Raw genomic sequence first — 57671 nt, 5'->3', positions numbered from 1 at the left:
GCTCAAACTTTGGCGGTGCGGTTGCGATTGCGCGAGGTACTTGACGGGGTGGCGGATGCCGTTGGGGATGTGGCGCGGGGGCGTCCGCTAGTAGATTTGGTGCTGACGGGCCACGCCCACTGTTTGGAATACCTGCGGACAGGGAATACCGGCCACGGCGACTCTGGGATTAATTGGCTTGTATGCGGGGGAAGCGGCCACAGTCTCCGCCGCCAGCGCCCGGAAGGGCCGGTGTTGGAGGAAGTATGGAGTCCAGAAGCCGATCGATTGGCGCGTGAGGGCGGGCGATCGCAAAAAGGCGATCGGCGGATAGCGGAATCTTTGCTATTTGTCGGCCGCAGCGGCCAAGGTTCCCACAAACGCCGTCCTTATTCGTGTTTGCGGATTGATGTTCTCGATGGGTGTCCCCCGAAGTTCCGCATCCGACCTTTGATTGTCGAACGATTTGAGGGGAAATGGCAGGATATCTCGATCGAACCTTTTGTGATTTAACTTGAGTTTTTCTGCAAGTATCGAGTCACCTTGAAAAGGTAGACTTTGACCGATTCCCCCGTTTTTAAGGTTAGGGGGAGGGAGAGCCGAATGCTCTCACAAAATACTCGTATTAACTTAATTGAGGAGAAAAATTCAATGATTGCTAACTTAACCGCCACCGGCTGGGAAATTATTTACCACCGCGCCCACGCTTTGCTCGCGGCCCAACTTGGCGGCCAGTGGAAGCGCTCGAAATCTCCGCTTCGCTTATATGAAACCATCGCAGCCATTTCTCATCACGACGATTTAGAGAAAGAGTGGGAAGAACATATATTGACTGAAGCGGGCGCGCCCTTAGATTTTACGTTGCAGACGGAAACGTCTCTGCCGAAAATTAAAGCCATGGCGCAAAATGCGCTATATCGCGGTAGGTGGGTAGCCATGCTGATTTCTATGCACATGAGCTTTCTCAATGAAGGAAAGCGGGGAGAGTCGAAGGAACTCGACGAGTTTTTGGACGAACAACTGGAAAATCAAAAAAAATGGCAAAAAGAGTTGCAAATTTCTGAGGAAGATGCTACAGCAGCTTATGCTTTTTTCCAGTGGTGCGATCGGCTATCATTAATTCTTTGCAGTCGCGAGTTACCCGCCGGAGAACGAGCTTTAGAAATTAGTGTCGGCCCGGACGGTAAGCGCTACGATATTGTACAGAACAGCAACGAACTCGTGACTGTAACTCCTTGGCCTTTTGAAGACGATAAATTTACTGTGAACGTCGAAGCGTGTCATTTGGATCGAGTGCAGTTCGACAGCAACGAGGAAATCAAGGAAGCGCTGCACAAAGCTCCGCGCGAAGTCTTAGAGTGGACTTTTGTCAAGTCTTAATTAAACCTTTGAAAAATAGGTGAGGGTGGTTGTCCGAGTTTGGCGGGCCTTGCATTTGTGTAAACTTAAGGTTACAACCATGTCTAAATCAGGGTTATAGTTGAGTGTTGATTCCCCCTAACCCCCCTTAATAAGGGGGGAGGACAAGAACACTCAAAGTGGGCCTTATTTAGGGGGATTTAGGGCGATCGAAACTTCGATACAAGCGAAAAAAATCGAGGGTTTCAGTTCACCCATTACCCATTACCAATTACCTATTACCAAATATGAACCGTTCAGCTTGCCTAATTTTTAATCCCGTCGCCGGCAACAGTGACCCCGACCAAGACTTAGCTAGAATTCAGGAACTTTTAGAGCCTTTTATTGACTTAGACATTCGGCTGACAACCCCAGAATTAGACGCGGATCAAATCGCCCGCGAAGCAGTTGCTAGGGGAGTTGAGGCAATTATTGCTTCCGGGGGCGACGGCACATTATCCGCAGTTGCTGGGGCGATTGTCAGCACAAATATTCCTTTAGGAATTATTTCGCGGGGAACTGCTAATGCTTTTGCTAATGCTTTAGACATTCCTAATACTATTGACACCGCCTGCGAAAATATTTTGGGAGGGTTGACGCGGGTGGTGGATGCGGCGATTTGCAACGGTGAAATGCCGATGGTTTTGTTAGCTGGAGTGGGCTTTGAGGCAGAAACCGTCGAACTAGCCGATCGCGAAATGAAGAATCGCTGGGGAATGTTGGCTTACATTCTATCGGGAATTAAACAGTTAAACAATTTAGAAAGGTTTGAAGCGGAAATCGAAACCGAGGATAAAATTATCAGCGTTACTGCTGTGGCGGTGACGGTGGCGAATGCAGCGCCGGCTACTTCCATTTTAGCTCAAGGCCCGGCGGGGATTATTTTTGATGACGGCTTGCTGGATGTGACGCTGGTTGCGCCTCAGAATAAAGCAGGGGCGATCGCCGCTTCTTATCATCTATTGCAAACAGCTTTGAGTGGCAATCCTACGGATCGCGACGACATCGGTTATTTGCGGGCAAAAAAAGTAACGATTAGTGCCGATCCGCCTCAAAAAGTGGTTGTAGACGGGGAAATCTTCGGCATGACTCCGGTTTCTATTGAGTGCATCCCGGGAGCTTTAACTATTTTTGTACCGCGAGTTGAAGAAGAGCCAGTCGTGGAAAAACTCACTGGTTTAGCGGATCTCGAAATTACATTGAAACCCATAACTTAAAATTTTTAGCGACACAAACAATAAGAAAGACCGCCCGGGCGGTCTTTAATTTTTAGGCGTCTAAGATTTGGCGAATCCGACGCTCTAAAAGTTCTAGATCGAGTCCACCTTCATCGCGGCTGATGCGGCGGACGGTGACATTGACATTGCTCAAATCTGCCAGTAAATCTTGCAGGATTTCTTGTTGTTGGCGAGCTTGAGTAATTTCGCGCGGTTCTTGCACCAAATCGCGCACGATCGTATCTTCACCGCGCGAAGCAACAATCGGGTCTGCTTCGCCGTCTACGTGGACGAAAGTGCGTCGTCCGGGGCCGCGTTCTGCTTCGATTGGGATTACTGCTGTCACTTTGTCCGATCGTACATATTTGCCAAATCCCAGGTGGACTAAGACCGAAGATTGTATTTTCATAGATAGCAAGTTTTATTTGTTAGTTATCTATATTTTAACTTTTGCATTCAGGATATAACAACTAATATGCTCGTTAATTTTACTACAAAATATGTCGGTTTTTGCTCTCTTTTATTCTTGTCATTCTTTGTAAAATTTGCTAAGCTAATTAACTGAATATAACCTACACACGGGTAGTCAGAAACCGGGTTTTTTCGGAAAATATTTCCTTCCAGCCAGCAGAGTCTGTAAAAACCCGGTTTCTTTTGCCGGAGTGCGTAACTCCTGTTAACATAGAATTAGAGCAATTTACGACCCGCAGCGCATTTCAGGGACACAGCCTACCGATTCTAGATTTGAGCATTACTTCCACGGAAAAACAGGAAAGCCTAAATCATGTTAATTAGTCTCGACTTAGTTATCAGCCTCGTGACGGCAATTCCCTTCGGCACTATCAAAGACAAGTTTCAGCGCAACGAAACAGTCATCAAAATCTTAAAAAGATTTAATCTCGACCCCGATGCTCCGCCCGCAGATTTTAGCGGAGTTTATGTTTATACTTTAGTAGAATACGGCGCTGGCAAACCCAAGCAGATTTTAGAACTGTTTCGCCAAAAAGAGATTGAATCAGCATTTCGCCAAGCCTTCGAGTCCGATAGCCCCGCTATTTTAATTAAAGCAGGCGATGACTATCTGAATGAGAGCGCTTTAGGCAAAGAAATTCGAGATTTAGGCATTGACCCCAGACGGGAATTCATGGCATTTGCCGCTGTGTTTATGGAAGTAGCAAAGCGGACGCGGACGCTGGGAGATGTAATGGTGGGAAATGCGATCGCCTCTTTGCAAAAACGCCTATCTATGGTAATGGATCGCATCGAACGCCTCCCCACACTCGAAGGAATTCGCACCGAATTTGCACGACTGGAATGTGAAGATTATCCCGCACTTCCAGCAGCCGAATCAAGCAATATTCAAAAGTCTAAAGTTTTTATTTTATCGCAACAAGTTCGAGGTTGGTTTGAAACATTAAGTTATAAGTTTGAGCCATATCAAATCTCGGAAGATAACTATTTTGAATGGATTATCAATGTCCCCGTCAGACGCAATCGGTACGATCGCATTTTAGTGCGCGGAATTGCCGGAGAAGCAGGACTCAGAGACATCTCAGCCTTGCGCGAGTCGGTGGAAAAACAGCGCACCGATGAAGGCTGGTTAGTCACTGCCCGCCGCATTAGTAGCGCCGCACGGATTGAAGTAGAAAAAGCCGAAAATAGTAATTTAGCTTGCTATACTTTTGATGAATTACTCGACCAAGATGCCGATTTTACTGCTTATCTGGATTGGCTAGAAACTGAAATCACCAGCCGAGGAATTGATACTAAATATGTGCCGTTAGCTTGTACAAAAGAAGAACTTGACCCCGATACTCAGCGCAAGATAGGCGTGAGTCATTATGGCGATCGAGAGGGCTGGATCGAAGGTTATATTGACCTGTGGTTAGATGACCCAGTTAAAGAACATATTTCTGTTTTAGGAGAATTTGGGACGGGTAAAACTTGGTTTGCGATGCACTATGCTTGGATGGCGCTGCAACGCTACAAAAAAGCTCAAAAGCGCGGCTTAGAACGTCCGCGTTTACCCTTAGTAATTCCTTTGCGAGATTACGCCAAAGCAGTTAGTGTCGAGTCGCTATTTTCCGAGTTTTTCTTTCGGAAGCACGAGATACCTTTGGCGGGTTATTCGGCTTTTGAACAACTCAATCGCATGGGCAAATTTCTGCTGATTTTCGATGGTTTTGATGAAATGGCCGCTAAGTGCGATCGGCAAGAAACCATCAACAACTTCTGGGAACTAGCAAAAGCCGTCGTTCCCGGCGCAAAAGTCATCCTCACTTGCCGTACCGAACACTTTCCTGAAGGCAAGGAAGGACGGGCATTGTTCAATGCAGAACTGCAAGCATCAACAACCATTTTAACTGGCGAAACTCCCCAATTTGAAGTCTTAGAATTAGAGAAATTTAACGACGAGCAAATTGGGCAAGCGCTGTCATTTCAAACAGAAGCCGCGACTGTCGAAAAAGTGATGGGAAACCCGCAACTATTGGATTTAGCGCGTCGCCCGGTGATGACTGAGTTAATTTTGGAAGCATTGCCCGATATTGAAGCTGGAAAACCAGTCGATATGTCGCGGATCTATCTGTATGCGGTGCGGCGGAAGATAGAGAGAGATATTAAAGCAGAACGCACCTTTACTTCGTTAGCAGATAAGCTTTACTTTTTGTGCGAATTGTCTTGGGAAATGCTGTCTACCGACCAAATGAGCCTGAATTATCGCGGTTTTCCCGATCGCATTCGCAACCTGTTTGGTTCCGTCGTCCAAGAGGAAAAAGACTTAGACCACTGGCACTACGACATGATGGGTCAAACGATGCTGATTCGCAATGCAGATGGCGATTATACTCCGGCGCACCGTTCGTTATTAGAGTTTTTTGTCGCTTATAAATTTGCAGCGGAATTGGGAGTTTTGGCCGCAGATTTTACCGAATTAGTTGCGCCTGAACAGTCTTGTTTAGATCGTAATGCAGCGCCTCAAAAATATGCTTGGTCTAATTATTGTCGATTGCAAGCCCAAAAGAGAAATAATGGTGAACTTATTGCGCCTTTGCAGGGATTTGTTGCTGAAGATTTAGGGCAACTTCGCCAGAGTTTCGGACACGCGCCGCTGACAAAAGCAGTAATGGATTTGTTGTTACCAATGGTAGGGGCGGTGTCCTCGTGCCGGCCCTGCCTCGATGTAGGGGCAGCTACGGAGGAATTATTGGAAATTGTGGAAGCAACGCGGGGAAAAACAGAAAGTGAGGTAGGTTATGTGGGAGGGAATGCGGCGACGCTGTTGGTGAAAATCGATCGCACTGCGTTAGAAGCAAAAGACCTTTCTCGTGCGGTTATTTTAGGTGCTGATTTGACAAATGCGGCGCTGCGTCGCGTCAACTTTGCGGAAGCTAATTTGGCTAATTCTGCTTTTACTAAAATCTTCAGCAGCGTGCGATCGGTCATATTTAGTCCCGATGGCAAACTGTTAGCTACAGGTGATACTGATGGCATAGTTCGCTTGTGGGAAGCTAGCAGTTGCAGAGAAATATTGACCTGTAAAGGACATACCAACGTGGTGGAGTCAGTCGCCTTTAGTCCTGACGGTAAGATACTTGCTAGCGGGAGTTATGAAAATACAATCAAGTTATGGGATGTCAAGACTGGTGAATGTTTAAAAGTTTTGCAGGGACATACCGGATCGGTAATGTCAGTCACCTTCAATCCTGATGGAAATATACTCGCTAGCGGGAGTTTTGATGGCGCGATCAGGTTATGGGATATTCACACGGGTGAATGCTGCAAAATTTTGCAAGACCATACTAAAGTTGTATTTTCAGTGGCTTTTCATCCTGCTGGTGAGATGTTAGCCAGTGGAAGTGGCGACACAACAGTAAGGCTGTGGAATGTCGGTACTGGTGAATGCCTCAAAATTTTGTACGGTCATACTAAAAACGTGTTTTCAGTAGCTTTCCATCCTGCGGGTGAAATACTTGCTAGTGGCAGCAGCGAAAAAACAGTGAAACTGTGGGATATCAGTAGCGGTGAATGTCTCAAAACTTTGGAGGGACATGGCGATCGAGTACGGTCAATAGCCTTCAGTCCTTCGGGCGAAATACTCGCAAGTGGAAGTCACGATCGAACTGCAAAGCTGTGGGATATCCGCACTGGAGAATGCTTGAATACTTTGCAAGGACATAGCAATCAAGTAAGGTCAGTCGCCTTCAGTCCAAACGGTGAAATACTTGTTAGCGGTAGTTACGATAAAACGCTGAGGCTGTGGGATATCGACAGCGGTGAATGCTTGAATACACTGCAAGGGCATCGCAATCAAGTAATATCGATCGCCTTCAGTCCAAACGGTAAAATACTTGCTAGCGGCGATGACGAACAAACTGTCAAGCTGTGGGATGTCAGCAGTGGTAAGTGCCTCCAAATTTTGTACGGGCACCTCGATCGGGTAAACTTAGTTGCCTTCAATCCTTCGGGTCAAATACTTGCCAGCGCTAGTTATGACCAAACACTGAAACTGTGGGATATTCGCAGTGGTGAATGCCTTCATACTTTGCCAGAATTTGGCAATGAAACACGATCGATCGCCTTCAGTCCAAATGGTGAAATACTTGCGAGTGCAGGTTATGACCAAACGGTGAGGCTGTGGGATATCGGTACTGGCGAATGCCTCAAAACGTTGCACGGACATAACAATTATGTATACTCGGCTGCTTTCAGTCCTTTGGGCGAGATATTTGCCAGTGAAGGTTTTGACGGAACGGTGAGGCTGTGGGATATCCATACTGGTGAATGCCTCCAAATATTGCAGGGGCATACGGATTGGGTACGCGCGATCGCCTTTAGCCACAACGGTGAAATACTTGCCAGTGGAAGTATCGATCAAACAGTAAGACTATGGGATATCAACAGCGGTGAATGCCTCAATATTTTTCACGGGCATACTGATTGGATACGTTCAGTTGCCTTTAGTTATTCGGGTGAAATAGTTGCTAGTGGAAGTGTAGATGGAACGGTAAGAATATGGGATATCCGTACAGGTAAATGTCTAAAAATTTTGCAAGATCATACCAGTAGAATTAACTCAGTTGCCTTCTGTTCAAATGAAAAAATTATTGCTGCTTGTAGTCGGGATGGCACAATTATACTTTGGGATGTTGAGACGGGTGAGTGCCTCAAAATACTTAAAAGTGACAGACCTTATGAGGAGATGAATATCGCGGGCGTTACGGGTTTAACGGAAGTTGAAAAAGCCACGCTCAAAGCTTTAGGTGCTGTTGAAAATTAATCATCGAAAAGGAGGAAGTATGCAGTCAGCAATACGGATTACAACCAAAGTTCTTGCAGGAAATAAACTTGAAATTCAAGTGCCGCCTGGATCTGTGGGCGAAGAGGTTGAAGTTTTTGTGATTATACCAGAAAAGCCTCAAGGCGGGCGGCGTAAAGTGTTGGAATTGCTTACAGAAATCCGCAGCCGTCATGTTTCCAGAACTGTTGAAGAAATTGACCGGGAACTTCAATAATAAAGAAACTACTGGAACAGTTAAACCTAATTTATTCTATTGCAAATTCACTCAATTTTCGCATATTAGGAGGGTCAAACCCAAGTACAATATCTTGTTTAGGAACTCCCAATTCTACCAGTTCGTTAGCAATACCCACCTCGGTTCCATCTTGCTGAATCCAGATTTTATTGTCCATAATATCCAGGTGCAAAACCGGGCCATAAATGCGCCGCTGATTGCGCCAGCCGACATATACTAATTGATAATGATCGCGCTCGACATCAAAGATAGTTTGAGCCTGAATGCGTTCATCCCAAACAAGACTAGCGTGTTGGGAGAGCAGATTTTGGATGTGCTGCCTATAAAGGTCTACATTTGCCATTGTGCGATCGCCTCTTGGTCTATATCGTAAATCATCAAATGAACTTGATTTTGTTGAACTAAAGACTGAATAAACCCCATTGTGAAAAAACTATCGTAGACATTACTGGGTACTGCCAGGTATAAAATGCGGTCAGTTTCTTGTTGTTGTAAAGCTGCTCGATAACTAATGAACTGTCCTAAAGCTGTGTAAAATTGGGATATTTTGGATGGGCCAATAAAGCTTTTGATTTCAACGGCGATTTTCTGTCCGTCTTTTTCTGCCGCAACCACCTTTTCGGCACCCAAGTCGATGTAAAGTTCGAGAGTTCCTGCCTGTAAAGTGTAGGGATCGTGAGTAATCTGCTATCCATCTTTCTGGAGAGCGATTTTAACGACTTCGTGAAAGGCATCTTTAGCAGGCATGGCTATACTGACTCGTTGTGTTTAATATCTTGGGTAGTTGTTGTATTTTAAGTATATGCGCTATTCATCTAGAACATCACTGACCCACGGGTAGCCAGAAACCGGGTTTTTTTCGAGAATACTTCGTTGAGGCCAGCAGAAACGGCCAAAAACCCGGTTTCTAAAATAGCCTACTGACTAAACTGTTGAGCGTAGTACCCAGCATAGCGGTCGCCCTTTTCCAGCAATTCCTCGTGCGTCCCCGATTCCACAATTCTGCCTTTTTCCAAAACTAAAATGCGATCGGCTCTCCGCACAGTAGCCAAGCGGTGCGCGATAATAAACACAGTGCGATCGCGCATCAATCTTTCCAGCGCTTCTTGCACTAAACCTTCGGATTCCGAATCCAGCGCCGATGTCGCTTCATCCAAAATCAATATTCTCGGATTAAGCAAAACTGCACGGGCGATCGCAATTCTTTGTTTCTGTCCCCCAGATAAATTTACACCCCTTTCTCCTACCCAAGTTTGATAACCGTCGGGAAACTCACTAATAAATTGATGAGCGTTAGCAATTTGCGCCGCTTTTTCAACATCTTTTAGTTCATAATACGATCGCCCAAAAGCAATATTTTGAGCAATCGTACCCGAAAATAAAATAGTTTCTTGCGGTACAATTCCGATTTGCCTCCGCAGAGTATTTAAGGTGACATCTTGAATATCAATACCGTCAATTAAAATCTGTCCCGCTTGGGGATCGTAGAATCTCGGTAACAAGTTTACTAAAGTAGTTTTACCCGCACCGGATGCACCAACAAGGGCAATCATTTCTCCGGGAAGCACCAACAAACTCATGTTTTGCAGAATGGGTGTCTCTGAGTTATAGGCAAAATTAATGTTGCGGTATTCGACTTTGCCTGTAACATGGGGAAGTTCGATCGCCCCAGGCTTTTCGACTACTGTGGGTTCAATTGCTAATAATTCAAAAATGCGATCGCTAGAAGCTTCTCCCTGCTTAAAATCCCCGTAATTAGCAGTTGTAATAGCGATGGGGTCAATTAAAAGTGCCACCCCTGCGATATAACTGATAAATTGAGTACCTGTGAGGTTTCCTTGAGAAATTTGCCAACCTCCTAGGAAAAAGAGCAAAATTACGCTCATCGCTTCCAGAAAGCCAACTACAACGAACTGAAGTGCTTTTACTCGTTCGGACAAATACTTAGCGCGGCGGTTTTGTTCTGCTTCTTCTGCAAAGCGGGCAATTTCGTAGTCTTCAGCCACAAATGCTTTGATTAAACGAATGCCGCTGAATACTTCTGTCAGCAACGCGGATAAATCAGAGATACGATTTTGACTTTGCCGCGAGTAACTTAGCAGTTTCTCGCCAAACCAACCAATTAAAATAGCCATCAGCGGTGCAATAATTAATGCACCCAAGGTTAATTGCCAGTTGAGATAAATCATATATCCCAGGACGGCAATTAGCTGCAAAACACAAGGGATAAATTGATGAAAAAATTTATTTACTACTTCGCCAATGCGGTCAATATCTTCGGTGAGGCGGTAGGATAAGTCTCCGGTTTTGGCAGTTTCAAAGTAGCCGAGATTGAGAGTTTGAAGATGGGAGTAGACTTTTTTGCGAATTTCTAAAGCAATAGTCAAAGCAGCTTTGGCCATCAGCGTATCTTGACCATACTGGGCTGTACCGCGAATTAGAAATATAATGGCACTGAGTGCAGCAATTTGAGCAAACCCTTGTAAATCTCCTTTGCCTATAAATTTTGCTGTTTCGCCAACTAGCCACGCTATAATTGGCCAAAATATGGTAAATACTACGGTACAAGCTAATGCTTTACCGATGGTTTGTTTTTGGGGACGGAGGTAGGGTAAGATTTGCCAGTATGTCGATCGAGCTTTCAAGATATTTTGCCCTCGCAAGTTCTGTTTTTAGAGATATCTGAGCCAAAATATGATAACAGCGATCGGGCCAATCTCAACCATCATTCTTGACCGTCGGCATGAGTAGCCTCTACCTTAGCCCCCGCTACAACTGCACCCCGAAACGCGGCTGACTGTCCGGGTGCAAGAGTAACTGGTTCAGCGTAGATAAATCCGTTGTCAATTAAATTGCCTGACTCGTCCAAAACTTCATAATTGACTTTGACATTCTTGATTATTTTGCAGCCTTGATTAAGCACTTGACCGCTGAAAAACTTGCCGTCATAATTTGCCGCCGCAATTGACACTTTTGCAGAAACGTTGGAACCGGAAATACAAGTTTGGGAAGTTCCAGAAGCTGGCTTTTTATCGCACAATTTGCCCAAGTCTACTGTTTTGCCGTCGGGGGTTTTCATGTAGCAAAAAGGTTCATCAACTGGTGAATTTTGAGCAAGTGTATTTGTAAAGTCTGTAAGCAAAGGGCGAGCCGATATCGGCGACATTAGCAAACTAGATAAAGCTAGTGTTAAAGGTAAAACAATCATGTTTTTTGGCAAGAATTTGTACATAATAATTCACATAAATTTTACGTTTGCATATCTCTCTGTATGGTGTACCTTACGACTAATTTAAATTTTTGGGCGGGCTATAAGCCCACCCCACAAGAATTAGATGCACGGGCTAGGAGCAACGGCCCACAAGAATTTAGATGCGGGCCTTACGAGATTATCTAATACTCGGCTTTCTATTCCCAAGATTCCGCGCTCCGGGAATTTTCCGGCTGGGACGGCGACTGTTCAAACTGCTAGCAGTTCGAGCATTCACAGAATCAGCAGCAGGTATCAAACCCAAATCTTGCAAAATTTCAACAGCCGCCCTTTGTCCCGTTTCGCAACCGCCTTCCATGTAACCTTGGTTTTCTAGCGAAGTGTGTTCGCCGGCAAAATATAAATTGCCAACTCGTTCGCCTTCAACCCCGTACATTTGCGTCCACTGTCCGACTAAATAGCAGGCATAAGAACCTTTAGAAAAGCGTTCTCCCGGCCAATAAGCTCGCACAGCTTTGCCCGATCGCAAATTTCTCACTCCGGGAAAAACTCTTTCAAATTGGTTCAAAAATCTTTGTGCTTGGTCTTCTGGAGTTCCGGCACCGATCGACAAACCCTGCTTTCCTCCTGTAAAATTAGTAACTAAACCGTTAGGAGTAGGGGCAAAAGGCGTAGCTTCCCAGGTATTCTGGAATCCTAAATCGCTATAAACAGAAGCAGTCGATCGGTAAAGTTCTCGCCAAATTCGGCTGCGGTAGCCGGTAACTAACTTAGAATTAGTACCGTAACCCAATTGCTCGATCGCCCTACGCTTTGGTTGGGGCAAAGGTACGTTAATTCTAACGTCTCGCAGAGTGCTAAACGGCAAAGTTAACAAAACTCGCTCGTAAGTGCGATCGAACGCGCTTTGCCCCGATCGCAAATTTACCCGATAGCGGCCATCCGGTAAAAGAGTAATCGCTTCCAAAACCGTCCCCGCTTCGATCGAACCCGACAATTGACTTGCTAAACTGTTGATAATTTGACTGTTGCCACCGTCAATTTGATAACGCTCATCGCTGTTGCCGTACAATTCAAAACTGCCAGCTTTAGAACCGATTAAAAACAACAGATTTAACGCCGACTGTTCTTCGGGATCTCGACCGTATTCAGTCGTGTAAGCAATGCGGAGTAACTGCCGGACAATCGTGCTAGTATCAGCTTGGCTTACATATTCAGAGAGCGAAAGATTGTCCAATCTTTCCGCTGCTTCTGTAAAATCTTGATAGCTAATTTCATCGCCAACCGCCTGCAAATCAGCAGTAATTTTACTCGCTAGTGGCGAAAATTCCGCGATTATTTGCTCAAGAGAAAAGCGGCGCCCTTCAAAGAAAAAAGAATCCTTCACCAGTCCATTCTGCACTTGGGCTAAGTCGATCGCGCGCAGGCCCAATTCCGACGCCAGGGAAATCAAAGTAGTGTGGCCGGTGTCAATAAATTCTCCCCCCACATCAGCCGGAATCAGCGTTCCAGCCACCTTGGGTATAGTGCGTATCCGCCCCCCCACGCGGTTAGTTGCCTCGATTATATCGGCGCGCACGCCCCCTTGGCGCAAGCGATAGGCGGCCGTCAAACCCGCAATTCCCGCACCCACAACCAAAATCGGCGATCGTCCGCCCTGTTGAGCAAAAGCTCCCCCACCCTCCCTGGTAAAAGTCGCAGCAGCGACAGCCCCCGCAGCAGCTAAGCCCCCGTGCAGCAAGCGGCGCCGAGATATGGGAGAATTGGGAATGCCAGCGCTCAGCATCCCCAGCAGTTCATCAGCCGGAATGCCCGTTTCCCTTGATTTCTGGGCAATAGTCGCAGCGCGGCGCAGCATTGCCATCAGTGCAGATTTAGCCATAATTAAGACCTCCTCACAAAACAAAACTTTGATGTAAACTGGATTCTCGATCGTGCGATTTCCAGACTAAAGTCCAGAGAGATTTTTTTAATAATGCTAACCCTCAGAACACTGTTCGACAGCAAATTTTATCTCGAAAACAACCCAGATGTCGCCGTAGCAGTTGCCAGAGGCACGGTATCGAGTCCCTTCGATCACTACCGAAAAATTGGCAAATTTGAAAATCGCGACCCGAATGCCCTGTTCGACGCCAGCTATTATTTAGACACCAATACAGATGTAGCGGTATCAGCCAAACTCAATGGCTTTTCAGCAGCAGATCACTTTATTAAATTCGGTCAATTTGAACGACGCAACCCCAACCCTTTCTTCGATGTTGGTTTCTATCTAGCAAGCAACCCAGACGTGCAGACAGCAGTCCAAACAAATCAATTTACCCCATTTGAACACTACTTCAAAGCCGGTCAATTAGAAAACCGCAAAGCCAGCGTTTTCTTCGATCCCAGCTTTTATCTAGAAAAATATCCGCTGGTAGCAGCAGCAGTCAATAGCGGCGCAGTTAAAAGTGCGATCGACCACTACATTCAATTCGGTCAACAAGAAGGACTGTTGAGCGCTATCCCCGATCCCGCCGACAATTTGAACGCAGCAAAAAGCCTGGGTATTCTCACAGACAGTCTAATTGCGAGCGATTTTGTGGGCGCTGCCCAACCAGCCGACATTTACAGTTTCATTCTCAATACTCCCAGCCTTTTCAGTGTCACTGTTGACGGTTTGAGTGCAGATGTTGATGTTGAATTAATTCAAGATCTCAACGGCAACGGCGCAGTTGGATTAGACGATATTATTGCTTCGTCTAACAAGTTAGGCACGTCTTCAGAAACAATTGTCAGCAATGGGCCTTTACCGGCGGGGACTTATTTCGTCCGCGTTTCTCCATTTCAAGGCGATACCAATTATGACTTGAGATTGCTTTCCGCTCCTTCTCCCACGCCGCTTCTATGACATGAGGGTTTACACTCGAAGGCGGTCCAAATCTGAAGGTGGAAGACAGAATGCAGAATTAAATAAAAATTTATAATTAAATTATTCTGCGGGTTTGTCAGTTAGATATTGTCCGGTTAATGACTTATAATATAATTGTTTGTTGTCACCCTCTTAAGAGAAGAGAAGACTTAAGTCCTCACTACAAACCTAATTATAAATTTTTTACCGTACTTGATATTAAAACAAACAATTCTCTCTTCCATCTTCCATCTTCCATGGGGCCGATCTTTCAGTTATTAGTTTCTTACCGCCTGGGAGAGGGCAAAGATTGAACAGGTGTCGGAGGCCAATTAGAGCGACTTCTGGTTAGAGTAGTAGACACCAAAGCATAGCCCAAAACAGCAGGAAGCACGATCGCACTCAGAAACACGATCGCCGCAGCCCAACTCATCGCATTCGAGATCGGGCCGTAATGAGTGCGGTAAGGGTCAAAGGTGGGTAAATTAGGCCTTGGGGCGTCCCGCAGCGCGATCGGACGTTTGAACCGCACTCGCCTGTCGTCCAGCTTTTCTAGCAAAATCCAGCCAACTTCCGCCTCTTCTTGGCACAGCTTGTGAAAAATCGCAGGATTGCGAAACAAATCGTTGCTAGCCCGCACAATCTTGTACTCCCAAACCGTCAAATCAACAGCATTAGGAGCGGGTTTGGGATTGCCATTCGAGGGCGCATTTTCAGGCGCATTAAAATTATCTTCTTGAGATTCGTACCGAGTCAAAACTTCCTCCTCCTCGTTGTATTTTTGCCACGCAGCCAATTGCTCGCGGCTCACCAATACACCCGCGAGCGCCGCCTCCAAGCCGAGACTGCCAACCATCAAACTCCAAATCAGAATTTCAACCATAAAAAGAGTTAAAAATCAAAAACTAGAAAGACTCGCTTTTAACTTTCAATCTTTAATTTTCAAATAGCCTTCCACCACACAATCTGCACCCACTGCGCGCCAAGAAACCCGCTCTAAAGTCAAAGCATCAGTCATTACCGAAAACCCCAAATCTCCTACAGGAGTTGGAGCTCCTTGGCCGCCGACAATTTTAGGAGCAATAAAAGCCATAATTTTTTGAACTGCACCCTCAGCAATTGCCTCGGCCGCCAAAGTGCCGCCACACTCCCAGAGTACAGAAAGAAAAGATCGATCGTACAAATAAGCCATAACATTAGTCGGCGTCAGCGGCGACAATTCCACAACTTCCACCCCTTTTGCGATCAAAAATTCCTGAAATTCCGGGTTAACCCCAGGCTCAGTCAGCACCAAAGTAGCCGCCACAGAGGTTTCCCACAACCAAGCCGACTTCGGCAAATCCAGAGTGCGGCTCATCACCACCCGCAGGGGATTATTCCTATCAGGCTTGTGACTCGTCAGTAGGGGATTGTCCAGACGCACCGTATTTCCCCCAACAATCACAGCATCGCAGCCGACGCGCACCCGGTGTACCTCGCTCCGAGCCTCCTTGCCTGTCACCCAAGCGCTGTGGCCGGTAGTGGTAGCAATTTTACCGTCCAAAGTCATCGCATATTTCAAAATTCCAAAAGGCCGACGGTACAAAATCCGGTGTACAAAAGCCTCGTTGAGTTTCTGGCAAGCTTCCCCTTCCACTCCCGCCACCACTTCAATGCCAGCCTCTCGCAACCGGGCTAGCCCAGTGCCAGCTACCAAAGGATTCGGATCGACCATGCCAGCCACTACTTTTGCCACCTTGGCCTTAACTAAAGCTTCGGAACAGGGGGGAGTCCGGCCGTAGTGGTTGCAGGGTTCCAGGTTCACGTAGACGGTCGCTCCTTCGGCGAGTTCCCCCGCTTCCCGGAGCGCAAAAACTTCGGCGTGAGGTTGACCGGCACCGGGATGAAACCCTTCGCCGACAATCTTGCCGTCTCGAACAATTACAGAACCGACAAGGGGGTTGGGTGCGGTTTTGCCGAGAGCACGGCGAGCCAATTCTATGCAGCGGCGCATCATGGCTCGATCGAACTCTTGAACTTCGCTGTTGTCGAGTTGTTTTGTACCTTGCTGCTGTCGGTTAGCTAAGCTGGCGATCGCTTGAACGTCCGCCGGAAAAGTTTCCATAAGATTTTGGTATGATATCTATCCCTGAGTGTACTGACTTTAATGCTAATTTTGGCTGCGATCCGACGATCGATTGTGGCTGGGGCAAACTGTACGTTACCACTGAGATATTGCACCATTCTCAATTAGCCTTTTATGAACAGGCTTTCGGGCCTGTTCCACAAGAAATCTTTATCTTTTGTGGAACAGGCCCGAAAGCCTGTTGCTGACAATGGTGCAAGATCTGAGTTACCAGGAGTGAAGGGCAATTTAGGCCGATCGACTCAGACGCCCGATGATCGAATAGCTTTAACATGAGGAAAGAATAGCAGGCGCTTGAAAAAACCATGAGTCAGGACATGAAGCGGGAATTTGCCAACCGCGACGAATTAATTGCCTATGTGCGTGAACAGTTCCCCGAAGCCGCCGCCCGGGACAGCAGCGTACCCCCAACCCCAGGCGGGCGGAAAGCAGCCGAGACAGCCCTGCAACAAATTGACCCCAGCAAGTACGCCTCAACCCGCAATTTCCTCAACGGTGCGGTAACGCGCTTGTCGCCCTATTTGCGCTACGGAGTTTTGAGTCTTGCGGAAGTCCGGGATGCCGTACTGGAGAAGGTGCGACATCCAGAAGAGGCTGTAAAACTCGTCAACGAGTTGGGTTGGCGGGATTATTGGCAGCGACTGTACGCCGAATTGGGCAACGGGATTTGGCAAGACCAGGAACCCTACAAAACTGGTTACACTGCTAAAGATTACAGCGAAACTCTGCCACAGGATGTCGTCGAGGGCTCGACTGGTTTGGTTTGCATCGACAGTTTCAGCCGCGAGTTGCGAGAAACTGGTTATTTGCACAACCACCAGCGGATGTGGATGGCCGCTTATCTCGTACACTGGCGGCGCGTTCGTTGGCAAGCCGGAGCTCGCTGGTTTTTGCAACATTTGCTAGATGGAGATCCGGCGAGCAATAATCTTTCTTGGCAGTGGGTAGCCAGCACTTTTAGCCACAAGTCTTATTTTTTTAATCGGGAAAATTTGGAGCGTTACACTAAGGGGGTTTATTGTCGCGATTGTCCTCTTTATGGGCAATGCGATTTTGAGGGAACTTACGAATATTTGGAAGGGAAATTGTTTCCTTCGGGAGAAAAGGTCGATCGTAGCGGTGGTTCTAAAAGTTGGGATCGCCCTAAAAAAGGTCGCAGAAATTAAAAAGTCAGTAGTCAGTAGTCATTAGTCATTAGTCATTAGTTAACAATAAACAGTCAACAGTCAACAGTCAACAGTCAACAATTTATGAACAATCCGATTATTTGGCTGCACGGCGACTGCTTGAGTCCTGAAGGCCCCGCTTTTCAAGCGCACCCAGAGGCAACCGCCATCTGGGTTTGGGATGATGCGCTCATTGATGAATGGCAGTTGAGTCTCAAACGAATGGTGTTTATTTACGAATGTTTGCTGGAGTTGCCGGTAGTTATTCGGCGGGGCGATGTGGCTGCGGAAGTTATCGCTTTTGCGATCGAATCCGGCGCGAATCAAGTGGTGACTGCGGAAAGTCCCAGCCCTCGGTTTCAGGATATTTGCGGGGAAATTAAGCGATCGATCTGTGTCGAAGTTTTGCCACCGGAACCCTTTGTCCGCTACGATGGTTACATTGATTTGAAGCGTTTTTCCCGCTACTGGCGCGTCGCTGAAAAATATGTTTTTTAATTGGGAATTGGGAATTGGGAATTGGAAATAGGAAATTGAAAATAGGTGTTCTTTTCTCTTCTTCCTTCTTCCTTCTTCCCTCTTCCTTCTTCCCTCTTCCTTCTTCCTTCTTCCTTCTTCCTTCAACTCCCCTTCAAACGCTCCAACAGCCATTGAAATCTCGATTCAGCCAAATCGGGATTTTCGACATTTTCCGGGATAGCCCCCTCGTCGTCGGGTTCTTGATATATTAAACCCTCACTATCATCGCCGAAGCGCTGGACTGTACCCCGCAGTCTCGACGAAAGAAATTTGGTAATCGCCCGATAAAACCGCAGGGAAAAAAGCACGTCTTGCTCTAGTTTTTCAGTTAGCAGCCGCCTCGGAATTGACAGGATGAGGCACTCTTCAATTGCCGTGACGCTAGCAGAAGGAAGCCTCCCGTCTACAAAAGACATTTCGCCCAAAACTTCCCCGGAAATAATTTTTCCAATTTCTTTGTCGCCTAAAGAGGATACAGCAACGCTCAAAGTTCCCTCCAGAACTATGTACAGGGCGTCTAAGGGCTTACCTTCGGTGATGAGGGTGGTGCCGGGGAGGATTTGGGTGCGGGTGCCGTTGGCGAGCATCCAATCGATGTCGCGATCGCTCAATTCGCCTAATATGACTAGAACTTTGCTCATAAAGTCAGGTTGAGATGAGATAATTTGTATTTTTTTACTTGTTTAGTTGCGTGCAGTTGTTAGATGGTCAGACCCTGAGCGAAAGCGAAGGCTAAACTTTACAAATAGAACACTAAATTTTACACAATTTTCATAATATTCAGTAATATTGACACGATCGAGCCACAAATATTTCTCGAATCGGTGGTATTATTCTACATTAATTGTCAGGGACTGTGCAGCAGCCGATCGCGTTGTTTTAACTGCACTTGCTTTGGACGGCGGGGGTGGCAAAACTGTTTTGAAAGCTTGTTGTCTCTTGGTTTCGAGCTGGTGCGCCCTCAAAAACCGGATTTTTCCGGCGTGGCTGGGAGTGCAGCGCCCCCAAGTACAGTATTGTAGAATGCAAGCCAGACGCGCGATCGACCCCTCAATTAAACAGGAGCAAGGGTGCAATCATCCCTAGGATTGATTTTTTGCCGATCGATCTGTAAATTACAATTAGCTTCTAAACCCACCGTCCGTTCTTGAATCTAATCAGCTTGAGAGTTGACTATTCAACGGTAAAATGGCAATCTAGGAACAACACAACTCATATTTGTGTCTTTTTTTAGCAAAGCTCTCGACGGTCGCCCTCAAACACTTACACTTTTAACACACCCTTCATTGAGGAGTTTCTATGAATAGTCTATTTTCCAAGTCTACTTTTGCGTTAATAAATCTTGCAGCTTTAGCTGTTTGTTGCAGTACCATGTCAGCGAAAGCTGAAACTGGCAACTTGCCCGATGTCGCTACAACTGCAACAATAGCCGCTCAAAATATTGACCAAACTTCTGAGCCTGTGGCAACTTCAGCAGTTAAACCCGACGCAGAAACAACGGCTAGTAATAAAAAAATTGATTCTATCAGTTGGAGTGAACTAACAGAAGCGGCAGAGCCAGCAGCCTCTGAACCGGCCGCCAACTTGCCAGTATCTATTACTGCACCCGAAAAATCGGCAGCAGCAACATCTGAAATTGCTGGAACAGAAACAGCGCCCAATACCTCCATTGCTGCTGAGACTGAAAAGTCGGAAGAAACCGCTAAAATTGCTGATAATGGTGTCAAAGTGGAGTCAAAAGTCGAGACTGCCAAAAAGAGCGATCGACCTACCTCAATTGTTGCCGAGAGCAATAATCTTGAAGTAACAGCAACGAAGGAAGATAAAGAAGTCAAAACAGCACAAGAATTGTTGAGCAATCCTGTCAGCACTTCCGCCTCAGCTTTGACAAACCAACCGAAAGTTGCTGAAAAACCAGCAACTGCTTCAGAACCAACTAAAAAAGTGGCTCAAGGAACTCAAATCCGACCAGGCCGAGCAACCCGTTCTGGGCCCAGCTACATCGGCATTGGCGGCAATGTAGGTTTTGGCGGAGATTCAGCCTTAGGCGACGGTTCATTTGCGATTATTAGCAAAATCGGTTTGACGAACAATTTGTCGGTGAGACCGACTGTTTTGTTCCGCGACAACTTAACTCTTTTAGTTCCCGTTACCTTCGATTTTGTATCTCAAGAGACCGTCGAAGTCAGCGAAGATTTTGTGATTAGTGCTGCTCCCTATGCAGGTGCTGGCGTGATAGTTACTACCGGGGATGACGGTAATTTTGGCTTCCTGATTTCGGGGGGTGTAGATGTGCCGCTGACGAGAAATTTTACAGCAACAGCGGGACTGAATATTGGTTTTGTTGACGGAGCTGACGTGGGATTGTTAGTCGGTGTCGGCTATACGTTCCCCAATATGACACGGTAGTGTTGCTGTTTGAGCAAACCCAGGACAAATAAATAAATAGGCGCGGGGTTGGCTGTAGGAATACAGTCAACCCTTTTTGATGATGGAAAATCTGCCTATGCGATCAATGTAGGGTGCGCCATAAGCACAGAGCGGTAATGTAGGGTTTGAAATCTTCGTAGAAACCGGGTTTCTTTACTCGTCCTGGACGCACAATCCCGATAGATGAAGGATAATAGGTCGTTTCAGCCATCAATCTAAGTCCAGAAAGCCGGAATATTCATGACAGCGTGCAAGTCTGATAGTTATATAATAGACAGACTAGCCAAGCGTAAAAAGTAGAATCCTATGCCGCAGGGAATCTTCAACAAAATCCTCAATCAGCTTGACACTCTGGAACTGCTAGAACTACAGCAACTAGAGCGCGCTATAGGGATATATCTGGTCCAGAAAGAACAAACTGCTCAACGGACAAAATTGCACCAAGCGCTGTTAACTTCTGGTTTAGTAAAAAAAATCAAGCATTCTTCTGGGAGTCAGCAAACAGAACGGCGACTAATTCAGGTACAGGGCAAGCCTGTTTCTGAGACAATTATTGAGGAACGCCGCTAGATGACAATTTATTTTGTAGATAGCAGTGCGCTGGTCAAACGCTACATTAATGAAATAGGTTCGGCATGGGTTTTGAGTTTGTGCGATCCTGCACTTAACAACGATATATTGATTGCTGCTATTACAAGTGTTGAAATTGTTGCTGCAATTACCAGAAGGTCGCGCGGCCGAAGTATCAATGCGACAGATGCTACAGCAGCGTGCAATCAGTTCAGGAGTGACCTACAATCTGAGTATCAGGTTGTAGAATTCACCGAAAACATTATTAACTCTGCAATGGCATTAGCTGAAACCTACGGATTGCGAGGCTATGATGCTGTGCAGCTAGCAACAGGCTGTGGCATAAATAACCTTTGCACAGCTAACAGTTTGCCTGCGATGACTTTTGTATCTGCTGACGGGGAGCTGAATGCAGCAGCAACAAGTGAGGGTTTGATAGTTGAAAATCCCAACAACTACCCGTAAGGTCGCAAGCCCGTACAGTAAAAACCGCACAAATCTGGTTTGTTGCCAAGTATCGGGATGCTCCCGGATCGATCGCACTTTCTCACCAATCACCCGAAAAAATCGTGACCAAAACAGAAATCTTAGCAGCACTCAAAAATCTGACAGCAGAAGAACGCCTAGAAATCATCGAAACAGCTTCGCGGATGATGCGCGAAGAAATAGAAGAAAAATCCCAGCGCAAAGCTGATAGAAAACGGAGACTCAGAGCCGCAGCCGAAGCAGCAGTCCCCTTGTATGAACCAGGAGGGCCGCTTCACGATTTGTGGTCGCCCGACAGCGAACCGTATTTCGATTCAGAGGAAGAATACCTGAACGCAGGGGTGAAAACTAATGCGTAAGGGCGCAATTTGGCTTGTCAGACTCGATCCAACGGTGGGAGATGAAATCGGCAAAACTAGACCAGTTGTGGTTGTCAGCGATGATGAAGTGGGAAATTTGCGGCTCAAAGTAATTGTTCCAATTACAGCATGGAACGATCTTTTTTCCCCGCTTGATTGGATGGTGCAGCTCGAACCGACATCAGAAAATGGCTTGGCGAAACTTTCCGCCGCCGATGCTTTTCAAGTCCGTTCCGTTTCCCAACAAAGATTTGTCCGACAACTCGGAACCTTGTCCGAGACAATTATGGAAGAAAGTGCAGAAGCACTGACAATTGTTCTGGATCTGGATTGAATAACTAGGCAACAGCGTACAAATAGTGTTATTTATAGATAGATTGTATGGCGCGATGGCCTAAATGATTCCTCTACAACTTACACTCAAAAATTTTCTCAGCTATCGCGAAGCTGCTTTAGACTTTCGCGGCTTGCACACCGCTTGCATTTGCGGGCCTAACGGTGCTGGCAAATCTTCCCTGTTAGAAGCGATGGCCTGGTCACTTTGGGGCTGTTGTCGCAGCGATACGGAAGACGATATCATCCACATCGGCGAAACTGATGTGCGCGTTGATTTCACTTTCTCCACCGGCGGCCAAATCTATCGCGTGATTCGCAACCGCAGGCGTGGACAATCGGGAAGTTTGGAATTTCAAGTTAGCTTGAATTCTGCCGAGAGCGAGGAAAAACTTAATTTTCGCACGCTCACAGACAAAGGTCTGAGAACAACTCAGCAAAAAATCCTCGAACACATCAAACTCGATTACGATACTTTCATCAACTCGGCGTATTTGCGGCAGGGGCGAGCTGATGAATTTATGCTCAAAAAGCCGATCGAACGCAAACAAGTTTTAGCCAACCTGCTCAAGCTCGATCGCTACGATACTTTATCGGAACAAGCCAAGGAAAAGTCGAGAGAATTTAAAGCCCAAGTAGAAGTTCTCAAACACGGCTTGCAGACAACACAAGAGCAACTGCAACAAAAAGAAGCGATCGTTTCAGAACAAACTCAATTGCAGCAAGCAACCGACTTGCTTCAGCAGCAGCAGCAAGCCGACACAACCGAGTTGCAGCAACTTCAACTCCAGCACCACAACCGCCAAACTTGGCAAAAACTCCTTGCTGGACACCAGCAACAGCACTACAATATCACTCAAGAATGCCGCCGCTTGCAGCAAGAACTCAGCGCAGCCAAACAGCAGCAAAATGAGCTGCAAGCCCTCCTAGGGCAAGAAAAGGAAATAACAGCAGGCATCGCGTACTTCCAAAGCTTGCAAGCCACAGAAGAAACTCTGGCTGGCAAATTCAAAGCTAACCAACAAGCCCAAAATCAGCGTCAGCAATTGCAAGAACAGCAACGGCAAGAACTGAGCTTTTTGCAAAGCAAAATTCAGCAGTTACAAGCTCAATTAGAGGTTTTAGAACAAGATGAAAAAGATGTTCTGGAAATTCTCAAACAGCAGCCGGAGGTTGACAAAGGACTCGCGCAGTTGCAAGCAGTTCGATCGCGCCTCAATGAACTAGAGCAACTGCAACTGCAAGTTTCGCCGCTGCTACAACAGCAGCAGCAAAAGCAACAAAAGCTCGATCGCGCCCGCGCCGGTTTAACCGCCCGCTTAGACGAAATCAACCGACAGGTGCAAGTTCAGCAGCAGCAGCGACAGCCGCAATTACAGCAGGAAATCTCGGCCATCGCCAATCAAATTTTGCAGTTGGAAAACAAGCGAGTTTATCAGCAGCGCGTTCGCGAAAAAGGTCAAGAAAGGCACGACTTTCTCGGAAACCTGCAAGCCAAAAGCCGCGACTATCAAACCAGACTCGCCGAGATCGACCAAAAACTGCAACTGCTGCGGAAACATGAAGGAGAAACCAGCGCAGGTGAAGGTAAAGCCTCGAATTTTGCGGAAAACGAGCCATCGAATTCGCCTTTAATGGTGCGGGATGCAAATTTTGGCAATTGTCCTTTGTGCGATCGACCTTTAGACGAACACTACTGGAATTTGGTAGTCACAAAACACCACACCCAACAGCAGGAAATCTGGAACCAACTGTGGGTTGTCCGCGAACAGTTGGCCGTCTCCGAGCGCGAAATTCAAGTTCTCAGACATGAATACCGCGAACTAGAAGAGGAATTAGCGCCCTACCAAGAATTGCGAGAACGTCGCAGCCATTTACAAGCACAATTAGATCGACTCAGCCAAGATGAAAATCGGCTGCAAAGTATGCGTCAAGACGCGGCAGAAATAGAGCGGTTGCTACGCACCGGCGAGTATGCAGCCGATGATTTGGGGGAACTCCAGCAAATCGAACAGCAACTGCAACAGCTCAATTACAGCGATCGCAGCCACTCCCTCGCCCGCAGCGATGAAAAGCGCTTGCGGTGGGCGGAAATTAAGCAAGCTCAAATCAAAGACGCTCACCAGAAACTGAATAAAATTAATGCCCGCCGCCCGGATTTGCAAACTCAATTAGTCACAGTACAGCAACAGTTAGAACAGCAAAAAAATAGCTCGGAAATACAGCAGCAAATTCTGTCTTTAGATAGATACATTGCGGAAGTTGGCTATAATTTGGAACAGCACGAACACGTCCGCAGCGAAATGCGCCGATCGCAGTTTTGGATCGCCCGCGCTGAAAAATTGCGATCGGCAACTGTGCAGTACCCGCAAGTGCAGCAGCGGGTTAATGAAATAGCAAATTCCATCGCAGTGCGCGATCAAGATTTGCAAGCTGTCACCGCTCAAACTTCCGCGATGAACCAGCAATTGCAAGAACATCCCGATCCCACAGCCCGCATAAGTGCCATCGAACAGCAAATGGGTCGCCGCCGCCAGCAGTTAGACCAACATTTGGGAAATCTCGGACGCCTCCAGCAGCAGCAGCAAAATCTGGAAAATCTCCAAGTTCAGCTAGTAGCTCAAAAAGAGCAAATGCAAGTTGCTAAACGCCAGCAGCGAGTTTATCAAGAGTTGGGTCAAGCATTTGGTAAAAACGGCATTCAAGCTTTAATGATTGAAAATGTTTTGCCTCAACTCGAAGCAGAAACTAATCAGATATTGTCGAGATTGAGCGCGAATCAATTGCACGTTCAATTTATTACTCAGCGGGCTGCTGCTTCTAAAAAAGCAACTAAATTGATTGACACTTTAGACATTTTAATTGCTGATGCTCGCGGTACTCGCGCCTACGAAACTTACTCGGGCGGTGAAGCTTTTCGGATTAATTTTGCGATTCGGCTGGCGCTGGCGAGACTGCTGTCTCAGCGGGCGGGTACGGCTTTGCAAATGTTGATTATTGATGAGGGATTTGGGACTCAGGATGCTGAAGGGTGCGATCGGCTGATTGCTGCAATTAATGCGATCGCCTCCGACTTCGCCTGCATCCTCACCGTTACCCATATGCCTCACCTGAAAGAAGCTTTTCAAGCCAGGATTGAAGTAAGCAAAACTGCTCAAGGTTCTTCCATCAGCTTGTCAATTTAAAAGGGTTGACGAGCCGGATGGAAGGAGGAGAAGAAAAAAAGTTAAAAATATCAGTATTTTCCCCCTCTGTTTTCTTTGGACCTTCGGTATTTTCACCTTCTGTTTTCTGGATTAGTGCCTAATGCCTTCGGTTGTACTACTTTCAAACCAAAAGGGAAGTAGGCCCGTGCCCCAAACCATAATGGAATCAGTCCTTGCCAATCTAAAATCTAAAATCTAAAATGGTATTAGTCGTCTCCCCCGTCGGCTTTTTGGGACTGCTGACTTTGTTAAAAAAGCCAAATAAAAAATAAAATTATAGAATAAGAAGGGCTCAAGCTATTTATAATTTTATATTGTTCTGTCCGCTCCCAATGAGTTTGGATATTGCTACAGATGACAACAGACTCTTTTAACCTGTCTCTCCTAGAGCGGGCGATCGCAGCGTCGAGCAACAGCATCCTCATCGCCGATGCTCGCAAGCCTGACACACCTATTATCTACTGCAATCCTGCTTTTGAGAAACTGACCGGTTACAGTGTCGAAGAAGTTATGGGACGCAACTGCCGGTTTTTGCAGGGCCCCGATACCGATCAGGCCGAATTAGACAAACTCCGCAGCAGCTTGCGAGCGGGAACGGAAATTCAGGTAGTTCTCAAAAATTATCGCAAAGACCAAACTCCTTTTTGGAACGAATTAATGGTTTCCCCCATCTTAGACAATGAGGGAAAATTAACTCATTTTATCGGAGTTCAGAACGATATTAGCAAAAGAGTCGCAGCCGAAACAGCCCTCCAAGAAAGCGAAGAAAAATTGCGGGCGATCGCCACTGTGACTCCCGTTCCCATGTCAATTACGCGCCTAGAAGACAGCGTAATTTTGTATGCAAACCCTGCCCTCGGAGAAAGTTTAGGTTTGAGTCCCGAACAACTTATCGGACGCAAAAAAATTGAACTTTATGCCAATATCAATGACCGCCGTCAATTGATAGAATTAGTCAAAGAAAACGGCTTTAGCGACAGCGAAGAAATCTGCCTCAAGAAACCAAACGGCAGTTTGTTTTGGGTAAAAATGTCTATGCGAGCGATTAATTTTAATGGCGAAGTCGCTATTTTATCGGCATTTTACGATATTACCGATCGCGTAGAAGCAGAAACAGCACTACGGCAAAGCGAAGCGAGGTTTCAAAAACTAGCCGCCAACCTTCCCGGAATGATTTATCAATTTCAGTTAGCAGCAGACGGCACTGTGTCATTCCCCTACGTCAGTTCCGGCTGCCGCGAACTCTGGGAATTAGAACCAGAGGTACTCCAAAATTCAGCTATTCCCGCGATCGAAATGATTCATCCAAAGGATGCGCCCAGCTTCCACGAATCAGTTGCTATCTCAGCTAAAACTTTAGAACCTTGGCGGTGGGAAGGCAGATTAGTTTTCCCGGGCGATCGGATTAAGTGGATTAGCGGGGCTTCGCGACCAGAACCGGGCGAAAAAGATAACATTATTTGGGACGGCTTGTTGATTGACATTAGCGATCGCAAACTTGCAGAATCAGCACTGCGACAAAGCGAAGCCAGATTTCAAAAAATGGCCGCCAACGTGCCGGGAATGATTTATCAATACTTGCTACACCCCGACGGTTCCAATGAATTCATTTATGTGAGTTCGGGTTGTCGGGAACTCTACGAATTAGATCCAGAAAAAGTTCAAAACAACTCCGATTTAATGTGGTCAATGGTGCATCCAGAAGACCTAAAAACCCTGTTAGAATCAATCGCAATTTCCGGCAAAACTTTAAAACCTTGGATATATGAAGGGCGGATCGTAACCGGATCGGGAAAACTAAAATGGATTCGCGGCATCGCTCGCCCCGAACTGCAACCGGGTGGCGATATACTGTGGGAAGGAGTGACAATTGACATCAGCGATCGCAAGCTAGCAGAAATCGCCCTCAGCGAGTCAAAAATCGCCCTGCAACAAGCCAATCAAGAACTTGAAAAGCGCGTCCTAGAACGCACGGAGGCCTTGGAAACATCCCAAAAAATGCTGTGGTTGGTAATCAATAACATTCCTCAGTTAATCGCCTGGAAAGATCGAGATTTAGTTTACTTGGGAGGCAACAAAAACTTTGCCAACGTCGCAGGTTTCAATCACCCCAGTGAAATAGCGGGTCTCACCGACTTCGATATGCCTTGGAAGCCCGAAGAAACAGAATTTTTTCGATCCTGCGATCGGCGCATCATGGCAACAAACACCCCCGAATATCACATCATAGAATTCCAAATGCAAGCCGACGGCACCCAGCGCTGTCTGGATACCAATAAAATACCTTTACACGACAATTACGGCAATGTTGTCGGCATTTTGTCGACGTTTGAAGACATCACCGATCGGCTTTCCCTAGCAGCTCAAGTCCGGGCGAGCGAGGAACTATTTCGCACAATTTTTGAAGATGCACCCATCGCTATCTACTTAGCCAACTTAGACGATTACAAGTTAGTGCGAGTCAATAAAACTTACTGCGAAATGCTGGGATATACCGCCGAAGAATTGCTGAGCAAAACATTTATAGAACTTGGGCACCCCGAAGATAATCAAAAAGATCTCCAAGTTGCTGATTCTCTTGAGCGGGGAGAAATTACTAGCTATCAAATTGAAATCCGCCAGCTTGCCGGTACAGGTAAAATTGTTTGGGTAAACGTGACAGCTACTTTGATTCGAGACGCGGAAGGAAAAGCTATTTATAAATTAGGGATGATTGAAAATATAACTAACCGCAAAATTTCCGCCGCCGCACTGCAAGCTTCCGAATCTCAATTAAGAAAACAAGCAGCCCAATTGCAAGAAGCCTACGAACAGCTACAAAACGCTCAAATCCAATTAGTTCAATCAGAAAAAATGTCGAGCCTCGGTCAGATGGTGGCTGGGATTGCCCACGAAATCAACAATCCCGCAACTTTTATTAACGGCAATATTGCTCACACTGACAACTATTTTCACGATTTAGTTGAACTGTTAAGTCTCTACCAGGAACACTACCCGTCCCCAGTGCCTCAGATTGCTAGAAAAATTAAGGACTTAGAGTTAGATTTTCTGAAAGAAGACTTGCCAAAAATGCTAAATTCCATGAGATTAGGAGTAGAAAGAATTAGTAAAATTGTGTTGTCGCTGCGGAACTTTTCGCGACTGGATGAATCAGAAATGAAGTTGGTAGACGTTCATGAAGGAATTGACAGTACACTGTTAATCTTGCAGCACAGATTGCATCAGGCAAGTATAAAAAGCAGGATTGAAGTTATTAAAGAATACGGAAAAATATCCAAAATTTACTGTAGTGCGGGTCAGTTAAACCAGGTATTTCTAAATATTATCAGCAATGCGATCGACGCTCTAGAAAACCAACCGCAACCTCGGACGATCGTGATTCGTACCATCATGAAAAAAGCTGACCTGAAAAGCCACAGTAAAAACCAGGTCAGTGATGGCGATCGTATTGTAATTTGCATCGCCGACAGTGGCCCGGGAATGAGCGAAGACGTTCGCAAGCGGCTATTTGACCCGTTCTTCACTACCAAGCCCGTAGGGGCTGGAACCGGCTTAGGATTATCCATCAGCCATCAGATTGTGGTAGAAAAACATAAGGGAAGCCTGCGGTGCATCTCAGCGCCCGGACAGGGAGCGGAATTCTGGATTGAAATCCCCTGTTGAGCGATCGTCCATTAATCTATAGGCCGAAACAAATCGCACTCAGCGGTGTGCTAATCTGCTGCCCTTATTCGCTAGGCAATTATGCTGAAAAAACTACCTTTATCCTGGTCTCGCTACATTCCAGCCGGGTTGACGCTGGCTTTGGGTGTCGGACTGTCGATCCTGGCATTCGCCTTGGTTTGGGACTGGGAAGACAAGCGCCGCGACTACGAAATGCAGCGCCGCATCGACGATATTTCGATCGGCATCGAACGCCAGCTCAACTCCGACTTAGATACTGTTCTCGCCCTCAGCGACTACATGAAAGCCTTCAGCGCCGTCGAGCGTTCCTCTTTTGCCCGGTTTGTTGCTCGGCCCCTATCCGTCCACCCCAGCCTGCAACTCCTGGCTTGGGCCCCCCGCGTCCCCAATTCGCAGCGGCGCAACTACGAAACCAAAGCTAGAACCGAAACAGAGCCCAGCTTCGAGATTACAGAGCGCGGCCCGCGAGGAGAACTCCGCAAGGCCCTCCAGCGTTCCGAATACTTCCCGGCTTTCTACGTCGAACCACCAGCCGGAAACGAGACAGTATTAGGCTTTGACCTCGCCTCCCACCCAGAAATCCGCGTCGCGCTCGATCGAGGGCGCGATACAGGAGAAATGATGGTCACCAACTACATCGGCTTAACTCATGGCAATTCCCCCGAACAGGGTCTTTTGGGCATAGTTCCGATTTACGAAAACAGCAGTAAACCCACTACCCTGGAATCCCGTCGCCAACTGCTACAAGGATTTGTTCTGGGCGTATTTCGAGACAAAGATATTTTCCAAACCTCTTTAAAAGGACGCAATACTGACTACCTCAATATTTATCTCGTTAGCGAGGCTCCAGACAAGCAAGAAGCACCGTCGCTGTTACCCCAAACGGGGAAACCAGTTCTCAAAAATCTCCCTGCTGAGCGCCAAATTCAGCAATTTGCGGTGCAGTTCCAATCCGCGAGCCAACAAGTGCTTCCAGCATCAGCCAGTGCTGACCGATCCCTGATGCAAAACTGCCCGATTCTTGACAATCCAGGCCCGAACTATACAGCTTGCAGAAGGCGGCTGAAAATTAGCGGCCGCCAGTGGTCTATGTACGTGTCTGCAACGCCGGAAATTCGGAGGATTCGCAAGCACTGGCGCTCTTGGGGAACTCTGACGATGGGGATGCTGTGGACTTTGATTCCGGTGACATATATGCTGACAGCTTTGAGCCGCACCGCCCAAATCGAAAAGCTAGCCCGAGAAAGAATTCGCCAAGCCGAACAGTTGCAGGCTGCTTACCTACAGTTGGAACTCGAACAAGCTAAATCTGAGCAATTGCTGCTGAACGTTTTGCCGGCAGCGATCGCCCTGCGTTTGAAGGACAATGAACACAATATCGCCGAAAGTTTTGCGGAAGTAACTGTGATGTTTGCCGACATTGTGGGGTTTACAGAGCTTTCGTCGAGAATTTCAGCGACGGCGGTGGTGGAAGTGCTCAACGATATTTTTTCGGCTTTTGACCACTTGGCCGATCGCCACGGTTTGGAGAAAATTAAGACTATTGGTGACGCTTACATGGTTGTCGGCGGTTTGCCTACGGCCAGAGAGGATCACGCCGAGGCGGTTGCGAACATGGCGATCGATATGCTGCACGAAATTCGGCTGCTCAGTTTAGAGCATTTGGAACCCTTCAGCATTCGGATTGGGATTAGCAGTGGCCCTGTCGTTGCCGGCGTCATCGGCTTAAAAAAGTTTATTTACGACCTCTGGGGCGACACAGTAAATATTGCTTCGCGCATGGAATCCCACGGGATTACCGGCTGCATTCAAGTCACCGCCGAAACCTACGAGATATTAAAAGATAAATATACTTTTCAGAAGCGCGGTGCCATTCAAATCAAGGGCAAGGGATACATGGTTACTTATTTGCTGACTGGGAAAAAAGATTATTGAGCCCGCGCAAAAACGGATACAAGCCTCGGATTCGCCGATCGACTAAGACTTTCGCTCGCAAAGCTAAGATATGATAAGCTCAAGGTATTCTGTCACGCCTGCACCAAAAAAAGGAAAAACCATGACGACGCTGCTAATTCAAACCGAAAGCGTCCCACTGACGGTTAATTTCCCTGCGATCCAATCGATGACTGTTGAACAGTTTTATGAATTCTGTCTAGTTAATCGCGATTTGAGAATTGAGCGTACAGCTAGTGGGGAAGTTATCATTATGTCACCAGCCTTTTCAGATACAGGGAACCGCAACATTAAAATTGCTCAGCAACTTGCGAACTGGGCAGAACAAGATGGCACAGGTGAAGCGTTTGACTCCAGTGCAGGCTTTACCTTGCCGAATGGAGCAACCCGCTCCCCCGATGCCTCATGGATTAAACTAGAGCGCTGGAATGCCTTAACTGAAGAACAAAAAGCCTCATTCGCACCGATTTGTCCAGACTTTGTGATTGAATTGCGGTCTGCTAGTGACACTCTCAAGGGATTGCAAAACAAGATGCAAGAATATATTAACAACGGTGTATCGCTCGGCTTGTTGATCGATCGCAAAAACAGAAAAGTCTACATCTACCGTCCCGATCGCGAACCTGAAATATTAGATAATCCTGAAACAGTCAGCGGCGATCCAGAGTTACCGGGATTTGTCTTGCGGATGGCCAAAATCTGGTGATTTAGATCGTTACACCATACTCAAAGACATCAATTCATCGGTCATTTCAAAATTAGCCGTCACACTTTGCACGTCGTCCAAATCTTCCAGTGCATCCATTAACTTAAGGAGCGATCGAGCTTTTTCAGGAGTGTCTATTTCCACTGTATTGCTGGGAATCCAGCGAGTTTCCGACTGCAAAACGGCAAGTTTTTTTTGTTTCAAAACATCAGCCAACTGTTCCAAATTAGCCACGCTTGTAAAAACCTCTGCACCTTCAGTATCCTCATCAATTAATATCAAATCATAAGATTCCGCAGCCGCCTCTAGCGACGCTTCAAACAATTGTTCCTCATCAATCGGGCCGCGTACCGTACAAACTCCTTTGTGGTCGAACATCCAGCCCACACAACCAGTTTCGCCCAAGTTGCCGCCATTTTTAGTAAAAGCTTCTCGCAAGTCAGCCGCCGTGCGGTTGCGGTTGTCTGTCAGCGCTTCAATCAGGATAGCAACTCCGCCAACGCCGTAACCTTCGTAGCGAATAGCTTCTAATTCCGAACTACCCCCCGCCAAGCCAGCACCTTTGGCGATCGCCCTTTCTATGTTTTCATTAGGAATATCCGCCGCCTTGGCTTTTTCTATAGCCGTCCGCAGTTGAAAATTGCCAGCGGGATCGGGAACTCCGCTGCGGGCCGCGACAATAATTTCGCGAGATATTCGAGCAAAAACCTTGCCTTTAACGGCATCAACTCTAGCTTTTTGGCGTTTAATATTCGCCCACTTACTGTGTCCAGCCATACCGATTTAAGATTTTCGATTTAAAATGTGCGATCGAGATTAAACAATAACACCCAGAGTCGGACTAATCAGATTAACGTAGGATGCACCTCGGCGCACCTTACACACATAGCATAAAATGCGATTTTTAGCACGAATCTCTACTTTAATTAAACCGGATAACGGCTTCAGAGTCAGTCAGGTGAGAAGTATCGCCATTAAGTGCGATCGACCATTCTCCCTCACCCCGCACCACTTTCACCAAACAGCACAAAGAAGCGTTAATTTCCGTTTCAGCACAGCCCACCAGCCCGATCGCAGTTCCTAAAACCGACGCACCGTGACCTACCAATAACATATCTTCGGGAAACTCAGCCGCGAGGCGTTTAGCAGTTTCCCCCGCCCTTTTGAAACAAGCTTCCCCAGTTTCGGGATAATTAGCAATACCGCCTTTGTAGGAAGCATCAATCCTGGGAAAACGCCTGCACAAAGCTTCGACGGACTCAGTTTCTGGCATTTCTGTCATCCATTCCGGATTCAGCCATTCGCACAGTCCCCACTCTAGTTTAATTGACAAATCGAGAGCTTCGGCCGCGTGATTTGCTGTTTGGACAGTTCGCAGAAAAGGGGAAGCAAAAATATGAGAAATTCCCTCTCCTTTGAGGCGATTGGCGAGTTGTTTAGCTTGAACGTGACCATCTTCGGAAAGGTGGGGATCGTAGCGGCGTTCTGCGGTGAGAAACCAGTCGGGGTTAACGAAGTCGATGCGGTTTCCGTGTCGTGCGATCCAGACTGTTTGTGGCATGAGTTGGTTTGAGTTTTGCTTCTAGATGTAATATTATATCAAAGTTTGTTAAGTGGATTTTTTGCGAAGCTATTGATGAGATTTTTTTTTAAACCGCAGATGCACGCAGATCGACGCAGATGGATGGTAGATTTGGCAAGGAGTTATAGGGTGCGATCGTGTTTTAAGTTTTACAGGGGATTTTGCCATGTATTCAAAATCAGGTACGCGATCGAGCTTTTTATCGATATCTTGAAAAAGTCGCCAAATATCTTCAAAGGCATCTGCGTTAAACTGCGGTTCTCAGATTTAGGAAATAAGTCTACTCACCATATTTTTATTTCATTCCGCGTGGCGCGGACGAAAGTTTGTAGAGCCGCGAATTACATTCGCCCCCTAACTCGCAGCATCTTATTCCCGCCTTTTTGAAACTCATAGGGAGCCTCTTGAATTTCTACACTAAAACTTCTCTTTTTCAATTCTGTGAGAATCGGGTTTAAGTGATCGGATTCCTCCCCGCTAAAACTCTGCAATAGAGGGAATACCCGGACTTCCTTCGCAACACGACACATTTCTGTAATTGCTTCCAGATGAAATTCTTCGGAAAGCAGGTGAGAATAAGCAAATAAGAAATGGCTGCACAAAGCTAAATCGAATTGGCCGTTCTCGAAAGGCAAAACTGGCAGCTCAGCATTCAGGTAGCGGCCTTGCTGCAAGCCTGATGGAAAATCTTCTAAAAATTCCTGCATCGCCTTCATTCGCACTTCGCCTAGCTGGTACGGCGATTCAAAATTATTCCACAGGTAGCCGTCTACATTTGCCTTAACAGCATCAATCACAGTTTGATATGTTTCTTGGATGCGATCGCCAATTTCCCCCGCAGTAAACTGATAAACAGGATCGCAAGAAATTACCTTTTTACCTTGGCGAGTCATTTCGGCATTGAAACTCGCCGGGCCGCCCGCACAATCAAGAATTGCTAGGTTGAGGTCACTTGATGTCAAGCTAAACATTCCTATGTATTCATCCAAGCAGCGTCCCCAGGGAATTACTTTATCCAATTTTAGTGACACTTGTCTTTGTCCCGCAGATAGAATTATCTAATATTTTACCTCAAATTAGGGTGTTTTTTTCCTATCTCCTTTCTGTGGCGGGTTGATTTGTATCCCGAGTTATGTACGAAGAGTTGTGATCAAACGAGATCCTAATCCTGAGAACAGTTGGCGGGCTTTACACTTTCTTTACAAAGAAGGGGCAAAATAGTTAAGTGCGATCGCACAATTTTTATGATTCCACCTGTGGATTTTGCAGCGAACCGAGGCTACACTTGACAGCAGGGAAAATAAACTAAAATCAACTAGCTAAATTGCTCTTGTTCATTGGCAGGCTGCAACCAGGGAAGAAAGATGAAACATACCGTTCAAACCGCTACAAGTCTGAGTTTGTCAGCACTCCTGGTGCTATTGAGTTCGCTACCCAGTAGAGCTCAGTTGCCTGCCATCAGAAATCCTGCGCCCGCTAGGAATCCAAACCAACCGAGAGTACCGCCGCCGCCACCTCCGGGTTCGAGTTTGCCGCCGATCGGCAATCTTGGTTCGCTGACACAAGAAGCAGCTTATACTTTAGGGTCGGGCGATCGCATTGCTTTAGATATCTTCGGCGTCCCTGAATTCAGCAAGGAATATCAAGTGTTAGTTGACGGGACGCTCAATTTGCCAATCATTGGCAGCGTCTCAATTCAAGGGTTGACGCTGCAACAAGCCGCTAACGTGATTACCAAGCGATACGAACCCTTCATCAATGTTCCTGTTGTTACCGTGACTGTGATCGTCGCCCGCCCCCTAAATATAGGTCTTGCCGGCGAAGTTACTCGCCCCGGTTCCTACAAGATTAATCCCACTAGAGAAGGAGGAGGAGTAAAATTCCCGACTTTGATGGAAATGCTGCAACTTGCAAAAGGCGTGACATCAGCAGGAGATATGCGAAATGTCCAAATTCGCCGTCCCCGCAGAGGCGGGCCGGAGCAAGTTACGACTGTTGATTTGCAGGATTTTTTAGAGACGGGAAATTTGCGTCAAGATGTCACCATTCGAGATGGAGATACAATTTTTGTACCCACAGCAAGTGCCCTTAATACTCAAGAAGTCCGTCAAAGAGCCAGTGCTAATTTTTCCGCTGATATTACTAAACCAATTGGCGTGGTAATTGTCGGGGAAGTGAACCGACCGGGGCCTTATACTGTATTTGCTTCGGATGTGCGATCGAGCAACCAACAAACAGAGTTGAGTTTTGTATCTATCGACCAACAGCAAGGAGCAGTTGTAGGCTTACCAACAATAACTAGAGCACTGAAAATTGCTGGTGGTATCACTACAGAAGCTGACATTCGCCGCGTGCAAATCCGCCGCCGAGTCAGAGGTGGCAACGAACAAACTATCATGGTAAATCTGTGGGATTTGCTGCAAAAAGGCGACGCAACTCAAGATATTTTGCTCCAAGAAGGAGATAGCGTCATTATCCCGACGGCAGCTAATGTAGACTTAGCTGAAGTTTCTCAAGTCGCAAATAGCAGTTTTTCTCCGAACGCGATTAGCATCAATATTGTAGGAGAAGTAATTAGACCTGGGGCTTTGCAGGTGCGGCCTAGTACATCCCTGCACCAAGCTTTGCTCACCGCAGGCAGTTTCAATCAATTGCGGGCTAAAAAAGACAAGGTAGAACTATTGCGTTTGAACCCCAACGGTACTGTGTCTCGCCGCACGATAGAGGTGGATTTTGCTCAAGGGTTGAATCCTAATAATAACCCAACTCTTCGCAACAACGATGTGATTCTAGTAGCGCGATCGGGCTATGCTAGGGTAGCAGACAATATCAACAGTTTCTTGCAGCCGATCGCAGGAGCTGCAACGGGGATCAGCGCTGTTACCGGCGTTTTTACTGGGTTTCAAGCAACTATCAACGCTTTTCAAAACTTATTTTTGGGAGGGGATTTCGAGCGTAAGAATCAACTCAGACAGATTCGCGAACAACGTCAAGACAGACAAGAGCAGCGTGAAGACAGACAGCTAGAAAGAGAGATACAGCGTCAAGATAGATTGCAGCAAGCAGAAGACAGAAGACTGCAACTTGAAGACAGACAGCGGCAAATAGATCTTCAGAATCAGCAGCTTCTGATTCAACAGCAGCAACTTCAGCTCCAAAATCAGCAGCCGCAGCAAATTCAGCCACAAACTACGACAACTACTCCTTGATATCTAGTCAGGTAAAATAACCCTTATAAGTTTGTAGTGAGGACTTCAGTCCTCCCTGCAAAAAAATTGGTTGAGGTCGTTGAGTTCCAAACACACGATTAAAGTCCCCAAGGAATTTAAACACATATAGCAATCCTAAGTTATTTTCTAGCTCTGTAAAATCTGAAAGTCTTGCTATACAAGAAGTCTAGGAAGACAAGAGGGCGTTGTGTTGTGAGACTCAGATCGGATTGCTATATTATTTCATAAAAATTGCGAGTTGTTAAGGGAGGATGCACAATATTTAACAAAACTTTTCTGTATATATCTAAACCTTTGGCATTGAGATGAACCCCGTCTATTGTTAAATCTGCATTGAGAGCTTTTTCCTTAAACAATGCTTGTATGCCACTAGATTCCACAGGAATATTTTCGTCTGCCGCTACTTTATCGATGAGAACATTAATTTCGTCTACTCTGGCAATTGTTCCTGCAAATTTAGGATTGTAGCTAGCAGCAAGAGTTGAGTAAAAAGCAGGAATCAGAATAATCTGTTTGGTTCCGAGCGATCGCATCACGGCGATCGCCTGTTTCAAATTGCTGACAAACTGCTCGTCGCTAATGCCGTACATAGCATCATTTGTGCCGATCGCCACAATCGCTTTTTCGCAGGTAAACCGCTGCGGTACTAAAAGTTTAAGCTGTTCTAGCAGCGAAACTGAACTCATCCCTCCGATGGCAAAATTAAAATTTTCTGCTCCCAAAGAGTCTCCCAGAGCCGAGGAAATAGAATCGCCCCACACACACCCTTGATATTGCCGTTCTTTAATTTGTTGTACCTGATTGTACACAGCAACTTGCCACCACAGGGCAGAACTAACTGTATCTCCCGAAGGTTGCGGGTTAGCTAAAACCCGAAAGGGGACGTAAGCCGACAACAACAAAGCCAACACGACGGCAAATAACCTAAATTTAACTTTCATAAAACTTACTGCTACTCTTGCTCCTAGTTTAGTTTATACTATTCCTTTAATCAGCAGTCAGAATTTATGCAAATTTAGCGAAATTGCGATCGTCTTTTCAGGATAATTAATCAACCTTTTCCCCCCAACAACTCCGGCTGCAAAACCTGATTTAATTTGCCACTGCGAAACCCCTCCAAATCCAAAGTCGCGTACATAAAACCAAACTCTTGAAACACCGCCACCAATGCAGGCAAATCCGTATTTACCACAAACTCCTGAATCTCCTCAGCAGGCAACTCAATGCGCGCCGTATCTCCATCCGATCGCACTCGCAAATTTTTCAGTCCCAACTGTCGCAAATAGCGTTCAGCGCGCCCCACTCTTTGCAACTTTCCAACAGTGATTTCTTCGCCGTAAGGAAAGCGCGAACTCAAACAAGGTTGAGCCGGTTTGTCCCACCAAGGCAAACCCAATTCTTTTGCCAATTGCCGCACTTCAAACTTAGTAATTCCTACTTCTGCTAAAGGCGATCGCGCGCCGCGTTCCTTCGCAGCCTGAATTCCGGGACGGTAATCCTTTAAATCGTCAGCATTAACCCCGTCCACCACATAAGGATAACCCTTTGCTAGTGCTAGCGGTTTCAAAGTATCGTGCAGTTCGCTTTTGCAGAAATAGCAGCGGTTAACCGGGTTAGAAGTGTAATTTGGATTTGCCATTTCCTGAGTTTCTACTTCCTGGTGGGCAAGGCCAATTTCTGCTGCTTGAATCCGTGCATCTTCTAAATCTTCTGGCAGTAAAGACGGCGAAACAGCCGTCACTGCCAAAGCGCGATCGCCCAACACATCAAAAGCGATTTTTGCTACCAAAGTGCTGTCAATTCCGCCGGAGTAGGCAATCAAAGCCCGTTCCATCTGTGCGAAAATATCTTGTAATTGTTGGAGTTTTTCTACTAACATAATTTCAACTTTTTGTTAAAAACAGAGAAGTAAGAAAGCAAACTCAAGAAAGAAGGATGAGGAAAGCATATCTCGATCGGGTTCCCTTTTTCCCTCCAACCTGTTCCTTTTTCCGACTTCCATCGGACTTCTAATGCTATTCTGGATCGATACCGAGGGCTGCCAATCGAGCCAAAAGTTCTTGATTTCGCTGTCTTTCCTGTCCCAGCAGCGTCTCGGCTAACTCTTTGTCTTGCTGTTGGCGATCGGCTCGCTGGCGTTCATTTTCTTCCCTTTCTTCCGGCCACAAAAGCAGTTCTCCGCCCGCCGTCCACCAGCGCAGCCAATATCCTGTTCTACCTTCGCGAGTTCCCTGCCACACTCCCAAAAAGAGATTTAATCCAGGTATTAAATAACGGCTGTTTTCATCAGGATTTTGATTTTCATAACGCTCTGATTCAAGCGCATAAACTTCTATTCTGCCTGTATGCGGTCGAAAAATGACATAGCGAGGAACTTTGATTACTTGTTCGTAAAAAAACCACTTGCCGATTTCTTCTGTGTGTTCCACAGAGTATTCGTCGCCGTAAGTAGCTGATAGAAATTCCATCACTACCAAAGGGACTGTTCCTTCGGTATGAGGCGTGTAACTGCGGCGGGGATAGTTGTGAGGCCAAGGTTGAACTGGCTGCACGTACATCCAGTCTGGGGCTTTGCAAATAGTGCGATCGTCCACAGCAGCGCACAAAGCAAAATTAGAAACTATGAGTGCGTCTTCCATTAGTTCGGGGGACTCCACTACAGACTGGCGCAAACCGTTAGAGATTAAAGGATGTTCTATATTTTCCACCTGCTCGTCTGGTAGGATAAAATCATCCGGTAGCAGTGGCCAAGTAATCTTGAGCTGCGATATCGGTTTGTGAATTACAGTAGTCATAAGTCACCTCATTTTACCAATAAAAGTTTGAGTTTTAGTCGAGATGGGCGATCGATAACCTTGTCTATATCTTAGCGCGCTAATTCGATTATAAAAGTGGTTCACAGCATCGGACTTTAGTCCTCTCAATCCTAGGACTAAAGTCCGATGCTGCGAACTGTTTAAAATTCCCGGCGGGAAAATATGGCGATCGCAATTGACAACAGCAGCACCACATACATCAAACCGTAGCCAGCATCTGTAATCAAACCTGCCAAGTAAGGAACTTGTCCGTAAACAGCATCGTTTCTCAAATTGAATCGGGCTAAATCCGGCAAAACCAAATAAAGTCCCATCATCAATTGTTCAATTCCAGGATTTTTAGTTAACTTGCCCAAAGCCACTAAATCCCGCGTCGAATGTCCCATCAAATAAACGCCAAATGTCAGTAAAGTTGCCAGCAGCGAACTGCTAAAAACCCCAAATAAAATCCCGACACCGGCCATTAGACACAGCTCAAACCAGACAAACAACGAAGCGATTAAAATGCTTTCTAAAGGGAAAGGAACGCGGCTCAAACTCAGAATAGCCAGATAGATAACAGTCATTGCTGCTACAAGCACCGCCAGCACCGCCGATAGCCCTAAGTGCTTGCCCACAATTAACTCCGCCCGACTTATCGGCTTAGCAACTAAGAGATAAACAGTCCGCTTTTCAATTTCTTTGTTGACCAATCCGGTAGCCACAAAGACTGTGGCAATTAGACCGAGGAGGCTCATAGCAGCCAAACCGATATCTAAGATAATTTTCTTTTCGGTTGTCGCCGCCAATTCCGGTATCAACCGTACGGACGCGCCCATCAACAGAGCAAAAATAATAATTAAGTAAAGGATGCGATCGCGAATTACTTCCCAAAATACATTGGTCGCGACTGTCAAGATTCTTCTCAAATTCATCTAGTTATTAACCCGCTGAAAAATTTCGCCATATTTTAGGTAAGGAAGAAGGAAGAGGGAAGAAGGAAGAAGGAAGAAGGAAGAAGGCTCTTCGGCTTCGCTCAGAGTAAAAAGAAGGAAGAGGGAAGAGGATCGATGTGAAGATTTTTTCCCTCTCAGACTCTCAGACGCTCCCACTCTCCGACTCTCCCCCTCTCCCGCTATACCGATCGCAATTAGTTAACAGAGACAGAATCAAACTTGACTGTCCCCCGCCGTTCCATCTTTTTTCTGTCCGGGTTGAGAGCGTTTGATCGCATCGCAGGTTACAGTCGCCCTATTTCCTATCTCGAACACCTCGCAAGATTTTGTAAACGAATATATTTCCGGTCTAAAAACCAATCCCAGCCAAGTTGCCTGCATCTCTAACTGATAGCGGGACGCTCCTTGGACGATCGAAGTTTTGACATCCCAGCTCGCATCTTCTGGGACTATCCCAGTTGTTTTTAAAGCTTGATTCCGTAGAAAAAATCGCTCATTGTCAATATCTATTAACATTTGCTCTACCTGCGCCCACGGTTTTGTTCGGGCTTCATTTTGCAGGTATCGCTCCATTGCATTGAGGATGACAACTCCTCGGGAACGATTAATAGTTGGCTGTTGAAATGTCACCACATAATCGCTTTTCCTCAAATCCTGAGATAAAACGCTGGGATACTGTTTTATCCAACCTTGAATTAAAAAGTGAAAAGCAAACCAACAGGAAAACAGCAGGTGAACTAGAGTAATCATCAAAAACTGAGGGCGCACCAACGACCTGATACCTTCCCGTTTTGACTCGCTATTCCAAATCTCTATTGTCGCAAGAACTACTACTGCTATAAGTGGGCCGGATATCCATGCTATTTCCTTCCTATCCGACGGCAATCTTACCAGCAACCACAACCCAATTAAAATGCTTGTCACCCACGGACTCAGACTTACTCCTTTAATCACAAAAGGTTGCTGGCTGGTCAGCAAACCCATTGAAAGTGTAAAAAATAACCAGCTCATATCAAAAAGCAAAGTTCTCGTCCGCCAGTCAGTGACTGCCGCCACTGTCAGCAAAGCTAAAAAGATGCTGAGCAGTAAAGGAGTCTTCCAGTGAACAACTTTAGGCGGAATCATCGCCTTTTGGATTTTTTTATTGGTTTCCCAAAAGTTGTTCGTCAGTTTAGTGAGTTGCTGAGTGACATCTAAAAATTGCTTCATCATAAATTTCAATAGGCGCTTTGCAAAAACAACACGGTTAAAATAACGACATTGCTAACAGTGTGGGCGATTAAAATTCCCCCAAACTGGGTAGTTACTTGAAAAGTTTTTTTGGGAGGACGGCGGGTGAGGGTTGGTGGTCCTAAAAACTGAGGTTTGGAAGCTTTTTTATTGCCGGAAACCATGTTATCTATGAATTCTAATCCCTGCCATTTAGCTAGAAAAGTTACTGCTAATACTGAGAGGGCTATCATAGTTATTGGAGCGTAAACATTATCGCCTCTACCTAATAAAATATAACCGATAAGCTGTTCCCGCAAATCTTTGGTAAGAACGCTTTCAATGCCGAAGAAAACTAACCAGCCTACGCAAGTGCAAGATAGATTGAGGATGGCTGTATATTCAATGCTAGTTTTGGGGCCGAGTTTAAGTAGTTTTTGCAAAAACCACGATTCGATCGCGATCGCCAAAAACATAATTAAAATTTGCACCAAAACAGTCCGAAATGGGAAAACACTCGCAATCATAAGCCTTTAGGTATATCAGTCCGTGTTAAATTTTAATTGTACAGCACAAGCGGAATAATCTTAACCGGAGGTTTGAGTACCTGATTGCTTTAGCTCGCTGCTTAAAAGATTGGGGGTTAGAAGTTATCGTATAATCTGTTGAGATCCGCCAACAGAATGGAAAAATTAAACATTCAAGGCGCGCGATCGAATACCCACCCCGCTACAGACTCAAACAACTGCTGATTATGGTAAGGAATGGCATTGGTATTCGGACAGCCTCATCCCGGTCGGAACGCGCCGCGGGTCAGATTCACGTCTACGACGGCGCTGGTAAAGGCAAGTCTCAGGCAGCTTTGGGAGTAGTGTTGCGGTCGATCGGGCTGGGTATTAATTCTGACTCGCCCACGCGAGTCTTGTTGCTGCGCTTTCTCAAAGGCCCCGGCCGCTCCTACGACGAAGACGGGGCAATAGAAGCCTTGCAACGGGCATTTCCCCACTTGATCGACCAAGTGCGTACTGGCAGAGCCGAATATTTTGGGGCCGAAGCAATCACCCGCTTCGATCGCGCCGAAGCTCAGCGAGGATGGGATATCGCCAAAGGAGCGATCGCCAGCGAACTTTATTCCGTCGTAGTGCTAGACGAACTAAACCCCGTATTGGACTTGGGTTTGCTGCCAGTTGACGAAGTAGTCCAAACCCTCAAAAACAAACCAGAATATTTAGAAGTCATCGCCACAGGCCGAGCGGCCCCGGAAGCTTTGCTGGAGATTGCCGACTTACACTCAGAAATGAAACCCCACTATCACCCCGCAGCGGCAGAGCATCATATTTCCGGTATCGAAATATACACGGGAGCGGGGAAAGGCAAGTCTACGAGCGCTTTGGGCAAAGCTTTGCAGGCAATAGGTAGGGGTATCAGTCAAGACCAATCTCACCGGGTGTTAATCGTGCAGTGGCTAAAAGGTGGCACGGGTTATACAGAAGATGCGGCGATCGCAGCTTTGCGCCAAAGCTATCCGCAGCTAGTAGACCACCAGCGGTGCGGCCGAGATGCTATAGTTTGGCGGGGGCAACAGCAAGAGCTAGACTGCATAGAAGCAGAACGCGGCTGGGAAATCGCCAAATGTGCGATCGCCAGCGGCTGGTACAAAACGATTATTCTCGACGAACTCAATCCCACAGTAGACTTAGAACTGCTGCCGGTAGAGCCGATCGTAGAAGCCCTGCTACGCAAGCCGCGGGATACAGAAATTATTATCACCGGGCGCTGCCACAAACCCCATGCTTACTTTGACTTGGCAAGCGTACACTCCGAGGTATACTGTCACAAACACTACGGCGATCGGGGCGTAGAACTAAAGCGGGGCGTAGACTTTTAAAGCCCGGAGCGGTACGGAGTTCAATCCGGGCCAGAATTATTAAATGACGGCCCTACCTGGAAAACCGGAAATTGCCACAAAGCCTTGTTACCAAGTAACAAATCTCCCAATTTCCCTTGTCTTCCCGATCACCCAGATCTGCCTTTTTTAATCTTTAATTTCCTCCCCAGGACGCGATCCCCGACCGCCAATCCAGAATGGAACATTAAGAATATGAGCCGCGTCTTATGGAGCGTGAGCACCTGAGACAGTGCACCAGGATTATTAAAGGGTGAAGACTTTGAAAATAAAAGCTTACAAGCAAAAAATCCGCGAGGGAGAAAGTCTAGACAGGGTTAACGCCAGTAGGCTAGACTTGCGGCTGGCAAACAGGTTAAACTACAGCGGAATCCAAACATTCGGTGTTCTAGGCAGTGTCTGTAGTCGCACCAGCGATGACCAACAAGTAGAGGAGTGAAGCTTTATGACAACGTTAGATGACAATCCTAATCAACTAGATTTAAACCTTCCGGGACTAGGCCCGGATACAGTATTGGCCGGAGCTGGGGCGGATTTCGTTAGAACTTCCACCCTGGGCGGCAGCTTAATATTTGGCCAAGCCGATAACGATACTCTGATTTCAGTTGGTCCGAACGATACCATATACGGTGGCGACGACGAAGATTCAATCAGATCTCAGCGCACTCCGGCTTTGCTGTTTGGCGACGCAGGCTCGGACACCATAGTCGCCGAAGCCCAGGCTACCATAGCCGGCGGCGAGGGAGCAGACTTCCTCCAAGGTACAGTCGAAGCTAACCTGATTTTTGGTAATCAGGACGAAGATACGCTGCTGGGAGGGGCGCAGAGAAGAGACTCCCTCTACGGTGGCAAGGGTAATGACGCGATCGGCTTCTTCATCGCAGGCGGTGGCAACAACCTCTCTTTAGAGGGTGGTTTGGGTATTGGCTTCGCTGGCAATGAAGGCAGCAACTACTTGCGGGGTGATAATGGCGACGACTTGGTTGTAGGTATCAATGTAAGAGACACTCTCTTTGGCGGTAAAGGCAACGATACCCTAAGAGGTGTGGCCAGCAACAGCTACCTGTCGGGCGATAATGACGACGACATCTTATTCATTACGAACAGTACGCAAAGCAGCCCATTTACCTCCTCCGTCATTACGATCGGCATTGAGAGAACCACCTTGATTGGCGGTGGCGGCAACGATTCTCTCAACGGCGCGATCGGCGACTTTGGCGGCGGCCGAAACTTCTTTGACGGTGCCGACGGTAACGACACGATCAACGTTTTTGCCACTTCTGATACTGCGTTGGGAGGTGCAGGCGACGACTTCATCGTGTCGGCGTCCGTGCCCAATGTAATTTCGAGCGTAGGCGCCTCCAGTTCATTTCCGGGCTTCGCGGGTCGCAACTTGCTCGACGGCGGAGTAGGCAATGACACGATCGTCGCTGCCTTCTCCAGCGATACGATGATCGGCGGCGATGGCAACGACAGCCTGAGCGGTACCTTTACTAATGCAGCCGGTGGAGATGGCAACGATAGTATCGATGCTACCAAGGCCTTTTTTGGTAATGCTACTGGTACTGCTTTGATTACTCTCGAAGGCGGGCTGGGCAACGATCTGTTAATTGGCTACACCAATCCTACTACTGGCAGCAGCTTCACCGTCACCAACCTCATGAACGGTAGCGAGGGAAGTGACACCATCATCTTTGGCAGCTCGCGCGATCGTGTGATTGGCAACGTTGCCGGTAACGACTTCATCTCCTACGCTAGCAGCGTCACCTTTACCGGCACAGTTGCCAACTTGATTACCGATACCTTAGGCAGCAACTTCATTATTGGTGGCAACGGCACTGATGTCATAACTACTGGTAACGGGGATGACATACTGTTCGGCGATACATCCAACACAACATTCGGGGACGATACCTTAAATGCTGGCGGCGGGAACGACACGATGCTGGGCGGCTTTGGGAACGACTATTTGATTGGCGGTGACGGTAACGACTCTCTCGGTGGGGGGCCTGGTACTGACACGCTGCTTGGTGGATCGGGTAATGACAGCTTCTACTACAACAACTTCGGCGAGGGCGGCACATTGGGTAGTGGGCCAGACCAAATCGGCGATTTTGTGGTCGGTCAAGACAAGTTTATCTTGCAATTCAACAGCTTCCCCGGATTGAGTGCCGTCGAAGGTACGAATCGACTTTCTTCGAGGTCGTTCTTGGTGCTTGAGAGCGGTGCTTACACTGGCCAGTTTGGTCCAGCCGGAGCGAGCGCGTCACAGCCGTTCCTCTTTTATGAAAATGGAACCGGACGACTAGGATTTGACTCGGACGGTACTGCTGGTCCTGACACAGGCGTTACGCTGGCAAATCTGAATGGCAGACCGAACGTGACGGCTGCTGACATTACCCTGATTTAATTTGGGTAAAAGTGGGTGGGGTCGATTCTGAAACATCGCCCTACCAACTCGAACAACTAATTGTGCTATGTTTCGAGCTGGGGATATCCATCCCTAGCTTTTTTATTGGCATGGGGAATTGGGCATCGGCAAAACAGGGAATTTACCAAAAAGCATCTTCGCCAAACAGCATCTTCGCCCTGCGTAGCGCAGGGATTGGGCCAAAAAGGAGAATCTGTAGGGGAGCGTTCACCCATGAATTTTACCACCCCTCAATAATTTTGATAAACCCGCCCCCAACTCAAAGACGATATAATTGACATATGAGTAAAAGTCGATTATTGTAGCCGACTAATATTCTATTTTGTCCTTCAAAAACAGTTATTAATAGTGAAACTGCCCAAGGGGTCATGTAGCAGATTTAGGCAATAAAATAGAATAATATTCTCTAAATCCGAATCATCAAGAAGGAAAAAATAAAGCTGTTTTGTTTGCCAGTAAGTTAGGCATTACCCTAAAAAATGCTGAAATGCTCAAACAGGCTTTAAAAGAAGCTGCTATCCACGAAGATGTTGTTATTCAAAAAAACAATGAATACGGAACACATTACAACATGAAATTCTTGCTGTTGAAAACCGAAGTAGGTGAATCTCTGATTCTAGCAGCTTGGATCGTCCGCTCAGGTGAAGTTTTCCCCAGATTAACAAGTTGTTATCCCCTCAAAAATTGAGGTAAAAACAATGAAAACAATTAAAGACCTAGATATTGTTGCTTTAACTGAAGATTTAGAAGTAACCCATTTTGAAACAAAACAAATCATTAAATTATATAAAGGACAAGTAGGAACAGTTGTGATGGAATTTGATGGCAGTGCTTTTGAGGTAAAATTTTCTCATCAAGATGGCACAACTTATGCAGTGGAAACAATTCCCGCCACAAAATTAATGCTTTTGCATTATGAATTACTAGAATCTGTAGGGGCGGTTCGCCGATGAATTTTGCCACGCACCCATAATGTTGATAAACCCGTTCCCACCCAACGAATAACCCCGATTAAGCATCGTCGCCCAACCGTTAAATTCAATTTTCGGAATTTAGGGCTGGGTGGGGGCGGGTTTATGAGATGGTTAGTTTTTGGCAATTATGGTTGGTAAAACCCGCCCATACATATTGGTACAAATGATTTAGGCTGATTATAAGAAAAATCCCGCAAACGATATGTTTGCGGGATTTAGTAGGCAGGAAAATTGTAGCGAATACAGTTACTAAGCTCGGTCTACAATTTCTTTTGCTTTATCTTTGAGGTCTTCTTTCAAGTGAATTGCTGATGCTTGGTCTTGCTTGGCTTGACCTTCTAATTTATCTTTCTGATTGCCTGTAACTTCGCTAACAGCTTCTTGGATTTTGCCTTCAATATTCTTTGCTGTTGCTTCGACTCTATTTTCAATGCTCATATTTTTTTATTCTAACTCTACAACTATTAATATAGGAGTTTAAAGTTGAGTCTGTATCCCTCTTTAGAGAGATTTGTTATTAGGTTTCTTTCTAAGTTAAAGGTTCCATGGGAATTTCCACAAGTTTATTTCGGGAGGAAAAACCGGATTTAATGCCGATCGCAGATTTCGGCACTTTAAACTTTTTCGCCAACAGCATGATTAATTCTTGATTCGCTTTACCCTCGACTGGCGGCGACTTGAGATGTATTGTGAGGCTGCCGTCGGGTTGCTCTTCGATGCTTTGCTGTTTGGAATGCGGTTTAACTTTGACGGTGAAAATAGTCACACTTCGACTTTCTCTGAATGTTCGATCTTAGTTCCCAAAACTTTCAGGAATTCAGCCAGCCAGTTAGGATGTGCTGGCCACGCGGGGGCGGTGACTAAATTGCCATCGACTACAGCTTCGGTAACTGGAACTTCTGTATATTTGCCGCCGGCCCGGAGTACGTCAGGGCTGCAAGCGGGGTATGCGGTGCAGCGTTTGCCTTCGAGTACGCCTGCGGCGGTTAGAACCTGTAAGCCGTGACAAATAGATGCGATCGGCTTTTTGCTGTTGGCAAAGTAGCGGGTAATTTGCAGCACTTGTTCGTTGAGGCGGATGTATTCTGGGGCGCGTCCTCCCGGGATAATCAAAGCGTCGTAGTCGGCCGGGTTGATTTCGTCAAAAGTCGCGTTTAAAGTGAAGTTGTGACCGGGTTTTTCGCTGTAGGTTTGATCGCCTTCAAAGTCGTGAATAGCGGTGCGAATTGTTTGGCCTGCCGCTTTGTCCGGGCAGATGGCGTGCACGGTGTGACCTACCATTTGCAGTGCTTGGAAGGGAACCATTACTTCGTAGTCTTCTACAAAGTCGCCGACTAGCATTAATATTTTTTTTGCTGTCATGTTTACAACTCCTGTTATTTTGATTTGGTTAAATAGGATTTCAAAAAAATGCGGGGCAGTTAAAAAGCTTGCCCCGCAAGCTATTCTGGAATCTAGAAACCGTTGCGTCCCCAAATGACCATTGAAATTGAGAAGGAGAACAGAACTAGCACCGAAACCCAACCGAGTGACAAAATATCCATAGCTATTTATTGAACAAACTGTACAAAGTGACTCCAAACCTTATGATAAGTCAATTTGAGCCATTTTAAGAATGAGGGCGCCGTGAAGGACTCGTCAAATTTTAGTGCCGCTGAACGGGTAGAATCTTTGAAGGCAGGGAGTGTTGCTGCTTTGTCTTGTTTGCTGGGTTTTGGGGCGATCGCCCTGGGTAATAGCTTAATTCTAGCGGATAGGTTGGATTCTCTGGCGAGTTTGCAGGTAAGGGAAATTGACCTGAATTTTGCCTTCAGAGGGACGATCGCACTTTTGGGCGGTTTTTTGTTCGGCGTGACTTACCGCTATGCGATTCGCCGAGATGTTAACCCGCAGCTTAAATCTGGTGCGGTGTTGGCTTTTGGGTTGGTGCGGGCTTTTGGACAATTGGATGCTGGATTGTTTTTTGATCCCGGGAAGATGCCCGCCCTACACGAGTTATTGCCGTTTGCGGTTCGCGGTGCCGAGAGTGTGGTATTGTTTGCGATCGCGGGTTTGGTTTTGGATTGGGCGATCGGGCGATCGTGGATTAAGCCTTTTGATTCTTGAGTGCCAAATCTTGCAGCATTTTTAGGAACAGGCAAGATGCCTGTTCCACAAATGTTCACTTTTCCTGTCGGGCGGGCGCAGCATTTTTAGGAACAGGCAAGATGCCTGTTTCACAAATGTTCAATTTAGATGGGAGACAGCTTATTTTTGCGCTAAACCCGCCACTAGAAAGTTAATACCTCAAATTCGGGATTGCCGTAAAGCATTTGCCTGTCTACAGCCGACAAAACTTTATTGTTAGCAGCATCAGAAACTAAACACTGACAAACTAGCTGTGCTACATCCGCCCGGTGAATAGTTCCAGCAACTAGACAATCTTCTGTTAAAATACCGTTGCCTGTTGCAGGTTCCGATTTGAGTCCGCCCGGACGAATCACTGTATAAATCATCCCGCTTGCTATCAAATGATTTTCGGCTTTTTCTTTCTCAATTAAGACCGGGCCCAAAGTTTCCAAAACTTGCGGTTGCAAAGCAGCGGCACTGTTACCGCTACCGATGGATGAAACTAAAATAAATTTTTGCACGCCTGCTTTGACAGCCGCCTCAATCAAGTTTTTGTTTCCCAAATAATCGGCTCTTTCTCCATCTTTTGGCAAGCCGCCAATTGTGCTGATTACGGCATGAATTGGATCGCCGCCAGCCATCGCAGCTTCCATAGCTGCTGCATCCAAAGCATCGCCAGTCACGACTTTGATGCCCATTGCTTCTAATTCGGTGCTGGTGGCGGGCGATCGCAAAAGTGCAGTTACTTGCATCTTTTGTGCTGTCAGACATTTCGCGATTTCTAAGCCGACTCCTCGACTAGCACCAGCTAAAAAAATGTGGAATTTCTCTGTCATATCAATTTTGATTTAAGGGTGCAAAAATTGGTTTATTTGACTGGGGATTATTATACAACAATTTTCTGTCAATTGGTTGTAAAGTAGTTTTTTTCTTTAAACGCAGAGGGCGCAGAGTACGCAGAGTAAGAGAGGGGAATGATTTGCAATTACCGATTGCCTATTTCCAATTTACGTTAGATTTTTTTGCCCACTATTATTACCCAAGATTGAGCTTCGCGCGGTAAGCTGGGGGGGCGATAGTAGTGATTGACAATGGCAAATCCCGCTTGTTCTAAACAAGGTGCTAAAGTATGATATTCCCATCCGGCAGTATAGCGTTTTCCCGTTGGTCGCTCGTCGTATCCCTCCCAATTTCCCCGGCACATTGACATGACAATTGCACCGTTAACAACTAAGGCTTTGTGCAAATCTTGCAGCACTTTCACCATCTCGTCGCTGGGAACGTGAATCAGGGAAGCATTGGCAAAAATACCGTCAAATTCTGCCTCTGGCAAGTCGAGATTCAGAAAAGATTGCTGCCAAACTTCGCATCCCGATAACTTCTTAGCTATTTTTACAAAAGCCGGAGTTGCATCTAAGCCTACAACTGTGTGTCCTTGGCTCTTGAACGCTACTAAATCTCGTCCCGGGCCGCATCCTATATCGAGAATTTTACCGGGATTGCGGGGCATAGCAGCCGTCAGTGCGGCTCGATTTTGAGATACGTCGTGATGCCAAGTTCCTTCTCGGAAAGATTCGGCAGTTAGCTGGTATTCTGCGATCGTAATTTCTTCGCGTTTGTCCACAATTCCCCCCCCTTGTATGATTTCAGATTTTAGATTTTAGATTTTAGATTGAAGAATGTTAACGGTAGAATAAGGGTTTATGGCTACAATCTAAGAACTTACGGATGACGCATTTGCTACGTCAGAATCCCGGTTTCTATCCGCCCATGCGTAAACGTAAAATATAGATATTGGGTAGGGACACGGCACGGCCGTGTCCTACTCTATTTCATCCGATAGAAAACTGGTATAAGAGTTAAACAGCCAGAGTTTTTTGTTCGGATTTGGTAACTGCTGAATCAACTTCTAAGAGAGAACCTTCGGGGGATTCGATCGCAAATCCCGCATCTCGAATCATCTCCCAATCTTGATGGGCAGCTTGTCCGGGAGTTGTCAGATAATCGCCAACAAAAATAGAATTAGCGGGGTAGAGTCCGAGAGGTTGCAGCGATCGCAAATGCACCTCCCGTCCCCCAGCAATCCGAATTTCTTGACTGGGAAGCAAAAATCGGAACAAACAGAGAATTCGCAAACATTGGCGGGGAGTTAACCTGTTCACATCTGCAAATGGCGTACCGGGAATCGGAATGAAAAAGTTGACCGGCACGCTAGTAACGCCCAACTTGCGAAGCGAAAGCGCTAAATCGATCGCATCATCATCCGATTCGCCCATCCCCAAAATTCCGCCGGAACAAGTTGTGATTCCCGCTGCTTTTACGTGTTCGACGGTTTCAACCCGATCGCCAAAAGTGTGAGTCGTGCAAATGTCCGAGTGATATGATTCGGAAGTATTGAGATTGTGATTTACGCGATCGACTCCAGCTTTAGCCAGCCGATGAGTTTGCTCCTCACTCAACAATCCCAAACAAGCGCAAATTTTCAGGTTATAATTTGCCTTCACAGTTTCAACAGCATCCAAAACGCGATCGAAAGTAGATGCGCTAGGTTGGCGGCCCGAAATCACCAAACAAAACGTACCTGCTTTTAAATCTGCGGCGCGTTGGGCGGCATCCAGAATTTTCTCCTTAGCTAAAAGCGGATATTTCTCAATTTCCGCAGTCGAAATTTTGGACTGAGAACAATAATGGCAATCTTCAGGACAAAGACCGCTTTGAGCATTTAACAAATAGTGCAGCCTGACTCGGTTTCCCCAGTAGTGGCGGCGCACCCGATAAGCTGCGTTTAGTTGTTCCAGCAAAACCTCATCCGGTGCGCGCAATACGGCTAAAGATTGCTCGCGAGAGAGACATTTGCCCGCCAGCGCGTCGTCAGCCAAATCGTTCCAATTGGGTAAATTCATTACTAAAATTAAAGGGTTTACAGAGTATCCAAAACCTGACGAATTACCCGATAAATCGATTCTAGTTCATCAGGAGAAATGCAGTAGGGAGGCATCAAGTAAAGCGTATTTCCCAAGGGGCGGAGCAAAAACCCCGCTTCGAGAAATTTGGCTTTCAATACAGGAGCGATGTCATTAAAATAACCGGAAACGCTTTCGGTTTTCACATCCATTGCTGCGATGGTGCCGCAAGTCCGAATCCGTTCGAGTTTAGGATGATTTCTCAGCCATTGATTCAGGTATTGGCGGTGCAATTTTTCCATCCCTTGATACACATTTGGGTTTTGCTCCAAAAGCTCCAAGGATGCTACACTCACCGCACAAGCTAAAGGATTTCCAGTGTAAGAATGACTGTGAAAAAAAGCTTTGTCCGGTTCATCTCGCCAGAAAGCTTGATAAATATCCTCCGATGCCATTGTGACAGCAATTGGCAAACAGCCGCCAGACAATCCTTTAGACAAACACAGGATATCCGGTGAAGTTCCAGATTTAATCGAGGCAAACAGTTCGCCCGTGCGCCCAAAACCCGTCATTACTTCATCGTAAATCAACAATACATTAAACTGGCGGGCAAGTTGTGCGAGATCCTGCAAAAACTCAGGGCGGCACATTCGCATTCCCCCGGCACCTTGCACCAAAGGTTCGATAAAGATTCCCGCATAGCCGCCCTGCTTTAAGAAAAACTCCAATTTCTCTAAACTCGCCGCCTCTTTGCTTTCCACCTCCTCATCGCCGTCAAAAGTCGCCGGAAAAGGAACAACATCCCCAGCAAACATTAAAGGTGCAAAAGATTCCCACCACAGCGAACTTCTGCCAGCAGACATCGCGCCCACAGTATCGCCGTGATAACCTCCCTCAAAACTAATAAAGCTAGTGCGGTTAGTTTCTCCGAGATTGCGCCAATATTGAAATGCCATTTTCAGAGCAACTTCAACAGCAGTCGAACCGTTATCAGAAAAGAAAATCCGCGTTAAAGAAGCAGGCGTATGAGTTAGCAATTTACTGGCAAGTTTCTCGGCCGGTTCGTGAGTAAATCCGGCAAAGATTACGTGTTCTAACTTTTGGGCTTGTTCGTAAAGAGCCTCAGCGAGAACCGGATGGCTGTGCCCGTGAACAGTAACCCACCAACTAGAAATGCAGTCGAGAATTTGCCGCCCATCTGCTAATTCCAGCACCGATCCTTTGCCGCGAATTACCTTCAGCGGCGGGGCAGCCGTTTTCATTTGCGTGAAGGGCTGCCAAATCGGTGAAGTAGAAGAATTCTGTTCGTGATTCGCCGTCATTTTTACCCATACAGCTAATATTAAGTCGCCTTTTAATATAGCAATATTTACTCACTTATGAACTTTTTATTTCTTCTTCTCTTCCTTCGCGTCTTCGCGGTTCGTTCAAAAAAAAATCTAGTTTGGTGTCGAGGGCGGCTGCCCTGCCACGTCAGCCGCCATACCACGTATTCGCGGGTGATGGTTAAAATTGTCAGTTACAATTTTCGGCCTTTGAGCAAATAAGTCGTCATAGATCCTTTGCCTTTAACATTAATTTTACCGCGCTTTTCCAACAAATACTTATCGCACAGCAACTCATAAGTTGAGTTGCTAACTTGAATTTTACCAGGAAGTCCCTGAGATTCCATGCGGCTTGCTGTATTCACAGCATCTCCCCACAAATCGTAAATAAACTTTTTAGTGCCGATGACACCTGCTACAACAGGGCCAGTATTAATGCCAATGCGGATATTGAGAGGTTTACCGCATTCGTCGCGGAATTTCATAATTTCTTGCTGCATTTCCAGGGCCATTTCGGCAATAGATTCGGCGTGATTTGTACAGGGAAGCGGCAAACCGCCTGCTACCATATAATTGTCGCCGATCGTCTTAATTTTTTCTAAGCCGTATTGTTCGCTTAAGCGATCGAAAGATGAAAATATTTTGTTAAGCAACTCGACTAATTCTTCAGGAGACGTGCGCGAAGATATTTCGGTAAAGCCCACAATATCAGCAAACAAAACCGTAACCTCGGCAAATCCGTCCGCAATATTGATCTGACCTTGTTTTAGGCGATCGGCAATCATTACCGGTAATATATTTAGTAATAAACGTTCCGACTTTTCTTGTTCGGCGCGCAATACTTCCTCAGCTTGTTTACGCTGGGCGATTTCCTTGTATACTCGGTGAAACATTTGATTGAATGCGACCATGAGTTCTCCCAACTCGTCATCACGCTTGACAGACAGAGAGTAGAAATCAGGTTGTTCTCGATCTTTGCTCAAAGCGTCTCCGGCAGCGATCAAGTCGTCGCGCAATCTCAAGAGAGGTGAAATTACTGTCACCCCTAAAAAAAACATAGTCACAGAAGTGACAAAGGCTGATATAATGATGACTAGAACGGCAATCCGCCCGATAAATGCGTAGAGTTCCGGTTGAACGGTGGAAGCATCGTGGCGAACAATTAAGATGTAATCGCCTCCAAAATGTCGCTCCGTCCAAGCAATATCGTAGCGCTTGCCATCGAAATTGTGACTGTAAACTATACGAGATCTTTTTAGTTGCTTTAAACTGATTTCTGGGGGTTCGCCAAGTGTATATATTAGTTGACCGTTAGCTTGGTAAATAGATAGTCCTAACACTACTTGAGAATCCTTAATAATATTTTTTACTTCTTCTTGCAAGAAAGTGCCATCGGAAATATCTTGTTGGAGCAAAAACTCTAGGGAATCAACAGTCGCCCGAGATACCTGTTCCAGTTGGCTTAAAAGTTCATTTTCTCGCCGAAAATAAGAGGGAACTAAAATAATTCCCTCTATGACAAGAATGCTAGCAAATACCCACAAAGCTATTTGCCTAGACAAGCGAGATTTGAAAAATTTCAAGAATGATAAAATCCGCGATAACATAAAACTTACTATTTTGCAAATGGCTAATGTAGGACATAAGAAAATAAATCCGGTTTCTCGTAATAAATTTTTGGTTTGTCAACGAAGCAACCGCGCAGAAACCGGGTTCTCACCTCCCCTGTGTAATTCCTGTAATTGTCAGCAGTCAAAAGCCAGCAGGCATTAACTGTTAGTTCTTGGCTAAGGGCTAACAACTAATGACTGATGACTCCGGACTAACTAGCAGACCCCTTCATAATATAATAAACAAATTAAACCGAAACTGCGCTGACTCGCCTGCCTGCAAGCAGATAAGTATTCATATCGCCCTTGCCTTTGATGTGGATAATTCCTCTGTCTTCAAACAGATACTTATTTCTCAAGATATCGTAAGTTGATTGTGTGACTTGAATCGCGCCGGCAAGCCCGTGGGATTCCATGCGGGATGCTGTATTGACGGCATCGCCCCAGAGGTCATAAATAAATTTTTTAGTGCCAATAACCCCTGCAATTGCAGGCCCGGTATTGATGCCGATGCGAATGTTCATTCCTGCATGATGTTTGGCATTAAATTTTGCTAATTCCTCCTGCATATCTAAAGCCATTTCCGCAATGCTTTCGGCGTGGTTGGTGCTGGGATTTGGCAAACCTCCCACTACCATGTAAGCATCTCCAATTGTTTTGATTTTTTCCAAGCCGTACTTTTCCGTTAAGCCATCGAAGGCTGAAAAAATTTCGTTGAGAAACTTGAGCAATTCTTCGGGAGAGATTTGTGCTGAAAGCACGGTAAAGCCTACGATATCCGCAAACAAAATCGTGACTTCTGCGAAGCCGTCAGCAATACTACTTTGACCGTTTTTTAGCTTGGCAGCAATGGATTCGGGTAAAATATTGAGCAGCAGGCGATCGCTCTTTTCCTGTTCTTTCAGCAATTCTACATTAGTTTCTTGCAATTGTGCCGTCCGTTCCCTGACGCGCTGTTCTAATTGTTTAGCATTTTGGCGCAACCTGCTGATAGATACACTTAAGCCTGTCACTCCTAAAACGGAAAGTCCTACTAACAGTAAAAACAGGTCTTTAAGTTCAGTTTTAGTATTGTGAGTTATGGTATCGAGAGGTTGAGTAATTTCTAAGATCCCCCGCACATCTCCCACTTTCCAATCAGTTTTAGGACTGTCACGGTGAGTATTATGACAGTTAACGCAGCTCGAACTTAGAATATCTGCTTCTGCATATCGAAAGGCTGGTTTGCCACGAAAGTCCTCACGTCGAAAAAACTTTTGTGTCGGATTTTGCGTCAAATACGTAATAGCTTGCTTTTCAAAATCGTCTCGGACTCCGCCTTCTTTTCTCCGCCAGGGAAACGGGTAGTTGCTGTAGAGACGAACTGATACTTCGGGATTTTTCTTGGTGATATGGTTGCCGAGTTCTATTAAGAAGGTGGCCGGTACGGGAACTGTTACTTTTGTCGGGTTGTAGTCGTGGGTAAAGTTAATTGTTTTAGCGGTGTTAAGAGGATTGACAACATCCGAACTGTAAAGGGTGCGGGCTTCTTTAATGGCTTGGGCATAAAGGGTGGCATTCTGGAGTGCTTGCGATGCAATTAAGGTGGAGGAAAGCTCAGACATATTTGCCATCGCTACTCCTACACCTACACAAAATAAAATTGTCACCGCAAGGAGAATTCGCTTGTAAATTAATTGGCTGATGGCAGCCCGAATTCGAGAAATCAACTGGCGCATGGTATCCTCAAGTGTGAGGTTTAATCTTGATTGGAATTTATGCACTACTAACATAACACTGCTTTTTCAGACTGTTTTGCTGGCGTCCGGGGTAAAGCAAGACTCTCTGAGTGCAACCGAGGGTTAATTATTGTTTACCGCGAGTGTTTCGCTGATCCGTAAGAATACGCATAACTTTATAGTGATTTTCTGTTGAGTGAAGTACAGATGCTCCGTTAAGGACACGGCAGTGCGGTGTCCCTACTTCACGCAATTTTTGCTTTATCTCGGTTAGGATAGCAATTGTAGTCTATGGTTGGCGATCGTGAATTCGGACTCTACTGTCTCACCTACGAACAAGGAAATTTTTCCGGGAGAAGTTTTCGTCAATACTGCCGATTTTGATAGCGGCATTCGGCGACTTTTACCTAAATATGACGAAATGCTGGATGTATTAGTAGGCTGCATTCCTAGCGCAAACCACCGCATTTTAGAACTCGGCTGCGGTACGGGGGAACTCACTTTAAAAGTTCTCAAACGCTACCCGTCTGCGGAAATAGTGGCTGTCGATTACTCGCCGCGAATGCTTGATTTTGCCCGCGCCAAAATAGAGTCGGCAGGATACGCAGCCCGGTGGACTGGCCTAGAAATGGATTTTGGAGAATGGGCGAACAATCCAAATTTCTCAGGCTTGGGCGATAACTTCAATGCTTGCATTTCGTCTCTGGCAATTCACCATCTTGAGGATGAGATGAAGTTGAAATTGTTTGAACGCACTCGCGAAAGTTTAAATGCTGGTGGCTGTTTTTGGAATGCCGATCCTCTTTTAGCAGAATCAGTAGCAATGAAAGATATTTATCAAGCGGCGCGAGAAGATTGGGCGCTAAATCAGGGGGAAACGTTAGCCGAAATTCGCGCAAATGTGGGGACGAGTGTCTCTTACGGCTATTCTAATCCCGATCGCCTAGCTACACTTTCGGCACAGTTGGAAATGCTGGTAAAAGCTAGATTTGACACTGTTGCAGTGCCTTGGAAATACTACGGTATGGCGGTGTTTGGGGGATTTGTTAATTGAAAAAAGCAGTCTGGCAGGCAGAACTTCTAGGGAGCATCCCGGTTTTGTAAATATCCGAATAAGTGTAAAATAGTTAAAATCAATAAAAGCGTCAAAAAAAGTCGAG

The 57671-nt window shown here is 46.3% G+C and carries 53 protein-coding genes and 1 pseudogene (1 of these 54 running past the window's edge); 26 read left to right on the top strand and 28 right to left on the bottom strand.

Annotation, left to right across the window (positions count from 1 at the left end; translation table 11 throughout):
* The 3 genes from QT996_RS18310 to QT996_RS18300 all read left to right on the top strand — a co-directional run.
* Positions 1–492, top strand: the final stretch of a protein-coding gene (locus tag QT996_RS18310; protein ID WP_333048158.1) for a metallophosphoesterase. 1113 nt of this gene lie to the left of the window's left edge; the window shows 492 of its 1605 coding nt (coding positions 1114–1605); its start codon lies beyond the left edge, outside the window; it ends in the stop codon at positions 490–492.
* A gap of 90 nt (positions 493–582) precedes the next feature.
* Positions 583–1359 carry a DUF3891 family protein gene (locus tag QT996_RS18305; RefSeq protein ID WP_333048157.1) on the top strand — a complete coding sequence of 259 codons (777 nt, stop codon included), beginning with the start codon at positions 583–585 and terminating at the stop codon, positions 1357–1359.
* Between the two features lie 266 nt (positions 1360–1625).
* Complete coding sequence (locus QT996_RS18300; RefSeq protein ID WP_333048156.1) at positions 1626–2594, top strand: YegS/Rv2252/BmrU family lipid kinase; 969 nt, start codon at positions 1626–1628, stop codon at positions 2592–2594.
* Between the two features lie 52 nt (positions 2595–2646).
* Here the strand turns inward: QT996_RS18300 and QT996_RS18295 are convergent, their stop codons facing one another.
* Positions 2647–3003 carry a hypothetical protein gene (locus tag QT996_RS18295; protein WP_333048155.1) on the bottom strand — a complete coding sequence of 119 codons (357 nt, stop codon included), beginning with the start codon at positions 3001–3003 and terminating at the stop codon, positions 2647–2649.
* 375 nt (positions 3004–3378) lie between these two features.
* Between QT996_RS18295 and QT996_RS18290 the strand changes: the two genes are divergently transcribed.
* Complete coding sequence (locus tag QT996_RS18290) at positions 3379–7872, top strand: WD40 domain-containing protein (RefSeq protein WP_333048153.1); 4494 nt, start codon at positions 3379–3381, stop codon at positions 7870–7872.
* Between the two features lie 19 nt (positions 7873–7891).
* Positions 7892–8107, top strand: coding sequence for a hypothetical protein (locus QT996_RS18285; RefSeq protein ID WP_333048152.1), 216 nt, complete (start codon positions 7892–7894; stop codon positions 8105–8107).
* A gap of 31 nt (positions 8108–8138) precedes the next feature.
* Here the strand turns inward: QT996_RS18285 and QT996_RS18280 are convergent, their stop codons facing one another.
* The 5 genes from QT996_RS18280 to QT996_RS18260 all read right to left on the bottom strand — a co-directional run bounded on the left by QT996_RS18280 (position 8139) and on the right by QT996_RS18260 (position 13221).
* Positions 8139–8471 (bottom strand): XisI protein, encoded by a 333-nt coding sequence (locus tag QT996_RS18280; RefSeq protein ID WP_333048151.1) that lies wholly within the window; start codon positions 8469–8471, stop codon positions 8139–8141.
* Complete coding sequence (locus tag QT996_RS18275; protein WP_333048165.1) at positions 8459–8812, bottom strand: element excision factor XisH family protein; 354 nt, start codon at positions 8810–8812, stop codon at positions 8459–8461. Before QT996_RS18275 ends, QT996_RS18280 begins: the two co-directional genes overlap by 13 nt.
* A 233-nt stretch (positions 8813–9045) precedes the next feature.
* Positions 9046–10773: an ABC transporter ATP-binding protein gene (locus QT996_RS18270; protein WP_333048149.1), complete on the bottom strand. Its 1728-nt coding sequence runs from the start codon at positions 10771–10773 to the stop codon at positions 9046–9048.
* Between the two features lie 80 nt (positions 10774–10853).
* Positions 10854–11336 carry an FxLYD domain-containing protein gene (locus QT996_RS18265; protein WP_333048148.1) on the bottom strand — a complete coding sequence of 161 codons (483 nt, stop codon included), beginning with the start codon at positions 11334–11336 and terminating at the stop codon, positions 10854–10856.
* Positions 11337–11517: 181 nt separating this feature from the next.
* A complete protein-coding gene (locus QT996_RS18260) occupies positions 11518–13221 on the bottom strand; it encodes an NAD(P)/FAD-dependent oxidoreductase (RefSeq protein WP_333048146.1) in 1704 nt (567 codons plus the stop codon).
* A gap of 93 nt (positions 13222–13314) precedes the next feature.
* Between QT996_RS18260 and QT996_RS18255 the strand changes: the two genes are divergently transcribed.
* Positions 13315–14226, top strand: coding sequence for a PPC domain-containing protein (locus tag QT996_RS18255; protein ID WP_333048145.1), 912 nt, complete (start codon positions 13315–13317; stop codon positions 14224–14226).
* Positions 14227–14512: 286 nt separating this feature from the next.
* Here the strand turns inward: QT996_RS18255 and QT996_RS18250 are convergent, their stop codons facing one another.
* Together QT996_RS18250 and ribD are read right to left on the bottom strand one after the other, a co-directional pair.
* Complete coding sequence (locus QT996_RS18250) at positions 14513–15109, bottom strand: hypothetical protein (RefSeq protein ID WP_333048144.1); 597 nt, start codon at positions 15107–15109, stop codon at positions 14513–14515.
* A 45-nt stretch (positions 15110–15154) separates the two neighbouring features.
* Complete coding sequence (gene ribD, locus QT996_RS18245) at positions 15155–16330, bottom strand: bifunctional diaminohydroxyphosphoribosylaminopyrimidine deaminase/5-amino-6-(5-phosphoribosylamino)uracil reductase RibD (protein ID WP_333048143.1); 1176 nt, start codon at positions 16328–16330, stop codon at positions 15155–15157.
* A gap of 11 nt (positions 16331–16341) precedes the next feature.
* Here ribD and QT996_RS18240 point away from each other — a divergent pair, with 11 nt between their 5' ends.
* The 3 genes from QT996_RS18240 to QT996_RS18230 all read left to right on the top strand — a co-directional run bounded on the left by QT996_RS18240 (position 16342) and on the right by QT996_RS18230 (position 18015).
* Positions 16342–16539, top strand: coding sequence for a hypothetical protein (locus tag QT996_RS18240; protein WP_333048141.1), 198 nt, complete (start codon positions 16342–16344; stop codon positions 16537–16539).
* Positions 16540–16656: 117 nt separating this feature from the next.
* Positions 16657–17517 carry an FAD-binding domain-containing protein gene (locus QT996_RS18235; RefSeq protein ID WP_333048140.1) on the top strand — a complete coding sequence of 287 codons (861 nt, stop codon included), beginning with the start codon at positions 16657–16659 and terminating at the stop codon, positions 17515–17517.
* 84 nt (positions 17518–17601) lie between these two features.
* On the top strand, positions 17602–18015 hold the full coding sequence (locus QT996_RS18230) for a hypothetical protein (protein ID WP_333048139.1): 414 nt from the start codon (positions 17602–17604) through the stop codon (positions 18013–18015).
* Between the two features lie 122 nt (positions 18016–18137).
* On the opposite strand, the gene QT996_RS18225 is transcribed toward QT996_RS18230, so the two are convergent.
* Positions 18138–18677, bottom strand: a complete 540-nt coding sequence (locus QT996_RS18225) for a cyclic nucleotide-binding domain-containing protein (protein ID WP_333048137.1) — start codon at positions 18675–18677, stop codon at positions 18138–18140.
* Positions 18678–18825: 148 nt separating this feature from the next.
* On the opposite strand from QT996_RS18225, the gene QT996_RS18220 reads away from it, so the two are divergent.
* From QT996_RS18220 to QT996_RS18175, 10 genes are all read left to right on the top strand, one after another.
* Positions 18826–19122: a hypothetical protein gene (locus QT996_RS18220; protein ID WP_333048135.1), complete on the top strand. Its 297-nt coding sequence runs from the start codon at positions 18826–18828 to the stop codon at positions 19120–19122.
* 213 nt (positions 19123–19335) lie between these two features.
* Positions 19336–20445 (top strand): hypothetical protein, encoded by a 1110-nt coding sequence (locus QT996_RS18215; RefSeq protein WP_333048134.1) that lies wholly within the window; start codon positions 19336–19338, stop codon positions 20443–20445.
* 327 nt (positions 20446–20772) lie between these two features.
* Positions 20773–21036 carry a hypothetical protein gene (locus QT996_RS18210; RefSeq protein WP_333048132.1) on the top strand — a complete coding sequence of 88 codons (264 nt, stop codon included), beginning with the start codon at positions 20773–20775 and terminating at the stop codon, positions 21034–21036.
* Positions 21037–21501: a type II toxin-antitoxin system VapC family toxin gene (locus tag QT996_RS18205; protein WP_333048130.1), complete on the top strand. Its 465-nt coding sequence runs from the start codon at positions 21037–21039 to the stop codon at positions 21499–21501.
* A 104-nt stretch (positions 21502–21605) separates the two neighbouring features.
* A complete protein-coding gene (locus QT996_RS18200) occupies positions 21606–21881 on the top strand; it encodes a hypothetical protein (RefSeq protein ID WP_333048129.1) in 276 nt (91 codons plus the stop codon).
* Positions 21874–22215 carry a type II toxin-antitoxin system PemK/MazF family toxin gene (locus QT996_RS18195; protein WP_333048127.1) on the top strand — a complete coding sequence of 114 codons (342 nt, stop codon included), beginning with the start codon at positions 21874–21876 and terminating at the stop codon, positions 22213–22215. Before QT996_RS18200 ends, QT996_RS18195 begins: the two co-directional genes overlap by 8 nt.
* 64 nt (positions 22216–22279) lie before the next feature.
* The gene (locus QT996_RS18190) at positions 22280–25399 is read left to right on the top strand and encodes an AAA family ATPase (RefSeq protein ID WP_333048125.1); all 3120 of its coding nucleotides are present in this window, start codon (positions 22280–22282) and stop codon (positions 25397–25399) included.
* Between the two features lie 375 nt (positions 25400–25774).
* Positions 25775–29083, top strand: coding sequence for a PAS domain S-box protein (locus QT996_RS18185; protein ID WP_333048122.1), 3309 nt, complete (start codon positions 25775–25777; stop codon positions 29081–29083).
* An 81-nt stretch (positions 29084–29164) separates the two neighbouring features.
* Positions 29165–31039: an adenylate/guanylate cyclase domain-containing protein gene (locus QT996_RS18180; protein ID WP_333048119.1), complete on the top strand. Its 1875-nt coding sequence runs from the start codon at positions 29165–29167 to the stop codon at positions 31037–31039.
* Positions 31040–31160: 121 nt separating this feature from the next.
* Positions 31161–31763, top strand: a complete 603-nt coding sequence (locus tag QT996_RS18175) for a Uma2 family endonuclease (protein WP_333048163.1) — start codon at positions 31161–31163, stop codon at positions 31761–31763.
* A gap of 9 nt (positions 31764–31772) precedes the next feature.
* Here QT996_RS18175 and QT996_RS18170 read toward each other — a convergent pair whose 3' ends face one another.
* The 3 genes from QT996_RS18170 to QT996_RS18160 all read right to left on the bottom strand — a co-directional run bounded on the left by QT996_RS18170 (position 31773) and on the right by QT996_RS18160 (position 34376).
* Positions 31773–32540 (bottom strand): YebC/PmpR family DNA-binding transcriptional regulator, encoded by a 768-nt coding sequence (locus tag QT996_RS18170; RefSeq protein WP_333048118.1) that lies wholly within the window; start codon positions 32538–32540, stop codon positions 31773–31775.
* 145 nt (positions 32541–32685) lie between these two features.
* A complete protein-coding gene (locus QT996_RS18165; protein ID WP_333048117.1) occupies positions 32686–33324 on the bottom strand; it encodes a histidine phosphatase family protein in 639 nt (212 codons plus the stop codon).
* A 362-nt stretch (positions 33325–33686) separates the two neighbouring features.
* A complete protein-coding gene (locus QT996_RS18160) occupies positions 33687–34376 on the bottom strand; it encodes a class I SAM-dependent methyltransferase (protein ID WP_333048115.1) in 690 nt (229 codons plus the stop codon).
* 333 nt (positions 34377–34709) lie between these two features.
* Between QT996_RS18160 and QT996_RS18155 the strand changes: the two genes are divergently transcribed.
* Positions 34710–36554, top strand: a complete 1845-nt coding sequence (locus QT996_RS18155; RefSeq protein WP_333048114.1) for a polysaccharide biosynthesis/export family protein — start codon at positions 34710–34712, stop codon at positions 36552–36554.
* Between the two features lie 233 nt (positions 36555–36787).
* On the opposite strand, the gene QT996_RS18150 is transcribed toward QT996_RS18155, so the two are convergent.
* From QT996_RS18150 to fraC, 6 genes are all read right to left on the bottom strand, one after another.
* Positions 36788–37516, bottom strand: a complete 729-nt coding sequence (locus tag QT996_RS18150; protein WP_333048113.1) for an SGNH/GDSL hydrolase family protein — start codon at positions 37514–37516, stop codon at positions 36788–36790.
* A 110-nt stretch (positions 37517–37626) separates the two neighbouring features.
* Positions 37627–38454 carry an ATP-dependent sacrificial sulfur transferase LarE gene (gene larE / locus QT996_RS18145; protein WP_333048111.1) on the bottom strand — a complete coding sequence of 276 codons (828 nt, stop codon included), beginning with the start codon at positions 38452–38454 and terminating at the stop codon, positions 37627–37629.
* 136 nt (positions 38455–38590) lie between these two features.
* Positions 38591–39370, bottom strand: coding sequence for a Uma2 family endonuclease (locus QT996_RS18140; protein ID WP_333048110.1), 780 nt, complete (start codon positions 39368–39370; stop codon positions 38591–38593).
* A 161-nt stretch (positions 39371–39531) separates the two neighbouring features.
* Positions 39532–40305 (bottom strand): ABC transporter permease, encoded by a 774-nt coding sequence (locus QT996_RS18135; RefSeq protein WP_333048109.1) that lies wholly within the window; start codon positions 40303–40305, stop codon positions 39532–39534.
* Positions 40306–40539: 234 nt separating this feature from the next.
* Positions 40540–41538: a DUF5357 family protein gene (locus QT996_RS18130; protein WP_333048107.1), complete on the bottom strand. Its 999-nt coding sequence runs from the start codon at positions 41536–41538 to the stop codon at positions 40540–40542.
* A 5-nt stretch (positions 41539–41543) separates the two neighbouring features.
* Entirely contained in the window at positions 41544–42062 is a 519-nt protein-coding gene (fraC, locus tag QT996_RS18125; protein WP_333048106.1) for a filament integrity protein FraC, read from the bottom strand.
* 227 nt (positions 42063–42289) lie between these two features.
* Here fraC and QT996_RS18120 point away from each other — a divergent pair, with 227 nt between their 5' ends.
* From QT996_RS18120 to QT996_RS18105, 4 genes and pseudogenes are all read left to right on the top strand, one after another.
* Positions 42290–43423 carry a cob(I)yrinic acid a,c-diamide adenosyltransferase gene (locus QT996_RS18120; RefSeq protein WP_333039380.1) on the top strand — a complete coding sequence of 378 codons (1134 nt, stop codon included), beginning with the start codon at positions 42290–42292 and terminating at the stop codon, positions 43421–43423.
* A gap of 463 nt (positions 43424–43886) precedes the next feature.
* Positions 43887–45851, top strand: a complete 1965-nt coding sequence (locus tag QT996_RS18115; RefSeq protein WP_333048104.1) for a calcium-binding protein — start codon at positions 43887–43889, stop codon at positions 45849–45851.
* Positions 45852–46284: 433 nt separating this feature from the next.
* Positions 46285–46560 (top strand): annotated as a pseudogene (locus QT996_RS18110) (DUF6883 domain-containing protein); the annotation flags it as partial.
* Positions 46561–46570: 10 nt separating this feature from the next.
* The gene (locus QT996_RS18105) at positions 46571–46825 is read left to right on the top strand and encodes a DUF4926 domain-containing protein (RefSeq protein ID WP_333048103.1); all 255 of its coding nucleotides are present in this window, start codon (positions 46571–46573) and stop codon (positions 46823–46825) included.
* Positions 46826–47095: 270 nt separating this feature from the next.
* On the opposite strand, the gene QT996_RS18100 is transcribed toward QT996_RS18105, so the two are convergent.
* The 4 genes from QT996_RS18100 to petN all read right to left on the bottom strand — a co-directional run bounded on the left by QT996_RS18100 (position 47096) and on the right by petN (position 48390).
* A complete protein-coding gene (locus QT996_RS18100; protein WP_333048102.1) occupies positions 47096–47284 on the bottom strand; it encodes a CsbD family protein in 189 nt (62 codons plus the stop codon).
* Positions 47285–47375: 91 nt separating this feature from the next.
* On the bottom strand, positions 47376–47612 hold the full coding sequence (locus tag QT996_RS18095) for a DUF167 domain-containing protein (protein ID WP_333048101.1): 237 nt from the start codon (positions 47610–47612) through the stop codon (positions 47376–47378).
* Positions 47609–48208, bottom strand: coding sequence for a DJ-1/PfpI family protein (locus QT996_RS18090; RefSeq protein WP_333048100.1), 600 nt, complete (start codon positions 48206–48208; stop codon positions 47609–47611). Before QT996_RS18090 ends, QT996_RS18095 begins: the two co-directional genes overlap by 4 nt.
* Positions 48209–48300: 92 nt before the next feature.
* Complete coding sequence (gene petN / locus QT996_RS18085) at positions 48301–48390, bottom strand: cytochrome b6-f complex subunit PetN (protein ID WP_071883976.1); 90 nt, start codon at positions 48388–48390, stop codon at positions 48301–48303.
* A gap of 82 nt (positions 48391–48472) precedes the next feature.
* On the opposite strand from petN, the gene QT996_RS18080 reads away from it, so the two are divergent.
* Complete coding sequence (locus QT996_RS18080; RefSeq protein ID WP_333048099.1) at positions 48473–48952, top strand: hypothetical protein; 480 nt, start codon at positions 48473–48475, stop codon at positions 48950–48952.
* Between the two features lie 164 nt (positions 48953–49116).
* Here the strand turns inward: QT996_RS18080 and QT996_RS18075 are convergent, their stop codons facing one another.
* The 6 genes from QT996_RS18075 to QT996_RS18050 all read right to left on the bottom strand — a co-directional run bounded on the left by QT996_RS18075 (position 49117) and on the right by QT996_RS18050 (position 56511).
* A complete protein-coding gene (locus QT996_RS18075) occupies positions 49117–49791 on the bottom strand; it encodes an SDR family oxidoreductase (protein WP_333048098.1) in 675 nt (224 codons plus the stop codon).
* Positions 49792–49967: 176 nt separating this feature from the next.
* A complete protein-coding gene (locus tag QT996_RS18070) occupies positions 49968–50579 on the bottom strand; it encodes a methyltransferase domain-containing protein (protein WP_333048097.1) in 612 nt (203 codons plus the stop codon).
* Positions 50580–50814: 235 nt separating this feature from the next.
* Positions 50815–51858, bottom strand: coding sequence for a biotin synthase BioB (gene bioB / locus QT996_RS18065; RefSeq protein WP_333048096.1), 1044 nt, complete (start codon positions 51856–51858; stop codon positions 50815–50817).
* Positions 51859–51875: 17 nt separating this feature from the next.
* The gene (bioA, locus tag QT996_RS18060; protein WP_333048094.1) at positions 51876–53180 is read right to left on the bottom strand and encodes an adenosylmethionine--8-amino-7-oxononanoate transaminase; all 1305 of its coding nucleotides are present in this window, start codon (positions 53178–53180) and stop codon (positions 51876–51878) included.
* Between the two features lie 197 nt (positions 53181–53377).
* Complete coding sequence (locus QT996_RS18055) at positions 53378–54790, bottom strand: adenylate/guanylate cyclase domain-containing protein (RefSeq protein WP_333048093.1); 1413 nt, start codon at positions 54788–54790, stop codon at positions 53378–53380.
* Positions 54791–55041: 251 nt separating this feature from the next.
* The gene (locus QT996_RS18050) at positions 55042–56511 is read right to left on the bottom strand and encodes an adenylate/guanylate cyclase domain-containing protein (protein WP_333048162.1); all 1470 of its coding nucleotides are present in this window, start codon (positions 56509–56511) and stop codon (positions 55042–55044) included.
* 304 nt (positions 56512–56815) lie between these two features.
* Here QT996_RS18050 and QT996_RS18045 point away from each other — a divergent pair, with 304 nt between their 5' ends.
* The gene (locus tag QT996_RS18045; RefSeq protein ID WP_333048092.1) at positions 56816–57565 is read left to right on the top strand and encodes a methyltransferase domain-containing protein; all 750 of its coding nucleotides are present in this window, start codon (positions 56816–56818) and stop codon (positions 57563–57565) included.
* Positions 57566–57671 lie beyond the last annotated feature (106 nt).

This window comes from Microcoleus sp. S13C4 (genome assembly GCF_036700865.1).
In the GTDB taxonomy this organism is placed as follows: Bacteria; Cyanobacteriota; Cyanobacteriia; order Cyanobacteriales; family Microcoleaceae; genus Microcoleus.
This window is presented reverse-complemented; position numbering and strand designations above follow the sequence as displayed.

Excerpts from the sequence above, each read along its gene's own strand:
- QT996_RS18305 (WP_333048157.1), top strand. The coding sequence starts at position 583 with ATGCTCTCACAAAATACTCGTATTAACTTAATTGAGGAGAAAAATTCA.
- QT996_RS18300 (WP_333048156.1), top strand. The coding sequence starts at position 1,626 with ATGAACCGTTCAGCTTGCCTAATTTTTAATCCCGTCGCCGGCAACAGT.
- QT996_RS18295 (WP_333048155.1), bottom strand. The coding sequence starts at position 3,003 with ATGAAAATACAATCTTCGGTCTTAGTCCACCTGGGATTTGGCAAATAT.
- QT996_RS18290 (WP_333048153.1), top strand. The coding sequence starts at position 3,379 with ATGTTAATTAGTCTCGACTTAGTTATCAGCCTCGTGACGGCAATTCCC.
- QT996_RS18285 (WP_333048152.1), top strand. The coding sequence starts at position 7,892 with ATGCAGTCAGCAATACGGATTACAACCAAAGTTCTTGCAGGAAATAAA.
- QT996_RS18280 (WP_333048151.1), bottom strand. The coding sequence starts at position 8,471 with ATGGCAAATGTAGACCTTTATAGGCAGCACATCCAAAATCTGCTCTCC.
- QT996_RS18265 (WP_333048148.1), bottom strand. The coding sequence starts at position 11,336 with ATGATTGTTTTACCTTTAACACTAGCTTTATCTAGTTTGCTAATGTCG.
- QT996_RS18260 (WP_333048146.1), bottom strand. The coding sequence starts at position 13,221 with ATGGCTAAATCTGCACTGATGGCAATGCTGCGCCGCGCTGCGACTATT.
- QT996_RS18255 (WP_333048145.1), top strand. The coding sequence starts at position 13,315 with ATGCTAACCCTCAGAACACTGTTCGACAGCAAATTTTATCTCGAAAAC.
- QT996_RS18250 (WP_333048144.1), bottom strand. The coding sequence starts at position 15,109 with ATGGTTGAAATTCTGATTTGGAGTTTGATGGTTGGCAGTCTCGGCTTG.
- ribD (WP_333048143.1), bottom strand. The coding sequence starts at position 16,330 with ATGGAAACTTTTCCGGCGGACGTTCAAGCGATCGCCAGCTTAGCTAAC.
- QT996_RS18240 (WP_333048141.1), top strand. The coding sequence starts at position 16,342 with ATGATATCTATCCCTGAGTGTACTGACTTTAATGCTAATTTTGGCTGC.
- QT996_RS18235 (WP_333048140.1), top strand. The coding sequence starts at position 16,657 with ATGAGTCAGGACATGAAGCGGGAATTTGCCAACCGCGACGAATTAATT.
- QT996_RS18230 (WP_333048139.1), top strand. The coding sequence starts at position 17,602 with ATGAACAATCCGATTATTTGGCTGCACGGCGACTGCTTGAGTCCTGAA.
- QT996_RS18225 (WP_333048137.1), bottom strand. The coding sequence starts at position 18,677 with ATGAGCAAAGTTCTAGTCATATTAGGCGAATTGAGCGATCGCGACATC.
- QT996_RS18215 (WP_333048134.1), top strand. The coding sequence starts at position 19,336 with ATGAATAGTCTATTTTCCAAGTCTACTTTTGCGTTAATAAATCTTGCA.
- QT996_RS18210 (WP_333048132.1), top strand. The coding sequence starts at position 20,773 with ATGCCGCAGGGAATCTTCAACAAAATCCTCAATCAGCTTGACACTCTG.
- QT996_RS18205 (WP_333048130.1), top strand. The coding sequence starts at position 21,037 with ATGACAATTTATTTTGTAGATAGCAGTGCGCTGGTCAAACGCTACATT.
- QT996_RS18195 (WP_333048127.1), top strand. The coding sequence starts at position 21,874 with ATGCGTAAGGGCGCAATTTGGCTTGTCAGACTCGATCCAACGGTGGGA.
- QT996_RS18190 (WP_333048125.1), top strand. The coding sequence starts at position 22,280 with ATGATTCCTCTACAACTTACACTCAAAAATTTTCTCAGCTATCGCGAA.
- QT996_RS18185 (WP_333048122.1), top strand. The coding sequence starts at position 25,775 with ATGACAACAGACTCTTTTAACCTGTCTCTCCTAGAGCGGGCGATCGCA.
- QT996_RS18180 (WP_333048119.1), top strand. The coding sequence starts at position 29,165 with ATGCTGAAAAAACTACCTTTATCCTGGTCTCGCTACATTCCAGCCGGG.
- QT996_RS18175 (WP_333048163.1), top strand. The coding sequence starts at position 31,161 with ATGACGACGCTGCTAATTCAAACCGAAAGCGTCCCACTGACGGTTAAT.
- QT996_RS18170 (WP_333048118.1), bottom strand. The coding sequence starts at position 32,540 with ATGGCTGGACACAGTAAGTGGGCGAATATTAAACGCCAAAAAGCTAGA.
- QT996_RS18165 (WP_333048117.1), bottom strand. The coding sequence starts at position 33,324 with ATGCCACAAACAGTCTGGATCGCACGACACGGAAACCGCATCGACTTC.
- QT996_RS18155 (WP_333048114.1), top strand. The coding sequence starts at position 34,710 with ATGAAACATACCGTTCAAACCGCTACAAGTCTGAGTTTGTCAGCACTC.
- QT996_RS18150 (WP_333048113.1), bottom strand. The coding sequence starts at position 37,516 with ATGAAAGTTAAATTTAGGTTATTTGCCGTCGTGTTGGCTTTGTTGTTG.
- larE (WP_333048111.1), bottom strand. The coding sequence starts at position 38,454 with ATGTTAGTAGAAAAACTCCAACAATTACAAGATATTTTCGCACAGATG.
- QT996_RS18140 (WP_333048110.1), bottom strand. The coding sequence starts at position 39,370 with ATGACTACTGTAATTCACAAACCGATATCGCAGCTCAAGATTACTTGG.
- QT996_RS18135 (WP_333048109.1), bottom strand. The coding sequence starts at position 40,305 with ATGAATTTGAGAAGAATCTTGACAGTCGCGACCAATGTATTTTGGGAA.
- QT996_RS18130 (WP_333048107.1), bottom strand. The coding sequence starts at position 41,538 with ATGATGAAGCAATTTTTAGATGTCACTCAGCAACTCACTAAACTGACG.
- fraC (WP_333048106.1), bottom strand. The coding sequence starts at position 42,062 with ATGATTGCGAGTGTTTTCCCATTTCGGACTGTTTTGGTGCAAATTTTA.
- QT996_RS18120 (WP_333039380.1), top strand. The coding sequence starts at position 42,290 with ATGGTAAGGAATGGCATTGGTATTCGGACAGCCTCATCCCGGTCGGAA.
- QT996_RS18115 (WP_333048104.1), top strand. The coding sequence starts at position 43,887 with ATGACAACGTTAGATGACAATCCTAATCAACTAGATTTAAACCTTCCG.
- QT996_RS18105 (WP_333048103.1), top strand. The coding sequence starts at position 46,571 with ATGAAAACAATTAAAGACCTAGATATTGTTGCTTTAACTGAAGATTTA.
- QT996_RS18100 (WP_333048102.1), bottom strand. The coding sequence starts at position 47,284 with ATGAGCATTGAAAATAGAGTCGAAGCAACAGCAAAGAATATTGAAGGC.
- QT996_RS18090 (WP_333048100.1), bottom strand. The coding sequence starts at position 48,208 with ATGACAGCAAAAAAAATATTAATGCTAGTCGGCGACTTTGTAGAAGAC.
- petN (WP_071883976.1), bottom strand. The coding sequence starts at position 48,390 with ATGGATATTTTGTCACTCGGTTGGGTTTCGGTGCTAGTTCTGTTCTCC.
- QT996_RS18075 (WP_333048098.1), bottom strand. The coding sequence starts at position 49,791 with ATGACAGAGAAATTCCACATTTTTTTAGCTGGTGCTAGTCGAGGAGTC.
- bioB (WP_333048096.1), bottom strand. The coding sequence starts at position 51,858 with ATGAATTTACCCAATTGGAACGATTTGGCTGACGACGCGCTGGCGGGC.
- bioA (WP_333048094.1), bottom strand. The coding sequence starts at position 53,180 with ATGACGGCGAATCACGAACAGAATTCTTCTACTTCACCGATTTGGCAG.
- QT996_RS18055 (WP_333048093.1), bottom strand. The coding sequence starts at position 54,790 with ATGTTATCGCGGATTTTATCATTCTTGAAATTTTTCAAATCTCGCTTG.
- QT996_RS18050 (WP_333048162.1), bottom strand. The coding sequence starts at position 56,511 with ATGCGCCAGTTGATTTCTCGAATTCGGGCTGCCATCAGCCAATTAATT.